Origin of the sequence: Streptomyces sp. SID11385 (assembly GCF_010548245.1) — a bacterium.
Classification (GTDB): Bacteria; Actinomycetota; Actinomycetes; order Streptomycetales; family Streptomycetaceae; genus Streptomyces.
In genome coordinates this window covers 1-49,656 of the sequence record NZ_JAAGLR010000492.1, presented here as the reverse complement: position 1 = coordinate 49,656, position 49,656 = coordinate 1, and the positions used below count along the sequence as shown (strand labels likewise).

35 protein-coding genes and 2 pseudogenes are annotated in these 49,656 nt (G+C 72.0%); 19 read left to right on the top strand and 18 right to left on the bottom strand.

Annotation, left to right across the window (positions count from 1 at the left end; translation table 11 throughout):
* The 5 genes from G3I42_RS15075 to G3I42_RS15055 form a co-directional block, all read left to right on the top strand.
* A partial coding sequence (locus G3I42_RS15075) for an alpha/beta fold hydrolase (RefSeq protein ID WP_164286220.1) occupies window positions 1–843 on the top strand: 843 nt, incomplete at its 5' end.
* Between the two features lie 29 nt (window positions 844–872).
* Window positions 873–2,339: an FAD-dependent monooxygenase gene (locus tag G3I42_RS15070; RefSeq protein ID WP_164286218.1), complete on the top strand. Its 1,467-nt coding sequence runs from the start codon at window positions 873–875 to the stop codon at window positions 2,337–2,339.
* 61 nt (window positions 2,340–2,400) lie between these two features.
* The gene (locus G3I42_RS15065; RefSeq protein ID WP_164286230.1) at window positions 2,401–3,948 is read left to right on the top strand and encodes an acyl-CoA carboxylase subunit beta; all 1,548 of its coding nucleotides are present in this window, start codon (window positions 2,401–2,403) and stop codon (window positions 3,946–3,948) included.
* A gap of 17 nt (window positions 3,949–3,965) precedes the next feature.
* The gene (locus G3I42_RS15060) at window positions 3,966–4,166 is read left to right on the top strand and encodes an acyl-CoA carboxylase subunit epsilon (protein ID WP_164286216.1); all 201 of its coding nucleotides are present in this window, start codon (window positions 3,966–3,968) and stop codon (window positions 4,164–4,166) included.
* Between the two features lie 14 nt (window positions 4,167–4,180).
* Window positions 4,181–5,953 carry a biotin carboxylase N-terminal domain-containing protein gene (locus tag G3I42_RS15055; RefSeq protein WP_164286228.1) on the top strand — a complete coding sequence of 591 codons (1,773 nt, stop codon included), beginning with the start codon at window positions 4,181–4,183 and terminating at the stop codon, window positions 5,951–5,953.
* A 67-nt stretch (window positions 5,954–6,020) separates the two neighbouring features.
* Here the strand turns inward: G3I42_RS15055 and G3I42_RS15050 are convergent, their stop codons facing one another.
* From G3I42_RS15050 to G3I42_RS15030, 5 genes are all read right to left on the bottom strand, one after another.
* Window positions 6,021–6,371, bottom strand: coding sequence for a nuclear transport factor 2 family protein (locus G3I42_RS15050; protein ID WP_164286213.1), 351 nt, complete (start codon window positions 6,369–6,371; stop codon window positions 6,021–6,023).
* Between the two features lie 55 nt (window positions 6,372–6,426).
* Window positions 6,427–7,677, bottom strand: a complete 1,251-nt coding sequence (locus G3I42_RS15045; protein WP_164286212.1) for a cytochrome P450 — start codon at window positions 7,675–7,677, stop codon at window positions 6,427–6,429.
* A gap of 72 nt (window positions 7,678–7,749) precedes the next feature.
* Window positions 7,750–9,021 (bottom strand): cytochrome P450, encoded by a 1,272-nt coding sequence (locus tag G3I42_RS15040; RefSeq protein ID WP_164286210.1) that lies wholly within the window; start codon window positions 9,019–9,021, stop codon window positions 7,750–7,752.
* A gap of 34 nt (window positions 9,022–9,055) precedes the next feature.
* Window positions 9,056–10,774, bottom strand: coding sequence for an acyl-CoA dehydrogenase family protein (locus G3I42_RS15035; protein ID WP_164286208.1), 1,719 nt, complete (start codon window positions 10,772–10,774; stop codon window positions 9,056–9,058).
* 180 nt (window positions 10,775–10,954) lie between these two features.
* Complete coding sequence (locus G3I42_RS15030; RefSeq protein WP_343244547.1) at window positions 10,955–11,644, bottom strand: TetR/AcrR family transcriptional regulator; 690 nt, start codon at window positions 11,642–11,644, stop codon at window positions 10,955–10,957.
* Between the two features lie 550 nt (window positions 11,645–12,194).
* Here G3I42_RS15030 and G3I42_RS15025 point away from each other — a divergent pair.
* Together G3I42_RS15025 and G3I42_RS15020 are read left to right on the top strand one after the other, a co-directional pair.
* Window positions 12,195–13,664, top strand: a complete 1,470-nt coding sequence (locus tag G3I42_RS15025; protein ID WP_203606831.1) for an MFS transporter — start codon at window positions 12,195–12,197, stop codon at window positions 13,662–13,664.
* Between the two features lie 120 nt (window positions 13,665–13,784).
* The gene (locus G3I42_RS15020) at window positions 13,785–14,537 is read left to right on the top strand and encodes an alpha/beta fold hydrolase (RefSeq protein WP_164286204.1); all 753 of its coding nucleotides are present in this window, start codon (window positions 13,785–13,787) and stop codon (window positions 14,535–14,537) included.
* A gap of 45 nt (window positions 14,538–14,582) precedes the next feature.
* On the opposite strand, the gene G3I42_RS15015 is transcribed toward G3I42_RS15020, so the two are convergent.
* Window positions 14,583–17,477: a LuxR family transcriptional regulator gene (locus G3I42_RS15015; protein ID WP_239096462.1), complete on the bottom strand. Its 2,895-nt coding sequence runs from the start codon at window positions 17,475–17,477 to the stop codon at window positions 14,583–14,585.
* A gap of 3,190 nt (window positions 17,478–20,667) precedes the next feature.
* Entirely contained in the window at window positions 20,668–21,591 is a 924-nt protein-coding gene (locus G3I42_RS15010; protein ID WP_239096461.1) for an oxidoreductase, read from the bottom strand.
* A gap of 291 nt (window positions 21,592–21,882) precedes the next feature.
* Between G3I42_RS15010 and G3I42_RS15005 the strand changes: the two genes are divergently transcribed.
* Window positions 21,883–22,725 (top strand): helix-turn-helix transcriptional regulator, encoded by an 843-nt coding sequence (locus tag G3I42_RS15005; RefSeq protein WP_164286200.1) that lies wholly within the window; start codon window positions 21,883–21,885, stop codon window positions 22,723–22,725.
* A gap of 132 nt (window positions 22,726–22,857) precedes the next feature.
* Here the strand turns inward: G3I42_RS15005 and G3I42_RS15000 are convergent, their stop codons facing one another.
* Window positions 22,858–23,250: an AQJ64_40280 family protein gene (locus tag G3I42_RS15000; RefSeq protein WP_164286198.1), complete on the bottom strand. Its 393-nt coding sequence runs from the start codon at window positions 23,248–23,250 to the stop codon at window positions 22,858–22,860.
* A gap of 230 nt (window positions 23,251–23,480) precedes the next feature.
* Entirely contained in the window at window positions 23,481–24,560 is a 1,080-nt protein-coding gene (locus G3I42_RS14995; protein WP_164286196.1) for a zinc-binding dehydrogenase, read from the bottom strand.
* Between the two features lie 93 nt (window positions 24,561–24,653).
* Between G3I42_RS14995 and G3I42_RS14990 the strand changes: the two genes are divergently transcribed.
* Window positions 24,654–25,547 carry a LysR family transcriptional regulator gene (locus G3I42_RS14990; protein ID WP_164286194.1) on the top strand — a complete coding sequence of 298 codons (894 nt, stop codon included), beginning with the start codon at window positions 24,654–24,656 and terminating at the stop codon, window positions 25,545–25,547.
* 232 nt (window positions 25,548–25,779) lie between these two features.
* On the opposite strand, the gene G3I42_RS14985 is transcribed toward G3I42_RS14990, so the two are convergent.
* From G3I42_RS14985 to G3I42_RS14965, 5 genes are all read right to left on the bottom strand, one after another.
* Entirely contained in the window at window positions 25,780–26,340 is a 561-nt protein-coding gene (locus G3I42_RS14985) for an RICIN domain-containing protein (RefSeq protein ID WP_164286192.1), read from the bottom strand.
* 1,592 nt (window positions 26,341–27,932) lie between these two features.
* Window positions 27,933–28,544 carry a DUF998 domain-containing protein gene (locus G3I42_RS14980; protein WP_164286190.1) on the bottom strand — a complete coding sequence of 204 codons (612 nt, stop codon included), beginning with the start codon at window positions 28,542–28,544 and terminating at the stop codon, window positions 27,933–27,935.
* 88 nt (window positions 28,545–28,632) lie between these two features.
* Window positions 28,633–33,231, bottom strand: a complete 4,599-nt coding sequence (locus tag G3I42_RS14975) for a glycoside hydrolase family 2 TIM barrel-domain containing protein (RefSeq protein ID WP_164286188.1) — start codon at window positions 33,229–33,231, stop codon at window positions 28,633–28,635.
* 224 nt (window positions 33,232–33,455) lie between these two features.
* Window positions 33,456–33,647: a hypothetical protein gene (locus G3I42_RS14970; RefSeq protein ID WP_164286165.1), complete on the bottom strand. Its 192-nt coding sequence runs from the start codon at window positions 33,645–33,647 to the stop codon at window positions 33,456–33,458.
* Window positions 33,648–33,734: 87 nt separating this feature from the next.
* Window positions 33,735–36,092, bottom strand: a complete 2,358-nt coding sequence (locus G3I42_RS14965) for a pyruvate dehydrogenase (protein WP_164286186.1) — start codon at window positions 36,090–36,092, stop codon at window positions 33,735–33,737.
* A 529-nt stretch (window positions 36,093–36,621) separates the two neighbouring features.
* Here G3I42_RS14965 and G3I42_RS38430 point away from each other — a divergent pair.
* The 10 genes from G3I42_RS38430 to G3I42_RS14915 all read left to right on the top strand — a co-directional run bounded on the left by G3I42_RS38430 (window position 36,622) and on the right by G3I42_RS14915 (window position 45,023).
* The gene (locus tag G3I42_RS38430) at window positions 36,622–37,311 is read left to right on the top strand and encodes a GntR family transcriptional regulator (protein WP_164286184.1); all 690 of its coding nucleotides are present in this window, start codon (window positions 36,622–36,624) and stop codon (window positions 37,309–37,311) included.
* Between the two features lie 267 nt (window positions 37,312–37,578).
* Window positions 37,579–38,160, top strand: a complete 582-nt coding sequence (locus tag G3I42_RS14955; RefSeq protein ID WP_164286183.1) for a VOC family protein — start codon at window positions 37,579–37,581, stop codon at window positions 38,158–38,160.
* A gap of 15 nt (window positions 38,161–38,175) precedes the next feature.
* Complete coding sequence (locus G3I42_RS14950; protein ID WP_164286181.1) at window positions 38,176–39,126, top strand: dihydrodipicolinate synthase family protein; 951 nt, start codon at window positions 38,176–38,178, stop codon at window positions 39,124–39,126.
* A gap of 58 nt (window positions 39,127–39,184) precedes the next feature.
* Entirely contained in the window at window positions 39,185–39,727 is a 543-nt protein-coding gene (locus G3I42_RS14945; protein WP_239096460.1) for a flavin reductase family protein, read from the top strand.
* A 150-nt stretch (window positions 39,728–39,877) separates the two neighbouring features.
* Complete coding sequence (locus G3I42_RS14940; protein WP_164286179.1) at window positions 39,878–41,089, top strand: acyl-CoA dehydrogenase family protein; 1,212 nt, start codon at window positions 39,878–39,880, stop codon at window positions 41,087–41,089.
* A gap of 269 nt (window positions 41,090–41,358) precedes the next feature.
* Window positions 41,359–41,796, top strand: a complete 438-nt coding sequence (locus tag G3I42_RS14935) for a VOC family protein (protein WP_203606832.1) — start codon at window positions 41,359–41,361, stop codon at window positions 41,794–41,796.
* 152 nt (window positions 41,797–41,948) lie between these two features.
* On the top strand, window positions 41,949–42,809 hold the full coding sequence (locus tag G3I42_RS14930; RefSeq protein ID WP_164286177.1) for a fumarylacetoacetate hydrolase family protein: 861 nt from the start codon (window positions 41,949–41,951) through the stop codon (window positions 42,807–42,809).
* Window positions 42,810–42,888: 79 nt separating this feature from the next.
* Window positions 42,889–43,350: a hypothetical protein gene (locus G3I42_RS14925; protein ID WP_164286175.1), complete on the top strand. Its 462-nt coding sequence runs from the start codon at window positions 42,889–42,891 to the stop codon at window positions 43,348–43,350.
* A 67-nt stretch (window positions 43,351–43,417) separates the two neighbouring features.
* Window positions 43,418–44,062, top strand: coding sequence for an NAD(P)H-binding protein (locus G3I42_RS14920; protein WP_164286173.1), 645 nt, complete (start codon window positions 43,418–43,420; stop codon window positions 44,060–44,062).
* A gap of 160 nt (window positions 44,063–44,222) precedes the next feature.
* Window positions 44,223–45,023, top strand: coding sequence for an NmrA family NAD(P)-binding protein (locus G3I42_RS14915; protein WP_164286170.1), 801 nt, complete (start codon window positions 44,223–44,225; stop codon window positions 45,021–45,023).
* 71 nt (window positions 45,024–45,094) lie between these two features.
* Here G3I42_RS14915 and G3I42_RS14910 read toward each other — a convergent pair whose 3' ends face one another.
* The 4 genes and pseudogenes from G3I42_RS14910 to G3I42_RS14895 all read right to left on the bottom strand — a co-directional run.
* Window positions 45,095–46,714: an FAD-dependent monooxygenase gene (locus G3I42_RS14910; protein ID WP_164286168.1), complete on the bottom strand. Its 1,620-nt coding sequence runs from the start codon at window positions 46,712–46,714 to the stop codon at window positions 45,095–45,097.
* On the bottom strand, window positions 46,711–47,607 hold the full coding sequence (locus tag G3I42_RS14905; protein WP_164286167.1) for an alpha/beta hydrolase family protein: 897 nt from the start codon (window positions 47,605–47,607) through the stop codon (window positions 46,711–46,713). The genes G3I42_RS14910 and G3I42_RS14905 overlap by 4 nt, the downstream gene beginning before the upstream one ends.
* A gap of 327 nt (window positions 47,608–47,934) precedes the next feature.
* Window positions 47,935–49,032 (bottom strand): annotated as a pseudogene (locus G3I42_RS14900) (ABC transporter ATP-binding protein); the annotation flags it as partial.
* Between the two features lie 16 nt (window positions 49,033–49,048).
* Window positions 49,049–49,656: pseudogene (locus tag G3I42_RS14895) on the bottom strand (IS5 family transposase); the annotation flags it as partial.

Here is a 49,656-nt window from a genome sequence, read left to right as displayed (position 1 = left end):
CCCGCGCAGGACACCGCCGAGGCGGCCGGGAAGCTCCTCGCCGCGTTCCGCGACGGCGACGGGGCGCGGGCGCTCGCCGGGCTCGAAGCCGAGGCCCGGCGCCGGCCCTCCTTCGCGCGGCCGGAGGAGGCGGACACCCTGCCGTGGACGCGACTGGCCGAAGGTTCCGCCGGGGCACGCGTGTTGTGCGTGCCGACGGTCCTGGCGAGTTCGGGCCCGCACCTGATGGCCCGTTTCGCGGGAGGCTTCGCCGGAACACGGGACGTGCTGGCGCTGTCGCTGCCGGGCTTCCGCGCGGGCGAGCCGCTGCCCGCCTCGCTGACCGCGCTGGCGGAGACGACGGCGAGGGCCCTGCGCGAGGGCGCGGACGGCAAGCCCTTCGTGGTGGCCGGCTACTCCTCCGGTGGTGTCCTCGCGCACGAGGCGGTACGGCTGCTGGAGGCCGGCGGCCTCTTCCCCGAGGCGCTGGTGCTGCTCGACACCTATGTGCCGGACGACGCGGCGCTGCGCGAGGCGACCCCGGCGCTGCTCGCCGGGATGGCCGGGCGCATGGCGGACCTGGGGCCCGTCGACGAGGCCGCCTTCCAGGCGATGGGCCGGTACCTGGAGTTGCTGAAGGGCTGGCGGCCAGGCCCGGTGAAGACCCCGACGCTCATGATCCGGCCCCTGCTGCACCTGCCGGGTACCGCGGAGGGCACGGCGCCGAGGGCCTCGTGGTCGCAGCGCCACGACATGGCCGAGGTGTCCGGTGACCATTTCTCACTGATCGAGGACCACGCCCCGGCCGCCGCCGCGGCACTCGGCGACTGGCTCGCGTCCCGGGCCGAGAGGGAGCAGTCATGACGCGGACCGGGGCAAGGGAAGAGGGGGACATGAACGACCAGAGGGACGTCGTCATCGTGGGCGCGGGCCCGGTCGGGCTGGCCACGGCGTGCGCGCTGTGGCAACGCGGCGTGCGCGCACGGGTGCTGGAGGCGCAGGCGCTCCCGCAGAGCGGGTCCCGCGCGGTGCAGTTGCACGCGCCGACGCTGCGGGTCCTGCGGGAACTGGGCGTCCTCGACGAGGCGCACAAGCTGGGCCTGCGGATCGCCGCCAACGAGTACCACCTGGGCACGGGCCGCACCCTGCGCATCACTCTGGGCGCGCACAACGAGCCCCTGATGCTCCCGCAGCAGGACACCTGCACGCTGCTGGAGCGCCGCCTGGCGCAGCTCGGCGGGCGCGTCGAGCGCGGCATCGAGGTGACCGGGATCGACCCCGGCCCGACCGGGGTCACCCTGGCGATCCGGGGTGCGGAGGCGGCCGAGGGCGGCGAGGGGGACGAGGGCAGCGAGGGGACCGGAACGTTGCGGGCCGCCTGGGTGATCGCCGCCGACGGCGTGCGCAGCCGGGTGCGGGAACACCTCGGCATCGCCTTCGAGGGCGCCCCGGTGGCGGTCCATTTCCTGCTGGCGGAGGGGAAGATCGCCGGCCGGCCCGCCGACGACGCGGTGCACTACTTCATGGGCGCCGCGGGCTCCGTCGTCTTCGCGTCGATGCCGGGCGACCGCGTCCGTGTCTCGGCCGCGGTGGCGGCGGACCACCCGCTCACCGAGGAGGGCGTGCAGACGCTCCTCGACGCACGCGGCCCCGGCGGACTGCGGGTCACCTCGCTCGACATGGTCAACATGTTCAGCAGCCAGGAGCGGATCGCCGCCCGGCTTCGCGAGGGACGCGTGTTCCTCGTCGGTGACGCGGCGCACACCCACTCGCCCCTCGGCGGGCAGGGACTCAACCTGGGCATCCAGGACGCGCACAACCTCGCCTGGAAGCTCGCCGGGGTCCTCGCGGGGCGGCTCTCCGCCGAAGTGCTGGAGTCCTACGGGAGCGAACGCAGGCAGGCCGCCGAGCAGATCGTCCGCAACACCCACCAGTTCCTCCGCGTCTTCACTCTCGGCCCCGGCGCCGCGCACGTGCGCAACTCGCTGTGGTCCGGCATGGAATCGCTCGGACTGCTGCGCCGTTGGTTCGCCCCCCTGCTCTCGGGCTGGCGCGTGCGGTACGCAACGGGGGGCCCGGCCGGGCGCGGACTGCCCCACCCCGGTACGCGGTCCTCCCACTGGTTCGACAGTTCTCCGGCCGAGGACGTCCACCGCCTGGTGACCCTCGGCACCTCCGAGCACCGTCAGCGTGGACGGGCGCTCGCCGCCAAGTGGCCCGACGTCGTCGCCCACACCCACGTGGACCGGCGCGGGCGGGGCTTCGTCCTGCTGCGGCCCGACGGCTACGTCGCCGCCAGCGGCGCGACGTCCGCCGACTGGGAACGCCTGCGGCACCTGCTCGCCACTTACGCGGCATGACCCCGACCGCTTCGCGTCGGCCCTCACGGCCGGCGCCCATGCCGAGAAGGAGCACGGCGTGATGATGGAAGAAGACCTCGCCGCACTGCGCGCCCTCAAAGAGGCGGTGAGCGAGGGCCCCACCCCCGACGCCACCGAACGCCAGCACGCACGCGGGAAGCTGACCGCCCACGAGCGGATCTCCCTCCTCCTAGACAAGGACTCCTTCCAGGAGATCGAACCGCTGCGGCGCCACCGCGCCACGGGCTTCGGCCTGGAGAAGAAGCGCTATCCAGGCGACGGGGTGATCACCGGCTGGGGCACCGTCCACGGCCGCACCGTCTTCGTCTACGCGCACGACTTCCGGGTCTTCGGCGGCGCCCTGGGCGAGGCCCACGCCGCCAAGATCCACAAGCTCATGGACCTGGCCGCGGCCTCCGGGGCCCCGCTGGTCAGCCTCAACGACGGGGCCGGGGCCCGCATCCAGGAGGGCGTCACGGCCCTCGCCGGGTACGGCGGCATCTTCAGCCGCAACACCCGCAACTCGGGGGTGATCCCGCAGCTCAGCGTGATGCTCGGCCCGTGCGCCGGAGGGGCGGCGTACTCGCCGGCGCTCACCGACTTCGTCTTCATGGTCCGCGAGACGGCCCAGATGTTCATCACCGGTCCCGACGTGGTGGAGGCCGTGACCGGGGAATCGGTCACCATGAACGGCCTCGGCGGCGCCGATGTGCACGCCTCCGTCTCGGGGGTCGCGCAGTTCGCGTACGACGACGAGGAGACGTGCCTGGAGGAGGTGCGCTACCTCCTCTCGCTCCTCCCGGCGAACAACCGCGAGCTGCCCCCGGTGGAGCCCACCGCGGACCCGGCGGACCGCCGCAACGACGCCCTGCTCGACCTCGTGCCCGCGGACCCCAACCAGGCCTACGACATGCGCGCGGTCATCGAGGAGGTCGTCGACTCCGGCGACTACTTCGAGGTGCACACGGCGTGGGCGACGAACATCGTCTGCGCGCTGGCCCGGCTGGACGGGCACGTCGTCGGGATCGTCGCCAACCAGCCTTCGTCCAAGGCGGGCGTGCTCGACATCCACGCGAGCGAGAAGGCGGCCCGCTTCGTCTCCACCTGCGACTCCTTCAACATTCCGCTGGTCTCGCTCGTCGACGTGCCGGGCTTCCTGCCGGGCGTGGACCAGGAGCACGGCGGCATCATCCGGCACGGCGCGAAGCTGCTGTACGCCTACTGCAACGCGACGGTTCCGCGGGTGTCGCTGGTGGTGCGCAAGGCGTACGGCGGTGCCTACATCGTCATGGACTCGCGTTCCATCGGGACGGACGTGGCGCTGGCCTGGCCCTCCAACGAGATCGCGGTGATGGGCGCCGAGGGGGCCGCGAATGTCATCTTCCGCAGGGAGATCAACACGGCGGAGGACCCCGAGGCCGAGCGGCTGCGGAAGATCGAGGAGTACCGGAGCGAGCTGATGCACCCCTATTACGCGGCGGAACGCGGGCTCGTCGACGACGTCATCGATCCCCGGGACACCCGCCGCACCCTGATCCGCGCGCTGGACATGCTGCGCACGAAACACGCCGACCTGCCGTCGCGCAAGCACGGCAACGTCCCCGCGTGAGAGGGAGGAACGACGAGATGAGCACGATGAAGGTGATCCGGGGCAATCCGGCCCCGGAGGAACTGGCCGCTCTGGTGGCGGTCCTCCTCATGGCACGGCCGTCGCCGGAACCCGCGCCGGTACGGGAACAGCGCTACCCCTCGCCCCTGGACGTGCGCTGGAGCAGGGGCGGGCGTCGGTACCCCGCCGGGGCGGGCTCTTGGAGGTTCGCGTCGTGAGCACTGTCAGGAGACTGCGGAAGGTGCTCATCGCCAACCGCGGCGAGATAGCCGTGCGCGTGGCCCGCGCGTGCCGGGACGCGGGAATCACCAGCGTCGCCGTGTACGCCGAGCCTGACCGCGGGGCCCCGCACGTCCGCGCCGCCGATGAGGCGTACCTGCTGGGCGGGGACACCCCCGCCGACAGCTATCTGGACTTCGCGAAGGTGCTGCGTGCCGCGCGCGCCTCCGGCGCGGACGCGGTGCACCCCGGGTACGGCTTCCTCTCGGAGAACGCCGATTTCGCGCAAGCGGTCCTGGACGCCGGGCTGGTGTGGATCGGCCCTCCCCCGCGGGCGATCCGCGCCCTCGGGGACAAGGTCGCCGCCCGCCGCATCGCCCGGCGGGCACGGGCCCCGCTCGTCGCCGGTACCCCCGATCCGGTCTCCGGGGCCGAGGAGGCCGTGGCCTTCGCCGAGGAGCACGGACTGCCCATCGCCGTGAAAGCGGCCTTCGGCGGCGGCGGGAGAGGGCTCAAGGTCGCCTGGAAGATGGCGGAGATCCCCGAACTCTACGAGTCGGCCGTTCGCGAGGCGGTGTCCGCCTTCGGCCGCGGGGAGTGCTTCGTCGAGCGCTACCTGGACCGGCCGCGGCACGTGGAGACGCAGTGCCTGGCGGACCGGCACGGCAACGTGGTGGTGGTCTCCACCCGGGACTGCTCCCTTCAGCGGCGCCATCAGAAGCTGGTGGAGGAGGCCCCCGCGCCCTACCTGTCGCACGAGCAACTCGCCGAGCTGTACCGCGCCTCGAAAGCGATCCTGCGCGAAGCCGGGTACGAGGGGGCGGGGACCTGCGAGTTCCTGGTCGCACGGGACGGCACCATCTCCTTCCTGGAGGTCAACACGCGGCTCCAGGTCGAGCACCCGGTGACGGAGGAGGTGGCAGGCATCGACCTCGTGCGGGAGATGTTCCGTATCGCCGAGGGCGAGGAACTGGGGTACGACGACCCTCCGGGGCGGGGACACTCGTTCGAGTTCCGGATCAACGGCGAGGACCCCGGCCGGGGGTTCCTGCCTGCTCCCGGCACCATCACCGCCTTCGAGCCGCCCTCCGGCCCCGGTGTCCGGCTCGACTCGGGGGTGGAGACGGGCAGCGTGATCGGCCCCGCCTGGGACTCCCTGCTCGCGAAGCTCGTCGTGACGGGCCGCACCCGCCGGGAGGCGCTCCAGCGCGCGGCCCGCGCGCTCGCGGAGTTCCGCGTCGAGGGCATGGCGACCGCCCTGCCCTTCCATCGCGCGGTGGTCGAGGACCCCGCCTTCACACCCGAACTACTGGGCAGCGAAGGCCCGTTCGAGGTGCACACCCGCTGGATCGAGACCGAGTTCTCCGGCGGCATCGCCCCCTTCGCCCCGCCCGGCCGGGCGGAGGAGGAGAAGGCGGACGACCGCGAGACCCTCGTGGTGGAGGTGGACGGGAAGCGCCTGGAGGTCTCCCTGCCCTCCTCGTTCACCGTGCCGCAGGCACGGTCGGGTCCCGCGAACACGGCCAGGACCAAGCGGCGCGGACCTCAGCGGGCCGGGCAGGGCCTCGCGGGCGACACGCTCCTCTCCCCGATGCAGGGCACCGTGGTGAAGGTCGCGGTCGAGGAGGGCCAGGAGGTCGTGGAGGGGGAACTCGTCCTCGTTCTGGAGGCCATGAAGATGGAACAGCCCCTGCACGCGCACCGGACCGGCAGGATCAAGGCGCTGTCCGCGGCGGCCGGGGCGGCTCTCTCCTCGGGTGCGGCCATCTGCGAGATCGTGGACTGACCGCCCTGGCGGAGTATGGCGAAAGGCCACCGGACCTGGGTCCGGTGGCCTTTCGCCATACTCCGCGTCAGGAGAAGAAGCCGTACAGACGGCTCACCCTGCCGCCCTCCACCGCGATGAAGTCATAGCCCACGGCGAACGGCGCGCCGCCCCCTGCGGGGCCGACCTGCCAGGTGAAGCGCCCGAAGTCGTGGTGGGTGCTCACCTCGCCGGCCAGCGTGAAGACCCCGCCGGGGATCTGCCGCTGCGTCTCGGCGATGTACGCGTCGAGGGCCGCCCGGCCCGTGACGTGCGTGTTGGGGTCCGCGTACTCGGTGTCCTCCGTGAACAACTCGCCGATGACACGCCGGCGTTCCTCGGCGTCCGTGATGTTCCAGGTCTCGATGTACTTCTTGGCCACAGTGGTGACGTCGCTCACGCGCTGCTGCTCCTTGGATTTCGTAGGAAAGGGGTTACTTCGCGGAGGGAAGACCTCAACCGGCCGTCCGCGGCCGAATGGTCACCGGCAGTTCGGCGAGACTGCGGATCGCGAGCGCGCCGTTGGTCGCCGGGTCCGGCGTAACCAGCTCAATATCGTACGGGGCAAGGGCGTTGAGAACGACCTCAATCCCCAACTTGGCGATCGGAGCGGCGACGCAGAAGTGGATGCCGTGGCCGAAACCGATGTTCCTGACGCCGCTGCGCCGCGACAGGTCGAGCCGGTCCGCCTCCTCGTAGATCGCGGGGTCGCGGTTCGCCGCCCCGAGGAGCATGAAGACCTCCTCGCCCTCGCGCACCTGCACGCCGCCGACCTCGGTGTCCTGCAGGACCGTGCGGTTGATGAGCTGAACCGCCGAGTCGAAGCGCAGCAGCTCCTCGACCGACGCGGGGGCCTCCTCGGGGTGCGCGCCGTACCACTCGCGCTGGTCGGGGTGGCGCAGCAGGGCGAGGGCGGCGAGTCCCATGGCGGCCTGCGGGGCGCTGAAACCGGCCAGAAAAACATTCGCCACGGTGGTGAGCAGCTCGATCTCCGTGAGGTGTTCACCGTCCTGCTCGGCGAGCACTAGTTCGCTCATGAGGTCGTCGACGGGGTGCTCGCGACGCTTCTCGATCAGTTCGGTGGCCATTTCGACGTAGCCGTCCCGCGCCTTCATGCGGTTGGCGAGGGCCTCGGGGGCGAGGGTGTATGCGGGGTCGAGGCCCCGGCCCGCGTCGTTGGCGTACTCGATGCACTGCGCGAGGTAGGACTCGGGGACGCCGACAAGGATGTTGAGCACCCCCGCGCCGAACGGGCGGAAGAGGGTGGAGGTCAGGTCGACCTGCCCCTGCGCGGCGGAGATCTCCGCGGCCGCGGCGACGAGCTTCGCCGCCAGTTGCTCGGCGGGCCCCCGCAGCCGTTCCACGGCGCGCGGCGTGAAGGCCTTGTTGACGAGCGCGCGGATGCGGGTGTGGTCCGGCGGGTCCATGAACATCACGGCCGGCCGGAGGCCCTCGGGCGTCGGTATCAGCGTGTCCTGGTACCCGGCGCCCTCGCCGCGCCCCAGCTTCGGGTTGCGCAGCACCCCCATGACGTCCTTGTAGCCCAGCACGGCCACACCGGCGCCGGTGCGCACCACCGAGCCGTGCGTGGCGCGCAGTGCGCGGTAGGTGGCGTACGGGTCGGAGTGGAAGGCGGGGTCGAAGGGATTGTAGGGAAGAACCTCGGGCTGGTCCTCGGTGGCGGTGGTCGCGGTCGACTCGGTCATGGGATGGAGCTCCCTCTGTGATGGGGTGTCAGCCGATGTCGGTGACGGGTGTCAGCCGGTCTGGGACGGGTGTCAGCCGGCGTGTCCGGCCGGAACGAGTTCCACCGGCATGTCGAGGATCACGGTGTGCTTGTTGTTGGGCGCATAGACCACGGGGCCGGTCAGGCGTACCTCCGCGACGGTGTCCAGCAGCGCTTCGAGGAAGAGCCGGATCTCCAGCCGGGCGACCTCGTCGCCGAGGCAGAAGTGCCTGCCGGTGCCGAAGGAGAGGTGGGGGTTGTCGGCCCGCTCGATGTCGAAGACGTCCGCGTGGTCGAAGACGTCCTCGTCGCGGTTGGCCGAGGGCCACCAGAAGGTGACCTTGTCCCCCGCCGCGATGCGGTGTCCGCGCAGTTCCACGTCCCGGGTGGCGGTACGCCGGTTGTACGGGTTCGGCGGCACCCAGCGCAGGATCTCCTCCACGGCCCCCGGCAGCAGCGCGCGGTCCTTGCGCAACGCCTTCCACTGCTCGGGATGCTGGGCCAGGGCGAGCACGCCGCCGGCGATGGTGTTCCGGGGCTGCTCGAAACCGGTGATGAGGATGAGGGTGGCGTTGGCGTCGCGTTCCTGGTCCGTCATCGGGGGTTCGCCGTGCACCTCGTCGATGTCGCCGAGGGCGAGCACGCTGCCGAGGTCCTGGGCGGGCGCGGTCCGCTTGCGGTCCAGCAGTTCCTTGAAGTACCCGGACATGGCGTGGAAGACCTCGGCCGAGCCCGCGTCGGAGCCGCCCGTGAGCCGGTTGGTGAAGCCGAGATTGCGGCGGCCCCAGTCGGCGAGCAGGTCCCAGTCCTCGCGGGGCGCTCCCAGCAGCAGGGAGATGGCGCGCAGTGCGTACGGTTCGCTCAGGTCCTTCATGAAGTCGACCGGCTCGCCGGAGGCGAGGGCACCGCCCAGCAGTTCGGCGGCCATGTCGCGCAGCGGGGTGGCGAGCGCCCGGGCGACCTCCCCGGTGACCGCGGGCCGCAGCAGCCGGCGGATGAGGTCGTGGCGCGGGTTGTCCATCATGGCGAAGAGGACGCCCGCGTGGACGCCGACCGGCAGGTCGTCCAGGTGGGAGCCGCCACCGGCCCGCGGACCGCCGCCCTGGGCGGAGAAGTCCGGGGAGGCCGCGGCGGCCACGATGTCGGCGTGCTTGGTCAGCACCCAGAAGCCGTCGCCGTCCGGTGTGCTCGCCCCGGGGTGGAAGAGGACGGGCGCTTCGCGGCGGAGCCTCGCGAAGAGTTCGTACGGGACTCCGTCCACGTACCGGGACTGGTCGGAAAGGTCGAATCCCCCGAGGACGGAGGGGAGTTCGGCGTGCGTCATCGTGGTTCCTCTCGGGTGGGGCGACGCGCGTTCTTCAGTGCCGGACGAGCTGGTCGTCCGGGGCGGCCAGCCAGCGGCGGCTGATCGCGGCGTGATCGGCGCGGGGTTGCGCGCGAAGGCGCGCGAGGAGGCCCTCGACGCGGTGCCGGGCCTCCCGCACGTACACCGCGGCCAGTTCGGCGTGCTGCCAGGGCTGTTCGGGCGTGGTGCCGTCCTCGGCGCTCGCCCTGGCCAGGACGGCGACCGCGTTGAAGAGTTCGCCGAGGGCACGGCCGAGAAGCACCACGGTGTGTTCCCCCGCGTACAGGCGGGCGGGGTCGGGCTGATCGCGCACGAGGCCCTCGGCCAGCTCCCGGACCTGCCGCACCAAGGCGGCGAGGTGGTCGGCGTCCTCCCGCAGGAGGGGAGGGAAGCCGGAGGCCGGGGGGCGGCCCGCCGGTGTCGCGGGGGCGGGGGACGCAGGCGCGGTGGACACGGCCATCGTGTAGAACCGGTCGAGCACCATGCGGCCGAGCTGGTTGTCGAGCTGGAAGTCCACGTTGCCCGCGACGCGCAGGCCGCGGGCGTCGCGGAAGGCGCGTTCGACGGGGACGGGCGGCGCGCCGCGGCGCTTCTTGCTGGCGACCGTCTCGTACCCCTCGCCGCCGTGCAGCGAGACGGTACGGTCCACCATCCGCCAGGCGCCGCGCACCAGCAGGTTCTTCGTGAGGAACCGTTCGAGCCAGCGCGCCCCCAGGTCCTCGGTGAGCAGGCTCCAGCGGGCCGCGGTCTCCATGGCGTACACGTCGGCGAGCCCGGCCGTGACGATGCGCTGGATCTCGTCGTACTCGCCGAGCCGCCGGCCGTCGACGGCGCGCCGAGCGAGGAAGGCGCGCGACCAGTCCAGGCAGTTGCGGGCGATGGCCATCGCCGGGGCGCCGGTGAAGAGGATGCGCCCGAGCAACGCCACCAGGCCTACCAGCGGCGGCAGTTGGTCGCCATCCGGGTCCAGCAGGGCCTGTTCGGCGGGGACGAAGACGTCGTCGAGGGCCAGTGACGCGTTGGGGAGCCCGCGGCTGCCCATGAACTCGACCCGGGTGCGCACCGAGAAGCCGGGGGTGTGCGTGTCGAGGAAGAACGCGCCCACCTTGGGGCCGTCCGCCGTCTCCACGGTCGCGGAGACCCCGATCAGGTCCGCGACGGAGCCATTGCCCGTGAAGAGCTTCTCGCCGCGCAGCAGGTAACCGCCTTCGACGGGTACGGCGCTCAGGCTGGGGCGCGCGTTGTTCTGTCCCGAGCGGTCGGTGTCGGCGAAGCCGGACACCGTCCCCTCGGCGAGGCGCGCGCCGACGAAGTCGCGCAGCGGGCCCGGCGGGAGCGCGGGCAGCATGGCCGCCGCGCCGACACCGTTCTGGATCGCGATGACCTGCCCGGCGGTCACGGAATGGGCACACGCCTGGGCGATGACGCGGAAGGCGGTGTACGGGGAGAGGCCGCGCCCCCCGAACTCGGCCGGCACGACGAGCCGGAGGTAACCGCGCTCCTGCAAGTCGTCCAGCAGCCCGGACGGCAGGGAGCGGGTGTCGTCCACCTCCTCCGCGTCGACGCGCTCGACGAAGAACTTCTCGGTCTCGGAGACGAGTTGGTCGCCGAGGTTCCGTTCGGCCGGGTCGGGGCGCGGGAAGTCGAGCCACCTGGGCCAGTCGATCTCACCGGTGAGGATGTCGTCCAGAAAGGAGTGGGGGGTGTTTTCGGCGGATGGTGCGGCGGTCATCTGCGGCTTCTCTCTCGAACGGGCCACGCGCGGCAATCGAGAAGCTAGTGACGACGGCCCCCTACCGTGAACCCCAGTCCTTCGCGACCTGACCCCTAAACACCACTCCCGGTGAAACGAAAAGGGCCGGACACGTTCACACATGTCCGGCCCATGCGGCCGCGAGGCCGGGGGAAGGGGTTATTCCGTCGCCGCGGTCACCGGGACGCCCTTGGCAGCGGCGACCGGCACGCTCTTGGCGGCGGCCACCGGGGCGAGCCCCAGCCAGTGCGTCAGGTCGAGCAGTTCTGCGCGGTACAGCTCGTCCGGGTCCTGCACCTGTGGCCGCAGATGGCCGTAGATCTCCAGGGACACAAGGCCGTGCAGACGTCCCCACAGGCGCAGGGCGACGGCCACGGCGGCCGGTTGCAGGTCCGGGAAGGCGGCCCGGACGGTCGCCGCGAAGTCGGGATCGTAGTCCTCCCAGGCATAGCCGCTCTCGGCGTGCAGCCGCTGCGCCCACGGCCACGCCTCGACGACGACCCCGGTCAGGGCCGTGCAGGCCCGGTGCTCGGCATCGGCCGCGGGGCCCTGTTCGGGTACCTGGTACCCCGGCGCGGGATCGCCGTACACCAGGCGGAACTCGTGGGGATTGGCCACCGCCCAGTCCCGGTAGGCGTGGCCGTACGCCACCACCTTCGCCACCGGCCCCGGTGGAGCCGCCGCGACGGCGTCCTCCAGCGCCTGGGCGAGCGAGTTGTAGACATCGGCCACGAGGGCGGTGATGAGGTCGTCCCGGGTGTCGTAGTAGCTGTAGATGGCGCCGGCGGTCATCCCCATCTCACGGGCGATCGCGCGGAGGGAAACGGCCGCCTTGCCCTTCTCCGCCACATGCCTCAGCGCAATCGTCTTGATCTCTTGCGCAGCCTCTGCGCGAAGACGCTCTCGCCTGCTCGGTTTGGGGTCTGCCATGACCGCATTCTAACAATGTAGAGCCAGCTCTCACCTGAACAGTATCTGCTCGCCGTTCAACAAGTGAGCGCTGACCGGCGCATCTCCGCTGGTCAGCGGGCATGGCCCCCGGTCCGCCCGCAGAGCGCGAAGGCGTGCCGGAACTAGGGGTTGCCGCTAGGGGTGCCGCTCCCCCTACGGTCCCTTCCGACGCCGACAAGGCGTTCCACCCACGGGCGCCTCAGGGCCCGATCGCCGCCGGACCCACGGTCCGACGGGCCGCCCGCGAACTGACGTCCGCTCACCTTTCGTACCTGGCAGCGGCTTTGGGGAGCACACAAACTACACGGGGTTTGACAGCTAATCAGCGATGATAGACACTCCACCGTGTTCTAATTGAACGCCGTTCAGTCATTGCGTTCCTTCTCCGCTCCACGCGCCGGGCCCGCCTCCGGGACACCGGCCTCCTGTGACAGAAAGAAGTGCTGTCGTGGTTGATACCGTCCCCCGGCCCAGGCACCGGCCCGGGCTGATGCTGGCGCTGCTGGCCTTCGCGCAGTTCATCGTCGCGGTGGACTACAACGTCGTCTTCGTCGCGCTCCCCGACATCGGCAAGGCACTCGGCTTCAGCGCCCAGTCCCTCCAGTGGGTCGTGAGTGCCTACGCCGTCGCATTCGGCGGGCTGCTCCTCTTCGGGGGGCGGCTGGTGGACCGCATCGGCGGCCGTCGCATCTTCATCCTGGGCGCGATCGTCTTCGGCCTGTCCTGCCTCGTCGGCGGATTCGCCGACGACCCCGGCGTGCTGATCGCCGCGCGCGCGGTGCAGGGCGTGGGCGCCGCTCTCCTGTCCCCCGCCACGCTCATGCTCGTCAACACCCGCTTCGAGGAGGGCCCGCAGCGCAACCGCGCCCTGGCCGTCTGGGGTGCGTGCGGCAGTGGTGGTCTCGCCGCCGGGGCGCTGCTCGGCGGGCTGCTCACCAACGCGTGGGGCTGGGAGTGGGTGCTCTTCATCCTCGTGCCGCTCGCGCTCCTCGCGGCCGTCGCCGCCCCCTCGATCCTGCCCGCCGACGAGCGCTCCGCGAGCGATTCGACCTTCGACGTCCCCGGCGCCCTCCTCGCCACCGCGGGCTCCTCGCTCCTCGTGCTCGGCCTGGTCAGCGGCCCCGAAGCGGGCTGGGGCTCGCTGCGCGGGATCGGTTCGATCGTGGCCGGCGTGGTGCTGCTCGCGATTTTCGCCCTCGTCGAGTCCAAGTCCCGCGCGCCGCTGGCCCCGATGCGGCTCTTCCGCAACCGGAGCCTCGTGACGGCGATCCTCGTGATCCTCGTCTTCCAGAGCTCGCTGGCCGGCTCGTACTACCTCTTCACCAACTACATGCAGAGCGTGCTCGGTTACGACGCGCTGGAGGCCGGCCTCGCCTTCCTCCCGCTGACGATCATCTCGATGGTCTCCTCGCTGCGCCTCACGGGCGTACTGCTCGGCAAGTGGGGACCGCGCACGACGCTCTTCCTCGGCATGCTCATCAACGGCATCGGCATGATCATCCTGGCCGTGACCATGACCACCAGCGCCTCCTTCTGGCAGCTCCTCGCCGGGCTCGTCGTCTGGGGCATCGGTGGCGGTGTCACCTTCCCGGCCATGTTCATCTGCGCCGCCTCCGGGGTGGCTCCGAGCGAGGCCGGTATCGCCTCGGCCCTCGCCAACGCCTCGCAGCAGATCGGTGGCGCCGCGGGACTCGCCGTGCTGGTCGCGATCGCCAACGCGGGCCTGGACGTGGGTTCCGACGCCCACCCCGCCGTGTCCGCGGTCTCGGACGGCCTGCGCACCGCGACCTGGATCGCGGGTGTGGCCGCGGTGGTCGGCGGTCTGCTGGCCTTCACCCTGAAGAAGCCGGGTTCGGCCCCCGAGCCGCCCGCCCCGTCCGCCGGGAAGGCCGACGAGATCGGCGCGACCGCGCACTGAGCCCGCCCCCGAACGCGGGGCCGCGGCCGGGCATCCCCCGGTCCGGCCGCGGTCCCGCCCCTTCCTCTTCTCTTCCTGCCGCGGCGTCCGTGCCGCGCCCGCCCCCCGTGGAGGTCGGACATGCCCGACAGCGAGGACGTCCGGCAACCGTGGACGCGCCGGTTCGTCGACGTACCGGCCGGCGCTCCCCAACTGGTCTGCTTCCCGCACGCGGGCGGCGCGGCCCCCTTCTTCCGGCCCCTGGCCCTGGCGCTGGCCCCGCACGTGGAACTCGTGGCCGTCCAGTATCCCGGGCGGCACGACCGCTACCAGGAGTCCCCGCTCGACAGCGTGCCCGCGCTCGCCGAGGGCGCGTTCGCGGCGCTGGCGCACGAGCTGCGGAAGGCGCCCTTCAGCTTCTTCGGGCACAGCCTGGGGGCGGCCGTGGCCTTCGAAGTGGCCCTCAGGTACGGGCGATCGGCTCTCGAAGGCCCGTACCGGCTGATCGCCTCCGCGCGCAAGGCACCCTCCACGCCGAGCAATGGAGGCGTCCACCTGCGCGACGACGCCGGGCTGCTGAGCGAGCTGAGCCGGCTCGGCGGCACCTCCGCGGCGCTGCTCGCCGATCCGGAGGTGCGGGCTCTGGTGCTCCCCCCGCTGCGCGCCGACTACCGGGCCGCGGAGCTGTATCTGGCGGGCTCTCCGCAGGCGCGCCTCTCCTGCCCCGTCACGGTGTTCGCGGGAGAGGACGACCCGGTCGTTCCCCCCGCCGAACTGGGTCACTGGGCGGCGCACACCACGGCGGAGACGGAGACGCGCGTCTTCCCGGGCGGGCACTTCTACCTGATGGACGACGTGGACGCCGTCGCCGAGACCCTCCTGAAGCTCTTGTGACGCACGCGCCGCGGCGGCCCTCCGCCGCGCCGCCCGGCGCGACGGTCAGTAGGTCGACAGCGGCGTCTCCCGGCGGGCCTTCTCGATGTCCTGGAAAGCAGCGACGAGATCCGCCCGGCCGCGGATGCCGAACTTGCGGTAGATGCGCGTCAGGTGCTGTTCCACGGTGCTCACGGTGACGAAGAGCCCGGAGGCGATCTGCCGGTTGCTCCGCCCCCCGGCGGCGAGCTGGGCGACCCGCATCTCCGCGTCACTGAGCACCTCCGCGGCGCGCAGGAGCGACGTGGTCCGGCCCGGGGTATGGCCCTCTCCCTCGTCGTCGGGGTGCCGGGGGACGGGCGCGGGCAGCCGTACTCCCCGCCTCTCCGCCATGAGCGCGGCACGCCGCATGGTCTGCCGGCCCGTGGCGTGGTGCCCCTGGTCCTGCCGGTCCCGGCCGAGATCGTGCAGGACGAACGCCAGCTCGACGGGTGCTTCGCACTTCTGCAGGTGCTCGGAAGCGCACACGAGCCGCTTGTTCCGCTTCTCCCGCGCGCCCGCCGCGGCCAGGACGCGCAGCGCCTCGGCGTGCTGGCGGGGGTACTCGGGGCCGCACTGCCGCAGTTGGTCGCGGAGCAGCACGAGCGCCTGGCGCCGGTCGCCGAGGCGTACGAGGGCCTCGGCGGCGTACGTGCGCCAGGGCAGCACACCGCAGTGGTCGATCCCCAGCCTGCCCGCCAGTTCCCCGGCGGCGAGGAAGTCTTCGAGCGCGGTGGGAACGAGGCCCCGCGCCAAGTGGTGGGCGCCTCTGGCGAGCAGCAGGCGCACGCCGCCCGGCGTCTCGAACACCCGGCGCGGGAGGAGGGCGTTGGCCTCGTCCGTCCAGGCGCTGGAGTGCCCGGTCAGGGTGTGGCAACGCAGCAGCACGGCGAGGGGGAGGACCAGGGTGATGCCCCAGTGCTTGGCGGGCAGCAGCGTCACCGCGCGCTCCACCTCCTCCTCCGCGGCGCAGGGCTCCCCCTGCCTCAGGAGGATGTCGGCGCGCAGCGCCTGGAAGAGCGCCTGCCAGACGGTGAGCGAGGAGCGCTCGGCCTGGGCGATCAGTTCCTCGGCCCTCGCGCGCGCCTCGGTGAGCCGTTCCGCGTGGATCAGGGTCCGCAGCGAGACGAGCATGAGGAGCGCGTTGCTGCCGGAGAGCGGATAGTGCGCGAAGGTCTGCTGCGCCTCGCGCACCTGCGCCGGGTCCGGGGCCCCGGTGAACTGGGCACGCATCAGCTCCGCCGCCCGGTTCTCGGCCCACGTGTGGGGCACGACTCCGCACGTTCCCGCCTCGGAGGCGAGCGGACCGGACGTCCGCTCGACCGTACGGCCGGGGTACATGGTTTTCAACCAGCCGCTCAGGCAGCGCAGTTGCGCGGAGGCGGCCAGGTCCTGCGTGTCCGGCTCCGCCTTCGCCGCGCGGTCCAGTACCTCGGCCGCCTCGTCGGGATGACCGAACCACAGCAGCGCCTCGACGAGCGAGGTGGTGTACCGGCCGGCGAGGTGCCCCAGCCGGGACTGCTCGACGAGCCAGTCGACGCGGCGCGAGGCGGCGTAGGGCTGGCGTCGCCAGGTCGCGCGCACGATCAACGCGGTGGTGACCGCCCGCCCCCGCTCGTCGCGGTCGTGGTGGAGCGCCGTGCGCAGGCAGTCGAGAGCGAAGTCGGTGTCGCCGTCGGCGGCGAGCGTCTGCTCCGCCGCCTCTCGTAGCACCGGGATCGCGCAGTCGGAGGGCGCGCGGTCCGCGCGCAGGAGGTAGCGGGCCACCGTGGTCGCCGGGTAGCCGTGCTTGAAGAGGACATTGGCCGTGTTGACGTGGAGATCGGAGCGCTGGGCCGACGTCATCCCGCCGAGCACCGCGCTGTTCGCCTCCGGGTGCGGCAGCAGCCCGTTCAGGAGCATGCCGGTTCCGTACAGGACGCGCGTCGCGTGGGCCGCGGCGTCCACGGTGAGCCCGGTCAGCTCGGCGAGCACCGAGGGGGACGGCGCGCCTTCGAGTACGGCCAGTTGCTCCGCCACGCGGCGGACTTCCGGGTCGCAGCGGTAGATGCAGCTCACGAGGGCCTGCCGGTAACCGTCCCCCACGCGCAGGCGCGGGGCGCGCGTCGTCAGCGCCTCGCGGTTGTCCTCGACGAGCCCAAGGAGGAGCGCCGGGTTGCCGCCCGAGGTGCGGTAGGCGTCGGCCACCAGCTCCTCCGCCGCCGCGGGGCCCAGGTACGCGGCGAGAACGTCCTCCGTGTCGGGGAGCGACAGCGGATCCAGGCCGAGGTGGCGCACGGGCGGGCCGGCCGGCCATTCGGCCCGGGAGAAGGTGGCGAGCCGCTCGGGGGTCGAGGACTCGTTGACGATCACGAGGAGCGGGTGCGAGGGCAGCCTGCGCACGACGTAGGACAGGCACCGCAGCGAGGCCGTGTCCGCGTAGTGCACGTCGTCCAGGCCGATCACGACCGGCGAGGGTGCCTGGCGAAGGACGCGGAGCAGGTGCAGGCACATCTTGTGGAAGAGCTCGGGGGTCACCTCCGCCTCCCGCGCCGCTCCGGCCGGCGCGTCGGAGGGGAACGGGAGCGCCTCCGGCAGCTCGGCCGGGGCAATGGTCCCGCCCGGTGTTCCCGGCGGGAGCGGGTCCCCCTGGAGGAGGTGCGCCAGCAGCCCGAACGGGAGGCCCTGCTCGTCGCGCGAGGCCGTGGCCCCGAGGAACAAGCCGCCCCGGTTGCGGACACTTTCGGCGAAGTCGTGCAGCAACTGTGTCTTGCCGCATCCCACGGGCCCGTGAATGCGGGCGACCGCGTTCCTGCCTTTCTCCGCGGACGCGTACAGGTCGTGGAGTTGGGACAACAGCCGCGTACGCCCCGGTAGCCTGTAGACCCCCCCGTCCGGGGTACCGCCGTCCTGTCGGTTTGCGACCAGGTCAATAGCAGCCATTCCCGTTCCTCTCCCCCTGAAGACGGCGTCACAGCAGCGCGGAAGTCCCCCTCCACGACGGCACGATTGAAATACTGGTGCGTCTGCCTTGTCAACGGCGATCGGCGCGCCCCGCGTGCCGACACTGCCACACAGGAAGAAATTACTGGCGATACCACCCAGGGGCGGGAACCCTGGACGCAGTGAACTGCATCACACATCCGCCCTGGAAATACCCTATCAAAGCCGCCGACGGCAAATCATTAAGATCTGGTAAAATCGCGAGGAAATAATCAGCCGCGCAGCCGTTATCCGCGACACGGAAGAAAGTGGACTCGCGGGCTCCTCTTCCGCCGGAAGGCGTACCCGAGCGGGCGACCAGGCTCGACGAGACCACGACACGCGGGTCGGGGCAAGAGGGTCTTCGCCAGCCGAGGGACATACCCGTGGAGGCACCCGCAACGACGGGGCGACATGGGCGACATGTCATGTGAACGCGCCGGTTTCACGCTGCGGTCACCGAAGAGATGCCGACTCCGCCCGACGGGTGACAGTCGCCGACGCCCACGGCCCCGTCCCCGCCCCCACGTGCTCGATCGGGCCCGGCGGGCGCGGGCCGACCGGAGTCCGGCCCGCCCGGTCCGCGGTCCCGCGCCGGCCGACCCGACCGCGAAATGGGGAATGCGGGGGCGCCTCGTCGTGCGCACCGGCCACACGGAGAAAGCCCGGCGGTCTTTCCGCGTACGCATTCCCTTCTCCGCCGCTTCACCCCGGCACATCCCGCCTCCCCGCCGGGAAGCGCAGAAAAGACACCCCGCGTTGGCGCCGCCTGTGCGGAGATGTTTCATCGCGAATCTTCCTTTCCCCCTCCTTTCTCTATTTCCTTACCGACCACACGGAGAAAATGTCCGGGAATTCTGATTTACACGACGCTTCGGAATCGCTCTCGCCTTTTATTGCCGCAGGAAAATCCACCTCATCCGCTCGACGAGAATTCCTCCCGCCTCTCGCGCATCATTCCCCGTCGCGCACGATCTCCCGGCCACCCCCACAGCAGGTCTACATCGCCGAGGGAAAGCGGACATCGCGGCGTCCCGTTTCCCGCTCGGGACGGCGACCGTCCCTTGTGGGCTTTATCCGGTCTCCCCGCACCGCGCGCCCGCGGAACGACCGCCTCATTCCCCGAGGAACCGGTGCAGGTCCATACCTGCAGGGAGTGGACGCGCACGGACCGGCCTTGTCGCAAGCCGTCCGTCGCGGCTCCTGACCAGCACCGGGGGCCGCCGCCGGAGCGGGTCGGCCGCGTAAGCGCGCATATGCTTCCCGCATCGCCGACGCACAGGAAACGTTCTCGGGTCGCGGTTCGTGACCGTTGCGGAACACACCGTCGCGCACATCCCGCCAAGGATCGCGCCCGACCGTCCGGTCGAGGTCCGGACCCGCGAAGGAGGCGGTTGCCCAATAGCGTCGGTGTTCCCCCCTCGGCGTCGGCATTCCGCCGAGTTCGCGCACCTCCGAACTGTCGTTCCCCTCTCGCACACAAGCCCGCCCTCGACTCCGCCGCGTCGGCAAACACCGGTCTTCGCCCGGGCGGGGGACGCCCGCTCAGGGGCCAGGAGAAGAATTACCTTCACGCCACGACGGCGCCCCCGGAAACCGGGGCATCCTTCCCTCGCGCATCCGGACTCGTCGGTTACAGCACCGTGAATGGGGATTTCCCTGCGCGAGACGCCTGGACCGAAGACGCGGAACCGGTCTCCGGCCAGGTTGGCGCCGTCGCACGGTTGACATCCGGGTGTCCGTGCGCACACGGAGGACGTTTGCGGCCGCACCGCGCGGCGCGGAAGGGTACGTGCCCGACTGCGGGTGAGCACCGGCGGGAAGAGATCCACATCGGACACGTGCGCGAATATTTTCTCGCACGCCTCGCCGGTTGTGAAGACGGTGTGAGATCCTGCTCCCGGCTCGGCCGGGGCGCATGTGCCCCGCAAGCCCTGGGCACCCGAACGCCCTGGGGATGCAGTCCGTGGCCCCTGCGTTTTCGCAGGTCAGCCCCCGTAGCTCGGTGGATGGAGCAGGCGCCTTCTAAGCACTCCTGCTATCAGCCGCCGCCCCGCGCGAGCCCGCATGACCACCGCGCGACTTCGCCAACGCGTCGGCACTGCGGCTGCTGGCTTGAGCGGAAGCGGCTCGCTCGTCACCACGATCAGGCCGCACTCCTCCTCAGCAGGCCGGTTCGACCTTGATCAGCACGTTCCGGCCCCCGGCGACGCGCTCTAAGGTCGAGGACTCAGCACCTCGTGGCGGTGGGGGCGGCCCATCACCCTGGAGGGCGGTAAGTCGTATGGATACGGGGCGGCCAGCGCGCGATGGGGATGCAGACGGGGCGACTTCGGCGTGGGTCGTCATGGCTCAAGGACACCGGGTGACCTCCACGCGAGCGGAACGGCGAAACCGGCGATCCCCAAGGCCATGAGCACATGGAGACGCCGACCTCGCCCGCCCCCTGGAAGGCGAGCACGGAGCCGAGTAGGCGTAGGCATCACCCCGACATGGAATGGGAGAACGCATGTTGCCCCCACAGACCGACGGCAAGCAGCTCGCCGAGTTCAGCCCTGCATACATTCGCGCTGCGTGGAGCGGAACCGGGAGCGTGGAGGACGGCTCGAAGGCACTGGGGTTCTCGCGGGCGAAAGGGTACGACCTGATACGCCGCGGGGAATTCCCCTGCCGCGTCCTCCGCGTCGGACGTACCGCACGTGTAGTCACCGCGTCCCTGCTCCGCGTTCTCGAGAGTGGTGAGCCGGAGTACAACGGTGGCGGCAGCGGGACCCTCTCACCACGGTAGGCAGCTACACGCGGACGTCCGGCCGGCAGGCTCCGGCCGGACGTCCGCGTGTCACTCGCGCTGTCACACAGCTATCACCAACCGCGCGATCCTTGATGGAGAAATCAGACACAAGCAGACATTAATCCCCGGGAGGAGACGCGTTGGACGTGGTTGGACTCCCCTTACAACCTGTGCCACGTGGTACCGAGGGCCGGTCCGAGGACGAGGACGGGCGCATGTTCTGGCCCGTCAAGGCGGTATTGCAGGGGGTTCGGTGATATCTCGCTCACCCGGCCGACCCTCTCATCTCTCACGGGAAGTGGCGGCGCCGGGTGGCGCTTGCGTACCGCTGCGAGAGGAACGATCGACCGGGCCGTCCGCTCACGGCTCACGCTTCCCGGCCGGTGCTCCCAGCCCCGGATCTCCTCGCCGCCGGTGTCCCCGCGGAGAGCGTCCCCCGTGTCTCCGGGGGTAGTCGGTGGACAGGGTGAGGTCTTCCCAGGTGGCGAGGTCCCTCTCGACGGCTTCGCGACCGGCCCGTACCAGGCGCAGGGCGTCGGAGCCGAGGACGAGGTGGGCGGGAGGGCTGGGTTCGTCGAGGATGCGCAGAAGGGCGGCGGCGGCCTTGGCCGGGTTTCCGGGCTGCCGGCCGCTGGCGCCGCGCCGTGCGGCGCGGATGGGCTCGAACAGCTCGTCGTAGTCGGGTACGGATCGTGGCGTACGGACCATGGAGCGGCCCGCCCAGTCGGTGCGGAAGGAGCCCGGCTCGATGGCCGTGACGTGGATGCCGAAACCGGCGACTTCCTTGCCGACGGCTTCCAGGATGCCTTCGAGGGCGTACTTGCTTCCGCAGTAGGCGGAGACGCCGGGGAAGGAGGCGAGTCCGCCCATGGAGGTGACCGCCAGGATGTGCCCGCGCCTGCGGGTCCGCATGGAGGGCAGGACGGCCTGGACGGTGGCGGCGGCGCCGAAGACGTTGACGTCGAACTGGGCGCGCAGCGCTGCCAGGGGCGTCTCCTCGAAGGGGCCTTCCAACCCGTATCCGGCGTTCGCGACCAGCACGTCGATCGGCCCCACGCGCCGCTCCACCTCACCGACCACGGCGAAGACCGCCGCGTCGTCGGTGACGTCCAGCAGGCGCGCGTGGGCGCGCTCGGGATGCAGCGCGGTGAACGCCTCCGCGTCGGTGGCCGTGCGGACGGTGCCGACGACCGTGTGGCCCGCGTCCAGGGCGGCGGTGGCGAAAGCGCGGCCCAGGCCGCTGCTGACGCCCGTGATCAGAACGATCCGGGTGGGGGCGGTCAAGTCTGGTTCTCCTGGTACGGGGCGAGGTGTCCGGCGGATGTGCCCGTCCGCGGTCGCCCGCGGCCCGGCCACGTCCACGTCACCGCTTCTTGGCCCGGCGGCTTCCCGCGGCCGGCTCGGCTGATCGTTCACCCTGCGCTCCTTCTCATCTCGCTGCTTCTCATCACGCTGCTTCTCATCTCGCTGCGCCGGTCACCAGCGTGGGCGGCTCGGAGGAGGAGAGCCAGGGCGAGCCGTGCCTGGGTACGGCGAACCCAGGCACGTGGGGAGGGCGCGGCTTAGCCTGAAAAAGTGACCAGCAACGATCTCGGCGATTTCCTGCGCGCCCACCGCGCCCGCCTGCGCCCCGACGACGTCGGGCTCGCCTCCTACGGCGCGCGCCGGGTCGCGGGGCTGCGGCGGGAGGAGGTCGCCGTCCTGGCCGGGATGAACAGCGACTACTACGCCCGCCTCGAACAAGGCCGCGAGCGCAGCCCCTCCCCGCAGATCCTGGAGTCCCTCAGCGGTGCGCTGCGGATGGACGACCCGGCGCGGGAGCATCTGTACCGGCTGGCCGGCACCGCGCCGGACGGCGAGCGGGCGCAACCGCGGGAAACGGTCAGTACCGCGCTGCGGCAGCTGCTGGACGGATACCCGTCAGCCGCGGCGTTCGTGCTGAATCCGGCGACGGACTTCCTGGCGTCGAACGCGCTGGCCGACGCCCTGTTCTCGGCGTTCGCCAAGAGGGACAACATGGCGCGCATGACGTTCCTCGATCCGGCCGCCCGGGCATTCTTCACCCGGTGGGGACGGGCAGCGGAGGCGGTCGTGGCCGGACTGCGCCACGCCACGGGCTTCGACCCGCATTACCGGCGTCTGCGTGATGTCGTCGATTCCCTGACGGAGGAGAGCGAGGAGTTCGCCGTCCTGTGGTCCTCGCACACCGTCCACGGCAAGACGCGGGACCGCAAGGAAGTCGTCCACCCCGACGTCGGCCCCCTCGACCTCACCTACCAGACCTTCGACGTCCGGGGAGCTCCGGGCCAGCAGCTGGTGATCTACCACGCCGCACCGGGCAGTCCCAGCGCCCAAGCGCTCGCCCTGCTCGGCAGCCTGCACGCCACCCGGCACCGGACATCTTCTCCGGAGCGGTAGCACGGCCGGGCGCCGTTCGGCCGCGGCGCTCCCGCCTTGGCGGTCAGAGGGTCGTGCGCCTGCAAGCCCAGGCTGCGGACCGGCAACGCACCGATCCGCAGCACCGGACGTCCCCTCGCGCCTCACAGGCGATCAGCTGCCGGTGGCCGACTGCCGCACCTCGTCCAGGGCCGGCCGCACCTCGTCTCCGTCGAGGAAGTGCGTCGTCCGGCCCGGCAGAGTGGGGAGGTAGGCCCAGTGCGTCACGCTGTCCTCGCTCTCGTCGCTGTCCGGGGAGGAGGCGTAGCGGATCACCTGGTCGGAGTCGACGAAACAGTTCCGGGCCACTACCGCACCGTCCTCGTCCCGGTGTTCGTTCGTGTAGTACATGGTCCTGACCAGCCAGAACTCCTCGCCCAGTGCCGCGCCGGGATCGCTGTCCCCGGCTGGATGGCGCCCTGTGACGGCTACTGCGACCGGGATTCCGTGCCGCGGCAGTCCCTCGCGGACGTCGACCCAGGTCACGGTGGTGGTGAAAGATGCCATTCTCGCCCTCGCGCGATCGTCTCGGCCCCCGCCGTGGCAGGGCTGCATGTCCGAACAGCGCCTGAGGAGACGCTCCACGGCTCGTCGTGGTGGTCAGACCGCACTGTTCGAGGTGGAGCTTTCCGCACATGGTGCGATGCCGCAGTTCTGGTTTGCCCTTCTGCGGGAACGTCGCCCCGCCCAGCGCACGGCCTGCGGGCCCAGGGGCTCCGGCGAACTCCTCGGCGGGCTCAGGGAGTGAGGACGGTGCGCGTGAACGGGCCGCCGTGTGCGGCGGCGTAGGTGACGGCCTCGTTGACGGCGTCGAGGGGGAAGGGACGTACCCGTTCGGGGGCCAGGTCGAGGGCGCCGGAGGCGATGAGGCGGATGAGGCCGAGGTTCGCTTCGCGCGGGTACATCCACTGGCCCCGTACGGTCACCGAGTTGCGCATGAGCCAGGGGTAGGGAAGCGCGAGTGCGGCGCCATCGAGCATACCGACGCCGCCCATCAGGACGACGCGGCCGAACTCGCGGACGGTCATGGCCGCCGCCCGCACCGCCGAGGTGGGGGCGGCGGGCGGGAGCAGGTCGATCACCATGTCGACGGGCCCCTCGGCGGCCTCGGACATGGCCTTCCGGTCGGTGTCCTCGTCCCCGGACAGGACGACCGGGCGCACGCGCGGCCCGAACCTGCCGGTGAGGAGATCGAGCGCGGCCCTGTTGCGGCCCGGCGCGATCACGCGGCCGGCTCCCATCGCGAGTGCCACGGCGACCGCGGCGCTGCCGAGGTTGCCGGTCGCGCCACTGACCAGCAGGGTCTCGCCTGCTTCGAGGCCACCCGCTTTCAGCCCGCCGTAGGCGATGACGTACACGGTGAGCGCGGCCCATCGTGCCGGGTCGTCCTCGGCCCGTGCGGGCAGGGGGTGAACGTTCTCGGTGGGGACGCGCATGCGTGCCGCAAACGCTCCGTCGTGCAGGTGCCGGGCGAGTCTGGCGCCTCCCTCGCCGCGCGAACTCCAGCCCAGCAGCGTGATGTCGGGGGTCAAAGCGTCGTCCCGGGAACGAACCGTCGAGTCGCACCACACCAGGTCCCCGGCCCGCAGGCGCGTCGCGTCCCGGCCGGCGTGGACGACGCGCCCCACGCCGCCCGGACCCGGGATCACGGGGAGTTCGAGCGGGTAGTTCCGCCGACCGCTGAAGACCTCCTCGGCGTAGGGCGCGACGAGGGTGGCGAGGACCTCGACCACCACTTCACCGCCGCCCGCCCGGGGGTCGGGTACCTCGTGCACGGCGAGAGGGGCGCCGAATCGGGTCAGAACTGCTGCGCGCATGTGCGGATCTCCTTGATCGTCCGCTGTCCAGGCTAGGAAGGTCAGGGGTATGCGCCAAGCGATGATCTGGCATATGTGGTATGCGTATGGGGCATGGACGTTTCCAGCGCGGCGCTGCGTGTGCTGCAACAGGTCGCCGAATCGGGCAGCTTCACCGCGGCCGCCTCTCGGCTCGGTTACACCCAGTCCGCCATTTCCCGGCAGGCGGCGGCCCTTGAGCGAAGCGCGGGCACCGTGCTCTTCGAGCGCCGCCCCGACGGGGTCCGGCTCACCGCCGCCGGCCTGACGCTGCTGCGGCACGCCCGCGCCATCCTCGCTTCCGTCGAGGCCGCCGAGCGCGAACTCACCGATGCCGCCGAGCAGAAGGAGTCGGTACGGCTGGGGTTGTTCCCCAGCGCCGGGGCCGTGGTCCTGCCGGGCGTGCTCACCCGGCTCGCGGTCATCCGCCCGCACCTCGTGGTCACGACGCGAGAGGGCACCACGCCGGGGCTGCTCCGGGCGCTGCGGGCCGGTTCGATCGACGTCGCGGTGCTCACCTCCCGCCCGCCGCACCGGCCCTTCGACGGCGAAGCACCCCGCCTCCGCGTCGAAACGATCGAGGACACCGAACTCCTCGTCGGCGTACCGGCCACGGGCGCGTTCGCCGGCCGCACCGAGGTGCACGTCGACGAACTCGTCGACGCGTCGTGGATCGCCTCCACCTCGTCGGACGACGAACCGCTTCTCGGCGTCTGGCCCGGGCTGCCCGGGCGGCCCCGCGTCGTCCACACCACCAATGACTGGCTGGCCAAACTCCGGCTCGTCTCCGAGGGCTTCGGCGTTACCACCGTCCCCGACCGGATGCGAACGCTGCTGCCGCCCGGCGTGAGCCTGCTTCCCGTCCACGGAGCTCCGCGCGAGGTCCGCAGGATCGTCGTGGCGCGGCTTCCCGGGCGGCCGACCGCGGGAATCACCGCGGTCGTCCGGGCGATCGCGTCGGCCGTGTGAGTCACCACCACGGCAGTCAAGTCGCGGCTTCGCTGTGGACGGGCCCCCGTCCACAGCGAAGCCGATCCGGTCGCCTTCAGGCACTGTGGCGTGTGCCAAGCAGGCGAGCCCACCTCGTAGGCCCCTCGCCCGCGAGATCCGTTCCCACGCCGTGGCCGCGCGGCCGAGGACTTCGGTGGGCGAGCCGTCCGCGCCTCCGCTCCGTCCGGTCGTGAGGGAGGCGCGGTCCCCGTCACCAGCTGGCGTTGTCGCCCGCGAGGTGCCAGAGGCGGTCGGCGCTCGGGTAGGAGGTGTCGAGGTGGAGGGTGTTCCAGCTGCCGTCGTTGTAACGGTTGAGGGTCATGGCGAGGTCGGTGTCGACCTTGGGCTGCCAGATCCACCAGCGGGAGTTGTTGTCGCCCTCGGGACGCAGGACCCAGCGCTGGAGGTCGGAGCCGTCACACGTCCGTACGACGATCGTGGTGCCGCGGGTGGGCTTCGCGTCGGCCGGCTGGAGGCACTTGTTGGCCGCCCGGTTCTTGAGGGTCAGCGTGTAGCGGCCGTTCTCCCACTGACCGCCGACCTCGTCCCACGCCTCGGTCTTGTGCTTCCACGCCGGGTCGCGGAGGGAGACGGCGGTAGCGCCCTCCGCCGTGGAATCGCCGTACAGCGCGAGGCGGCTTCCGTCGGTCCGGTTGATCAGGTCCTGGCCGGTGCGGTCGGCCGCCGAGGCGCTTCCCGCGCCGAAGGTGGCGAGGACGGCGACCGCGGCTGCGGTCGCGGTGAGGGCACGGTGGGGGCGGAACGTGGGCATCGTTCTCCTTCGATGGCGGTACTTCGGCAATCACGGCGTACGGCGCCGGCCGGAGACGGCCAGAACGAACCCGGTCGTTCCTGCCGGCGCCACCCGCCCAGCCTGAGGGCCGCGACCGGCGCCCCACGCGAGGCCGACGAGCCGCAGACCGGCCCCCCGTCACCTTTCGCCCGCCCTTCCGTCACCCCGCAACCCAAGTGAGCACGGAGGGGAATCGTTTCGGCGGGCAGGCTCCGCTCACGCGCAAAGGAGGAAGGAGAAGCACGGCCGGGTTCGCACGGGCGGGTGACCCGCACGGCACCCCAGGTCACCCCTGAGGGCGAACGGAGACGGAGCGGGTGCGCGGGCGGTCGGCCGGCCCGCGACCGGTGCGGGTCGCCTCCGCCGGCGGCCACCGGTACACGCCGGAGGAGACGACCGGTCGAGACGGAGGAGACGACCGGCCGAGGCGGAGGCGAGCGGTGCCGGGGCAAGGCCGCCGCGCCGCGGAATCCGCCGCTGCCGGACCTCGGCTTCGCCGCACGCATCGAGGAGCTGACGGCTGCCCGCTGATTCGTCGGCACGGGCGGTGGCGACCCACGGAGAGGCTTTGGCCCCGTGCGGCCATACGGGGCCAGAACCACGCCCCGGACAGGACGCCCTCCGGTGGTCATCCACGCCCCCGATGCCTTCGCGTATCGGGCAGATTACGGGAGCGACACGGGGGCAGGGTTCCGGGCTCGACCGCGCCCTTCACTCCACCGGGGCGGTGTGCCCCTCGATGTCCTGGGCGAGCGAGGGCCAGGGTCGCGGCGCACTTCGAGAAGCGTGGCGGGCGGCTGCCCGAGTGGGTGTTCGCCGCCGTTGGCGCGTACACGGGCGTAGCCATCAACCAGGAGGCCGGGACGGCGGGTTCGCTCGCCGGCGTTCACCTCGTCCCGGCCTGATTCCAGGGTGCGCCGTGCTTCCGGCCCCGCCCGAGGGGTCAGCCCATGGGGAACAGGCCCAGGGCCACCAGGAGAAGGCTGAGGGCGCCGAGCCAGGGCGCGGGCTGTGCGTACGTCAGGTCGGCGTGCGAGGTGTTGGTGCGGGCCATGGCTTTCTCCGGTGGTCGTGGTGCCGGCCGCGAGCAGTCCGCGCCCGCGTGGGGCGGGAGGGTTACGCGGTGGGGCCGATCCGGTGTGTGACGGCCCGGGCCCAGAGGTCGCCGGCCGTTTGCGGGCCGCCGTCCTGGCGTTTTCCGGGGACGGGCGCGTCGAGGTCGTCCGCCCGCCAGGGTGGCGTGTCCAGGAGGACGCCTTGCATGTCCGGCGACTTCCCGCTTGCTGTCGGGCGAGTGGACGAGGACGCCGTCGGCGGAGGAGTCGCCATTCATGACGGAGTCCCAGGCCGGTCGTGCCTCCGGCGCGGCGCCCGCGATGACGACGAGTCCGGCCCCGAGCACGGCTGCGGTCCCCCGCTTCGACGTGTTCCCCGCAGTGGGCCGGGGCCGTGCCCTCGGAGAACCTGCCGGTGTTCGCGCGTACCGTGCGACGAACCCTGCCATTGCACCCGTTTCCCGCACTTCAAGGTGCTTCTTCATATCCCGTCCCGGTATGCGACGGAAAGCCCCGTCACTCTCCAGAGTGATGTCGTCCCGCGCTCCTGCTCGCCCGCGGGCAGGAGAGGACGACGAGGAGCGGCCACAGGGCCTGCGCGAAGGTCAGGGCGCGTTCGACGACGCCGGGCGCCCAGCCCCGCAGGAGGGTCAGCAGGAGCAGGAGTGCCCCGGCGGCCATGGTCGCGGTCGCTACCGCGGTGACGTGCGGGCGCAGGCCCCACGGGGCGTGCGGGGCGTGGCGCTCGGCGGCGAGGACCGGCCATACGGCGAGGAGGACGAAGCCGGTGGTGGCGACGGTGCCGTGGCCGAGGTCGCCGCCCCGCAGCGGTGCGGGGACGAGGGTCAGGCCCATCGCGGCCAGTCCGCCGCCGGCGAGGGCGGCGCGGCCCGGGAGCGCGGCGGGTCGCAGGCCGCAGGCGGTCACGACGTAGCAACTGCCCAGGGTGAGGAGGGCGGCGGTCATCAGCCAGTAGCCGGGGGCGCCGTGGGACGCGAGGACGCTGATGGTCCGGACGGCCGGGTCGTAGCCGGGCCCCTGGAGGACCTGCGCGATCGCCCACGCGCCGACGAGCACGACCGGGGCGCAGCAGGCGGAGAGCAGGGCCCACCAGGGAATGTGTCGCATCGAAGCACCATAAAGGAGACCTTTCGCGGCGGCGGCCGGCCACGGCGGGCGGGGTGCCCGTCGTGGCCGGCCGAGCGCGCGAGGGTGCTCAGGTGCCGCAGCGCAGGGTGGCCTCCGCCCAGTCGGCGTGGTCGAGCGCGTTGCCGTCGCCCGCGTCGCCGACGTGCAGGGTGAGCCGGTCGGCGCCGCTCACGTCGGCCTCGACGGGGACGGGCGCGTCGGCGCCGGTGAGCTTGTGGCCTTCGTAGACCTTCTTGCCGTCCGCCAGGACCTCGAAGATCACGCTGCCGTTGTCCCCCGTCTCGTCGTCGATGCCGGTGGTGGCCGTGAAGGTGGTGCAGGCCTTGCCGAGGTACACCTCGACGGTGGATTCGGCGTGCACGCCGAGGCCCTTGGCGTAGGGGGTGCCGCCGAGGGTGAGGGGGCCACCGTCGCCCGCGCGGTCCTCGCCGTTGCTCGCGTCCTTCTCGACGGGGCCCCAGGCGTTGTCCGTCCTGAGGAGGGCGAGGTCGGAGACGGCCGTGGTGCCGGTGGGCGCGGGCGGGGTGGCGAACACTTCGGCCGAGGCGCGGGCGCTGACGCGGGCGCCGCCCGTGGAGCCGGCCGTCACGGTCGCGACGATCAGCCGGCTCCCGTTCTCCTCGTCCTCTCCGCGGACGAGACGGACCTCGGTGCTCGCGTCCCCGCCCGCCGGTACGTCGCCGAGCCGCGGCACCGCGGGGTCGGCGCTCCACCCGGCGGGCAGGCCGAGCGAGGCGGTGGCGTCCTTCAGCGGCCGGTCGCAGGGGTTGTGGACGGTGAGCTTCGCCGTCGTGGACTCCCCGGGCGGCACGGAGGTGCCCGCCGGGTCGAGGCGCGCCTCGGGTGCGCACACGACGGGCCCCTGGGGTGCCCCGCCGCGTGCCTCGGTGGTGGTGAGGGGCCGCAGCCGCAGGCTGTACGCGTACTCCTTCGACGCGCTCACCTGGTACTTCGGCATGACGGTGTGGAAGGTTTCGCTGACGCCGCTCACCGCGTGGTCCAGGTGCAACGTGTTGCCCTGGGGGCTGCGCCGGAGGGCGAAGGGGTAGGCGGCGCGGTCGATGTCCTCGTACGGGGTGACTCCGGCGGAGAAGTTCTCGCCGTCGCCGGAGACGAGCACGCCGTCCCTGCCGTCCGAGAGGGCGGCCCAGCGCACCTCCTCGTGGTTGCCGTAGTCCTGGGGCCGCAGGTAGCCGGAGAACTGCTCGTCCACGCCGGTGTGGTAGACGCCGGTGGGCGCACCGTCCTCGCGGTCGTCGTAGTTCTCCTCGGGGCCACGCCCGTACCAGCTGAACTGGTCGTATTGCTGCGGGAGTTGCAGGGTGAGGCCGATGCGGGGCAGGTACGGGACGGAGCGGGCGGCCCCTTCGGCCCTGGCGCGGTGGTCGACGCGCAGTTCGCCGTTGCCGGTGACGGTGTAGCGCAGGGTCTGGGCGAAGGAGGAGCCCTTGACGCCGGGGGCCGCGACGGTGCTGCGGACGGTCACCACGACGGCTCCGTCCTCCTCGCCCACGTCGACGGCCTGGGGTGTGGTGCGCAGGCGGTCGAGCCCGGCGTCCCGCCAGGCGCCGTCCTCGGAGTTGGTCTCGTTGCTGAGGGGCGCGCGCCAGGCGTCGAGTCGCGGTCCACGGGTGAGGAGTTCCTTGCCCGCGGCCTTCATCGAGGTGAGGTCGCCGCTCTTGCGGTCGAAGGTGTACGAGAAGCCGTCGCCGGTCGCGGTGACGCGGTCGCCGGTCGTCACGGCGCGGACCGCGCCCGGGGCCTGCGCCTTTACCACGCCCGCCAGTTGGTGGCCGCCGACGTCGAACTGCTCGACGGCGACGGTGTGTCCGGCGGGTGCCCAGTCGGTCCTGGTCTTCTGCACGGCCCGTACGGTCAGCTGCCGGTCCGCGTCCTTCGGGTTGGCCGGGGGTGCGGGGAGCTGGAGTCGGGTCTCGGCGCCGGGGGGGACGGCGAGGGCGCGGGTGCCCTTGGCGAGGGTGCGGGCGCCCTCGGTCAGGGACCACTGGAGGGCGAGGTCGTCGGTGCCGGTGAAGGCGCGCTCGCTGCGCACCGTGATGCCGCCGGGGACGGTCTCGCCCTGTGCGTCCTTGGTCTGCGACAGGCGCAGCGGGGCCTGCACTGCGGCGAGCGCGCGGGTCTCGGGCTGGAGGGTGCGGTCGGTGCCGACGAGTCCGTCGACGCCGCCGATCCCGGAGCCGTAGGTCTCGTAGGTGCCCTTCGTGGTGAACTTGTCGAAGTCCAGGGCGAGTAAGGCCTCGCGCGCGGGGTCGGCGGCCAACTGGGCCGGGCTGAGGGCCTTGTGGTAGACGCGGACCTGGTCGATGGTGCCGTGGGCCATGCGCGTGTTGATGTTCTCCTGGCCCGACTCGGCGTTGCGGCCGATGTTGACCGGCTGCGCGGAGTAGGCGACGGTGCCCGCGTAGTCTTCGGTGGCGACCTGCTTGCCGTCGATCAGCAGGGTGACGGTCTTGCCGTCGAAGGTGCCGGAGGCGCGGTGCCAGTTCCCGTACCAGTCGCCGGGCACGGGCGCCGTGGCGCTGTGCGGCTTGCCGTCCGTGCCCTGGACGGCGAATTCCAGGGTGTTCTTGTCCTTCATGCGCAGGGCGTAGGAGTGTTCGCCCTTCGCCACGATGGTGAAGTCCCCCGTCCAGTCGTCCGGCCGGACCCAGGAGTCCGCGGTGAGGGCGCCGGAGACCGCGTCGAGCTTCGCGTCCCGGTAGACCTCGACGAAGTCGTCGAGCCCGGAGAGCTTGAGGGCCTTGCCCTTGTGCCCGGTGACCTGTTCGGGCTTTCCGGTGAGGTAGGTGAGGATGTCGTTGCCGGAGGAGTCGGGGGTGGTGACGAGGGGTTGCCTGAGGTTCTGTTCGGCCCAGTCCCAGATGAACCCGCCCTGGACTTCGGGGTATTTGCGGACGACGTCCCAGAACTCGCGGAAGTTGCCGAGGGAGTTGCCCTGCGCGTGGGCGTACTCGCCCATCACGATCGGCTTCTCCGTGGTCTTCGCCTTGTCCTCCAGGCTGTCGGGCGAGGGGTAGCGCGGCCCCCAGATGTCGGCGTAGGGCGCGTCGCCGTCAGGGGTGTTGGACTGGTGGTAGAGCGGCCGTCCGGGGTCGTTCTTCTTGAGGTAGTCGGCCATGGTGTAGTGCGCCTTGCCGAGGCCCGCCTCGTTGCCGGTGTCCCACATCAGCACGCTGGGGTGGTTCTTGTCCCGCTCGTACAGGCCGGTGGCCCGGTCCTGGAAGGCCTTCTGCCATTCGGGCTTGTCGGCGAGGCAGTTGTCGGGGCAGTTGTCGTGGTGGTGGGTCTCGATGTCGACCTCGTCCGCGATCCACAGACCCTCGGTGTCGGCGCGGTCGTAGAAGTAGAGGTCGGAGGGGTAGTGCGAGGTGCGCACGGCGTTCAGGTTGAGGCTCTTCATCAACGCGACGTCTGACGCGGTGCGTGCGTGGGTGGCGTGTCTGCCGGTGTCGGGGTCGGTCTCCGCCCGGTTGACGCCGCGCACGAGGATGCGTTCGCCGTTGACGAGGAGTTTCTTGTCCTTGACCTCGATCCGGCGGAAGCCGACGGGCTGGCTCGTGGTGTGGGTGACACGGCCCTTGGCGTCGGTGAGCGAGACGACGAGGGTGTAGAGGTTCGGTGTCTCGTCGGTCCACTTGGCCGGGTTGCTCACCCGCGCCTTGAGCGTGGCCCTCGCCGCGCCGTCCCTCGCCGCGCCGTCCGCCGGTGCGACGGGCTCGGACACGGCGGTCACCTTGCGGCCGTGCGGGTCGTAGAGCGCGCCGGTGACCTTGCCGGGCGCCGTTCCGGCCGCCGGAGCGGTGACATCGATGTCAGCGCTGAGGGTGGCATCGCGGTACTTCGCGTCGAGGCCCGTGCGGATCGTGACGTCCTGGACGTGCGTGGCGGGGGTCGAGTAGAGGTGCACCGAGCGGAAGATGCCGGCGAACCGCCATTGGTCGTAGTCCTCCAGGTGGGAGCCGGAGCCCCAGCGGTGGACCTGGACGGCGAGGGTGTTGCGGCCGGGGTGCAGGTAGCGCGAGATGTCGTACTCGGCGGGTGTGTAGCCGCCCTGGTCGTAGCCGACGTAGTGGCCGTTGACCCAGGTCAGGTTGCCGCTGGTGACGCCCTCGAAGCGGAGGAAGGTCTCGCGGTCCCGCCAGTCCTTCGGCAGGTCGAAGGTACGGACGTACGCGCCGGTCGGGTTGACGTCGTGCGGGACCTTCGGCGGGTCGTCAGGGTACATCTCCGTGGGGATGTTGCGGAAGACCGGGTGGTCGAGGCCGTCGGTCTGCCACGTGTGCGGGACGCTGACGTCGCGCCAGCCGGACCCGTTCGTGTCGTAGCCCTCCGTGTAGAAGTTCTTCGGCACGTCCTCGGGACGGTCGGACATGTGGATCTTCCAGTCGCCGTCGAGCGACTTGGTCCAGGGGCTCTTCCCGCTCCCCCTGCGCGCCGCCGCCGCGTCGGCGTAGGGCGTGAGGTCGGCGTGCGGGGCCTCCTGGCCCACCTCGGTGATCTCCGGGTTCTCCAGGAGCTGGTACACATCGGCCGGCGGTGGTGCGGGTGGTGCCGGATCGGCCGCCGTCGCGGGCAGCGACACGGCGCTCAGCGCCGCGGTCACCGCCAGCACGGCGAGTCCTCGGAACATGCGGCGGTGCGGCATGACGGGCTCACCTCTCGCGTGGCTGCGGCTCCACTCACAGAACCGCACAGGAAACGCTCAGGAAAGAACTTTCTCGAACGTAATCCACCACACCCCGCGTCGCCTAGCGTCCGGACGGCATCAATCCCCTCGGCTCGGCGCTTCTTGGCCACGACGCAACGGGCGGGCGGGTGAGGAGAGTTGGACCTCCTCACCCACCCGCCCCTCAGCGCCGCCAGTCCCCCTCAGCCGTCCCGCGAGGTCACCACTTCCTCGTCCGGTGCCGCGGAGGTCTCCGGTACGGGGAGCGGGGCGACCACACCGATCCGGCCGCCGAGGGCACGGTGGGGGGCGCGGGCGGGTGGCCGCGGGGGCGTCGGTTCATGCCGGGGACGGGCCCCCGACCACACGCGGGCGACTCCGCTCAGGGCCTTCATGGTGCGTACTCCTTCCGGTCGGTGCGCACGCCGGTCCACCGGGCGTCGGCTGGTGGGGCCGGCGGTGCGCGGCTGGGGCAGGGGGCGTCAGTCCGTCAGGTCCAGGGCCGCTCCGACGATGCTGTCCGCGTCGATGCCGTGGTAGCGGTAGACCTCGTCCAGGGCGCCGGACTGGCCGAATCGGGTCACGCCGAGGGTGCTGAGCGGCACGCGGTGGATGTTCGCGAGGAAGGCGAGCGTGTGCGGGTGCCCGTCGAGCACGGTGACGAGCGGGGTCGCGCGGGAGGCGGGGAAGACCTGGTCGAGCACCCAGCTCTCGGCCTGCCCGTGCCCCGAGCGCGCGTCGAGGGCGCGGAAGAGCAGGCCCGGGCTCGTGACGCACACGACGTCCGCGCCGACACCCTGCGCGGCGAGCCGGTCGGCGGCCTGGAGCGCCTCGGGGACCAGGGCGCCCATCACGGCGAGCGTCACGCGCGGGTGCTCGGCACGCCGCAGCGCGTACGCGCCGGCGACGGCCTGGCGGCGGCGCCGCTCGCGGGCGGCGGGATCGGTGGGCACGTCGGCGAGCGACTGGTCGACGGGCCGGGTCGACAGGCGCAGGTACACCGAGCCGCCGTCCGGCGCGGTGAGCCGCGCGAGCGCGGCGAGCAGCACCCACTCCGTGTCGAGCGCGAAGGCGGGCTCCCAGGTCGTACAGCCCGGCTGTTCGATGCCGAGCGAGGGCGTCGTGATCGACTGGTGGGCCCCGCCCTCGGGGGCGAGGGTGACCCCCGAGGGCGTACCGACGAGGATCGAGCGCCCTCCCGCGTACATGCCGAACGACCATGGTTCCAGCGCTCGTTGCACGAACGGGTCGTAGAGGACGCCGATGGGGAGCAGCGGTTCGCCCCAGCGGCTCCAGGTCGCGCCCAGCTCGCCGAGCAGGCCGACGAGGTTCGTCTCGGCGATGCCCAGTTCGATGTGCTGCCCGGTGGGCTTCTCGCGCCAGTGCAGCAGCGTCTCGGCGTCGTCGCCGAACCAGTCGACGCGTTCCTGCGGCGCCCACACGCCCACCTTGTTGACCCAGCCGCCGAGGTTGGTGCTGGAGCTGACGTCGGGGCTGACGGTGACGACGCGACGGGCCGTCTCGGGAGCGGCGCGCGTGAGGTCGAGGAGGACGCGGCCGAGCGCGGCCTGCGTCGTCGCGGTCCCATTCGGCGTGCGGCCGATGTCGGCGGGGACGGGGACGGGCGGCGGTACGGGCACGGGCTCCCTGCGCAGCCGCTCCCCCGCCTCGGCGCACAGCCGCGCGGCGGGCGAGCCGGCCGGCAGCGGCTCCCAGGGCCGTTGCGGGTCCGCGCCCACGCGGGCTGCCAGCGTGGTGAGTTGGGCGTCGGTGAGGAGCGAGGAGTGGTTCTGGGGGTGGCCCTGGCTGGAGAGACCGTAGCCCTTGATCGTGTACGCGAAGATCACGGTGGGCCGCTCGTCGTCGACCGCGCCGAGCGTCGCGTCGAGCGCGGGGAGGTCGTGGCCGCCGAGGTTGCGCAGCGCCCGGCCCACGCCCGCGTCGTCGAGCGCGGCGAGGAGCGCGGCGATCGCGGGAGCGTCGGGGCCTTCGCCGGGCAGCAGTTCGCGGACCTCGGCATCGGTACGGCGCAGCAGTCGCTGGTACTCGGCGTTGGGCATCGCGTCGAGCCGGCAGCGCAGCGCGGAACCGCCCGGCCTCGCGAACAACTCCTCCAGTTCCGTGCCGTACTTGAGGGTGAGCACCTGCCAGCCCGCCGAGGCGAACATCCCCTGGAGCCGGTCGGCGGCGATGCCGGGCACGACGCGGTCGAGGGACTGGCGGTTGAGGTCGACGATCCACACGAGTTCGCCGAGGCCGGCGGTCTGCGGGTCGAGGACGGCCTCCCACACGGCGCCCTCGTCGAGTTCGGCGTCGCCGAGCAGCGCGTACTGCCTGCCGCGTGGCGTGCCGGGCTCGCCTGATGCGTAACGGCGGGCGAGCGCACCCCAGATGGTCGCTGTCGCGCCGATCCCGACGGACCCCGTCGAGTAGTCCACGGGGTCGGGGTCCTTGGAGCGGCTGGGGTAGCTCTGGAGGCCGCCGAAGGCGCGCAGGGTCGGCAGGTACGCGGCGTCGAGGCGGCCGAGGAGGTGGTTGACCGCGTGCAGGGCGGGCGAGGCGTGCGGCTTGACCGAGACGCGGTCCTCGGGGCGCAGGTGGCGGAACCACAGTGCCGTCATGATCGAGGCGAGCGAGGCGCAGGAGGCCTGGTGGCCACCGACCTTGAGGCCGCTCGGGTTGGGCCGTACCCGGTTGGCGTGGTGCACGATCGCACTCGACAGCCACAGCACGCGGTCCTCGATCGCGCGCAGGGCCTCGAAGTCCCCGTGCGCGCGGGCGGGCTCGGGCGGGTGGACCGGGGCCTGGGGCGTGGTGGCCCCGACCTGGGCGGTGGTCATGGGAACAGACCTCCTCGCGACCGCCGCGCGGGGCGGCGGGCCGGGGTTGTCGGGTGGGAAGGGAGATGAAGGGTGACGCGGCGCGGGAAAGGGGGCGGCGGGTGCCGCGGGGTGAGCGGCGGATGCCTGGAGGGTGCGGCTCCGCGGGCGGTGCGACCGGGGGACGGGCCTGTCACGTGGTGGCCGTCGGCCCGGCGCTCACGAGCACACCACCCGCTCCGAATGTGCGCAAGAACCGGCGTGATAACAGTGCGGACTGCTCAGGATTTCCTGGTCGGCGCCCGGGAAGGTGCGCATCATGCTCAAGTGCGCGGGGTTCGACCCCGCCGGTGACCGGCGGGATGCCGAGGAGGGTGGCCCTTCTCGGGGGCGGAGAGCGTCGGGCGAGCCGACGCCAACCGGCGGCATCACGCCAAGTGGCGGAAAAAGAGGGGGGACAGGGCATCGATATGCCTGATAACATCAATGCGCCGCATGAGATAGGTGTCGCGCGAAACAGGTGAAGAGCTGCCCCGAGGGGAGGGCCGTCGTGACGGGTGTCAGTACGTCCGGCGTGCGCCGCGTGGCGGCAGTGTCGATCGTCGAGCAGGTGACGAAGGAGATCCGGCGCTCGATCCTCGCCGGCGACCTGCGCCCGGGCCAGGAGTTCTCCCTTCGCGAGATCGCCGGCCGGCTCGGTGTCAGCATCATTCCCGTCCGCGAGGCGCTGCGCCAGCTGGAGGGGCAGGGGCTCGTCATCACGGCGCGTGGCAAGAGCGCCGTCGTCGCCCCGCTCAGCCATGAGGACCTCGCCGCCATCTACCGCCTGCGCCGCCGCATCGAGCCCGAACTCGTGGGCAGCGCCTGCGTCCTGCTCACCCGCCACGACCACGCCCGGCTCACCGGCCACCTCGCCCTCTTCGGCGAGCAGGCGCTCGGGCTCGACGAGATCTACGCGGCGCACCACGAGTTCCACCTCGATCTCCTGCGGCCCGCCGCGACCCACTGGGACCTGCGCATCCTCGGCATGCTGTGGCACGCGGCCGAGCGGTACATCCGCCTCGCCTTCGGCGGCCGCGACGACAATCCGGACGAGCCGCGCCGCCGCGAACTGGCGCACGCGGACCTCCTCGAAGCCGTCATGACCCGCGATCCGGTCCGCGCGGCACAGGCCGTCATGCACCACCTCGACGTCAACGAGGAGATCGCCCAGCAGGGCATAGCCCCCATCGCGGACTGACCCCCGCCCGCGGGAAACCCCAGCTCACGGCGGGTAGGGCACGGGCCTCCGAGCGGCGTGGGCGACCGTACCGCCCGTCAGTTCGCGTCCCGCCCGGGCTCTTCCGGCAGCACCCGGACATTGCGAGGACGTAAAAGAAGTCGCTCCGGAGGGTTTCTGTTATCACATATCACCGCTACGGTGTTCCGCATCGCAGGCGCCTGCCGCGGCAGTGGCCCTTGCCGCGGTCCAGCGCATGTCAGCGCACAATTCCAGGGAGATCCCGCCATGGCAGCGAGCCCCAAATTCGCCCACGTCGTCTTCCAGACGTCCCAGCCGCAGGAGATGCGGGACTGGTACTGCACCGTTCTGGACGGCCACGTCGTCTACTCGGACGAGGCGCTGTCCTTCATCACCTTCGACGAGGAGCACCACCGGGTCGCCCTCCTGCACCCCCCGACGCCCGAGCCCTTCCAGCGCAAGACCCCTGACACGGCCGCGATGCACCACGTCGCGTACACCTTCGACAACCTGGACGACCTCCTCGACCGGTACGTCAAGCTCCGCGACAACGGCGTACTGCCCGCCGTGTGCATCGCGCACGGCGTGACGACGTCCCTGTACTACCGCGACCCCGACGGCAACCTCGTCGAGATGCAGATCGACCGCTTCGCCGAGCCAGACGACGCCACCGCCTACATGCGCGGCCCCGAGTACGCGGGCGACTCCGTCGGCCCCTCCTTCGATCCGGAGAAGCTGCTCGCCGACCGCCGGGCCGGCGCCTCCACCGAGGAACTCTCCGACCGTTCCTGGGCCTTGGCGCAGGAACTGCCCGACCCCATGGGCCAGCTCATGCACGGCGGCAACTGAGCGGGCGGCCGGACGATGCCCACCCGGAGCGAAGCCGTGGACAAGCGGCTGCCGGCGGGTTCCTACGCGATGGGGCTGACCCCCTTCACCCGTACGGGCGCACTCGACGAGGGCGCCCTGCGCGACCACGTCGCGTGGCTGGCCCGCGAGGGGGTCGGCTTCTGGCCCGCCAGCCCCGCGACGGAGGAAGGCGTGCAGATGAGCGACGCCGAGATCCTGCGCACCGTGGAACTCGTGCGCGAGACGGGCACCGCGGGGCCCGTCGTCGCGAGCAACCGCGAGTACCCGACCGCGCGCGACAACCTCCGCTTCATCCGCGAGGCGTACGCACGCGGCGCGGACGCGGTCCAGCTCCACCCCCCGACCCTCGGGCACTCCTTCGCCCCCGACGCCACGATGCTGCGGAGCTTCTACGCCGACGTCCTGTCGGCGACCGCGGTGCCCGTGGTGCTCTCCAGCAATTTCATGACCGGCTTCGAGGTGCCGGGAGAGGTCCTGGAGGCGCAGGTACGCGAATACCCGCACGTCATCGGGGTCTTCACGCACCACCCCGACCAGCACCGGGTGGCCGCCCTCACCCAGCGGCTCGTCCCGCACACCACGGTGCTGACGATAACCCAGAAGGCGGTCTTCGCACACTTGGTGGGCGCGCGTGCCGAGCTGGACAACCTCCAGAACATCGCGCCCCGGCTGTGCCGGGGGCTGCACGACGCGCTGACCGGGGGCGAGGGGGCACAGGTCGCCGCGCTGTACGGCGAGGTGACCCGGCTGTGGAGCGGGACCTCCGGTTTCGTGGCGGAGCACGGCCTGCCGCGCGTCGTCGTCTACAAGGCGATCCTGCGCGCTCTCGGGCACCCCGGGGGCCACCCCCGCAAGCCCTATCCCGCCCTCGGCGACGACGAGACGAAGGCGGTCGCCGCCCTGGCCGACTCCCTCGGCCTGCGCGAGAGCGAGGGCCTCACCTGAGGAGGCCGCGCCGTCCGTCCCGGCGGCGCGGTGGCAGGAACCGAGCGAGGAGTACTCGATGGACCCGCGACGAAGCGGCGTGGCACCACGGTTGTTCCGCGACATGATGGCGGGCGTCTGCGCCCCGGTCACCGTGGTGACCACGACGGACCACAACGGCAAGCCCTCGGGAGCCACGGTGAGTTCGCTCGCCTCGCTCTCCATGGAACCCCCCTTGATCACCGTCGCCTTCGCCCGCGGCTCGCGGGTCCTGGCGCAGATCCTCGCCGCGCGCCGCTTCGGCGTGAACCTCCTCGGCCACGCCCAGGCGGAGCTGGCGACACTCTTCGCCTCGCGCGAGGCGGACCGCTTCGGCCGCTGCGAGTGGCACACCGAGGACGGGCTGCCACGCCTGAACGGAGCGGCCGGCTGGCTCGCCTGCGAACTGCACGAAGCGGTGGAGGGCGGCGACCACCTGCTCCTGCTGGGGCACGTCGTCGGCGCGAGCCGCGCCGAACTCCCGCCGCTCGTCTACGCGCACCGTACGTTCGGCACCCACTCCCGGTACGAGGAACGCCGCCGCCCCGCGATCACCGACGCCCTGGCCGCGCTGGCCCGCTGAGCCGCCCCGACCGCCGAGCGGCCCGACCACCGAGCCGGCCCGGCTCCGTACCGACATCGCGAACCGCGCGGCGGTCCGCCGAGCGGGTGTGCCCCGCGCGGGCACCCGCCACGATCCACTGTTCCAGGAATGCTTGAGAAAGAAGGCACTATGGCATCCGCCACCACCGAGGCGCCCGCCACCGGGATCATCCCCACCATCGAGGAAATGGTCGCCCGGGTAAGGGAGTTGCACCCGATCCTGGAGAAGAACGCCGCGCAGGGCGAAGAGGACCGCCGGGTCGTGGAGGAGAGCATCGAGGTGCTCACCGAAGCGGGCGCCTTCAAGATCGGCCAGCCCCGGCGCTACGGCGGCTACGAGCTTCCGATGCGCGCGCAGATCGAGGTGTCGGCGGCCGTCGCCGAGGCGGACGGCGGCACCTCCTGGGTCGTGGCGCTGTGCAACCAGTGCGCCTGGATGGCCGGGCTCTTCCCCGAGCGCGCGCAGGACGACGTGTGGAAGCGGACGCCGGGCGCGCGGGTCTCCGGTGTGCTGACGCCGAGCGCGGAGACGGTGAAGGCCGAGGGCGGCTACCGGGTCACCGGGCGCTGGTACTACAACTCCGGTTCCTGGCACGCGGACTGGGCGGTGCTCGGGATGCCGCTCGTCGACGAGAACGGTGAGGCGCTCGATCACGGGCTCGCCCTCATCCCGCGCAGCGAACTCGACTTCGAGGAGAGCTGGTTCGTCGCGGGGATGCGCTCCTCTGGCTCCAACTGCCTCATCGCCAGGGACGTCTTCGTCCCCGAGTACCGGGTCATCTCGGCGCCCAGGGCGTGGCAGGGCGAGGTCGGCACCGAGCACACCGAGGAGTCGCTCTACCGCAGCGCCTTCACGCCCTCGCTCGCCATCGGCATCTCCGCGCCGCAGATCGGCATGGCGCGCAAGGTGTTCGACATCGTGACCGGCAAGGCGGCGACCAAGCCGCTCACGTACACCTTCTACGCGACGCAGTCCGAGTCCCCGGTCTTCCGTCGGCAGATCGCCAAGGCCGCGATGCTCATCGAGACCGCCGAACTCCACGCCTACCGCGCGGTCGACGCGATCGACAAGGCCGCCGCCGAGGGCACCTACCCCGACGCGCGCGAACGGGCCAGGGCACGGGCCGCCGCCGGGTGGATCGTGGAGAGCGTCGGCAAGGCGATGAACATCCTGCTCTCCTCGCACGGCGCGGCGAGCTTCGCCGAGCGCAACGAGATCCAGCGGCACTGGCGCGACTCGGCGGTCGCGGGACGGCACGCGTACATCGTCCCGGACGTGGGGCTGGAGATGTACGGGACGGCGCTGCTCGCGGAGGGCGACAACATCACGCCGATGCTGTGAGTCCCGGGGCTCTCAGCGAGCGGTGACGGTCCTCTCCCCGTGCGAGGGCACGGGATGGGCCGCTTGTTATCACATATATCGATCATCCCGGAGGGCCCGGTACGTGGTTCACGGACGGTTCCTTCCGCGACACGTACGCACGGCTGTGGGGTGCCCGTTGAGCCCTCGCCGCCCGCCCTTCCCCTACCCCCGCTCCCGTACCGGAGGCCCCGCATGACCGCCGCGCCCAAGTTCGCCCACGTCGTCTACGAGGGGCACGGGCTGACTTCCTGACCTTCGACGACGAGCACCACCGCATCGCGCTCGCCGACCTGCCGGACCTGGAGCGCACATCACCGAGGGCCGCCGTCGTCAACCACGTCGCGTACACCTTCGACCACCTCGACGACCTCCTGGAGCGCTACCAGGAGCTGCGCGAACAGGGCATCGAGCCCTGGCAGCCGGTGCAGCACGGGGTCACCACCTCGCTCTACTACGAGGACCCGGACGGCAACAAGGTCGAGATGCAGGTCGACAACTTCGCCACCGCCGAGGCGGCCACCGCCTGCATGGAGGGCCCCGAGTACGACGCCGACCCCATCGGTGTCCTCTTCCGGCCCGAGCTGATGATCGAGGCGCGCAGGGCGGGCACCCCCGCCGAGGAGATCCAGACCCGTGCCTGGGCCCTGCGGGTGAGCCCGGAGCTGCCCGCGCCGGTCATGGGCTGAGCCGCACGGGCGGTTCCTGGCCGGCCCCGGCCGGCGCCCCGTACCGCCGTGCCCGTACGCACCGCCGTGCCCCTTCCACCGGGCGCACGGCACACCACACATCACACACCCCACACACCGCGGCGCGCCGTCGCCGCTGGGAGGAAGACCGTATGCGCATTGTCAACGCGGCCGGGCGGCTCGGGCTGCTCACCGACTCCGGGGTCATCGACGTCGCGGAGGCGAGCGGGGGCCGCTTCGAGGCGGAACCCCAGTCCGCGTACGCCCGTTGGGACGAGCTGCGCGAGTGGGCGGCCCAACTGCCTGCGGAAGTACGCCAGTCAGCTGCCCGCGCCGTGGACGGCAAGGAGCTGGGGGCACCCGTGCCACGGCCGGGGCAGGTCTTCGGGATCGGCCTCAACTACCGTGACCACGCCGAGGAAGCGGGCCTTGACACCTCCCCCGGCTCCATGGTCGTCTTCACCAAGTTCCCCTCCTCGATCACCGGCCCCGAGGCCGAGGTCGCCCTCCCGCCCGGCTCGAACGACTTCGAGGCCGAGCTGGTCGTCGTCATCGGAAGGGAGTGCCACCGGATCGTGGCGGAGGACGCCTGGGAGTACGTCGCCGGGCTCACGGTGGGGCAGGACCTCTCCGAGCGCGACACCCAGCTCGGGCCGCCCGCGCCCCCGCAGTTCAGTCTCGGCAAGTCCTTCCCCGGCTTCTCGCCGATCGGCCCGGCCGTCGTCACGCCCGACGAGTTCGAGGACGCCGACGACCTCGCCATCGGCTGCGTCCTCAACGGCACCACGATGCAGGACTCCCGCACCAAGCAGATGATCTTCCCCGTCGCCGAGATGATCGCGCGGCTCTCGGCGGTCGTCACGCTGTGGCCGGGCGACCTGATCTTCACCGGCACCCCGGCCGGCATCGGCTTCGCCCGCGAGCCGCACGTGCTCCTCCGGCCCGGCGACACGCTCGTCACGAGCATCGAGGGCATCGGCGCGCTCACCACCCGCTTCCGCGCCCGCGACTGAACCGGCCGCCGAGCGCACCACCCGCACTCCCCCGGCGGCACTCCGCGCCGGGAGCCTCCCCACCGGAAGGAAACACCCCATGCACGACGACTGCCTCATCTGCGGCCTGGACGACGCCGAGGAGACCGACGTGGTCTTCCGCGACGAACTGTGGGCCGCCGAGGTCGTCCCCGGCTACGACGTCCCCGGCTGGTACTTCCTGCGGGCCCGCCGCCACACCGAGCGCCTCACCGGCCTCGACGACGAGGAGGCGGACACCTTCGGGCGCCGGGCCAGGGACCTCGTCAAGGCGGTCACCCTCGCCACCGGCGCGGAGACCACGTACATGCTCATGTTCGGCGAGAACTACCCGCACTTCCACGCCCTCGTCGCCGCCCGCACCCCCGAGGTGCCGGCCGACCGGCGGGCCGGGGACATCCTCAAGCTGCGCGCCGAAAGGGCGGACCTCGCCGCGTCCCGGGCGCTCGTCCCGGCGGTAAGGGAAGCGTACGTGCAGGTAAGCGGGAGCCCGCTCGTAACCTCGGCCGAGAGCCCGCGGTGACGCACGAGGTCGCCACGGCTCGCACCGCGCCGCGACACCGTGTCCGGCGCCCGTCGAAGGAGCGCGCATGACCCGTATCGCCGTCCTGGGAGGCACCGGATACGCCGGCGGCCACATCGTCCGCGAGGCCGCCTCGCGCGGGCACGAGGTCGTCTCGTTCAGCCGCACGGCGCCCGCCGCGGAGCAGGCGAACGTCACCGTCGTCACCGGCTCGGTGCTCGACGAAAAGGCGCTCGCCGAAGCCGTCGCGGGGGCGGAGGTGATCGTGGTGGCGCTCGCGCCCAGCGGCGACCTCACCGAGTCCTTCGTGGAGGTCAACGCCAAGATCGCCGAGCTGGCGCGGCAGAACGGCGCACGGCTCGGCGTGATCGGCGGGGCCGGGACCCTGCGGGTCGCCGAGAACGGCCCGAAGATCTTCGAGCTGCCCGAGTACCCCGCGCAGTACCGGCCCTACTCGGAGGTCGCCGAGGCGGTGCTCCAGGCCCTGCTGTCGAGCGAGGCCGGCCTCGACTGGTTCGTGCTGACCCCGCCGATGGGCTTCGGCTCCTACGCACCGGGCGAGACGACCGGCACCTACCAGCTCGGCGGCGAACTGCCGCTGAACGACGCCGAGGGCAAGTCGGCGATCTCGGGGGCCGACTACGCCCTCGCGTTCGTGGACGAGATCGAGCGCCCGGCGCACCGCAGGGCCCGCTTCGCCGTCGCGCACTGAGCGGCACGGGCCCTTGGGGCCGCTCCCTCGCGGGGACGGCCCCAAGGGCCCCGGGCACGGCGCCCGGCCGCCCGGTGGACTCCCGAGCACGTCTGTCCTTGTCCGTTCACCTCCCGCCTGGGCGCGCGAGCGACCGGGGCGGGGACCACCGGAGGTTCTCTTGATTCTGGTCACCGCCGCCGCCGGACGCACCGGGCGCAGCCTCGTGCGGGCACTCGTCCACGAGGGCAAGCCCGTCCGCGCCGTCGACATCGCCCCCTCGGTCGGCGAACTGCGCGCGCTCGGCGCGAAGGAAACCCTCGTCGCCGACCTCCTCGAACCCGCCCGGCGGCGCGAGGCGATGGCGGGCGTCGAGACGGTCGTGCACATCGGCCCGCTCTTCCACCACCGCGAGGCGGAGATCGGGCACGCCGTCGTCGCCGAGGCGCGCCGCGCGGGCGTCGGCCACTTCGTGCAGTTCTCCGTCGTGCACCCGCAGATCGAGGCACTCCTCAACCACCAGGCGAAACTCGCCGTCGAACGGTTCGTGCTCCAGTCGCCCGTCCCGTTCACAATCCTCCAGCCGATGCACTACCTCCAGAACATCGACGTGCCGGGGACGGTACGTGCCGGGACGCACCGCAAGCCCTTCGCGCACGAGGCGCGGCTCGCCGCGCACCAGGTGCACGCGCCCGCCGCGCGCGTGCACGGCGACCGCGCGCACGTCGAGGCCCCCGTCACGATCCGTTTCGCCGTCACGATCGACGGGGTACGGGCCCGGCTCCTCGCGGACGCGCGGCTCAACTACCGCGTGGAGCGGCGCGCGGACGAGTGGCGCGTCCTCTCCCTCGACGCGGTGTACGAGGAGACCACGCTCACGGGGACGCGCCTCGTCGTGCCGGAAGCCGAACTCGGCGACGACCGCCCCGAGGAGGTGGCCGCCTTCTACGCGAAGGTGCGCGACTGGCTGAACGGCGGCTGAGCGGCGGCCGGACGGCGGCCGAGCGGCCTGGGGGGCCGCCCCGTGCGGGACGGCCCCCCAGGCCCGTACGTTCAGGACACCGGCACCCGGGGGACGTGTCCGCCGAGCACGCGCAGCAGCCGCGCCGGGTCGTCCGGCGCCGCGTCCCCGTACCAGGCCACGACCTGGTCGGGCCGTACGAGTACGAGCCGGGCGCCGAGCGCGTCCCGGTACGCGGCGCTCAGGAGCGGCCCGGGCTCGGCGACCGTGAGCGGGAGGCCGCACGCCGCGGCGGCGGCCACGAGCCCTTCGTCGTCCGGGTGTTCCCCGAGGCGGAGCAGGGTGTGGGCGGGGCCGAGGAGGTCGAAGAGGGAACGGCCGTCGGTCAGGCGGGCGTGGGGCAGGCGGACCCCGGCGCGCAGACCGGCCGTGCCGCCGGCGGGGGTCTCGGGGGGCAGGACGGAGGAGTCCTCGCCCACCCGCAGGTCCAGGACGAGGCCGAGGGCGTGGAACTCGGCGCGTTTGGTCTCCTGGATGCGCGCGCCCGTGGCGGTGCGAGCGCGGGTGCCCGCCGGGTTCTCGGCGTCGAGGTCGCCCTCGACCAGGTCGGTGGAGAGGACACGCATGTTCGCGGTCGCTTCCCTCACCACCGCCTCCTGCACCGGGCGGCGCTCCTCCTCGTAACTGTCCAGCAGCGCGGGGCCGCCCCAGCCCTGGAGGACGGCGGCGAGTTTCCAGCCCAGATCGACCGCGTCACCGATACCGGTGTTGAGCCCGTGCCCGCCGAAGGGCGGGTTGAGGTGGGCGGCGTCCCCGGCCAGGAAGACACGGCCGCGGCTCATGCGGTCCACGACCTGCATGCGGGCGGTCCACGGGTCGGTCGACAGGACCTCGGCATCGAGCGCCCGGCCCGCCATGGCGTCGATGAGCTGCCGCGCCTGCCGGGTGCCGGTCTCCTTGTCGACGCCGAACGCGATGCCCCACCACGTGCCCTCGCGGTCGATCGGCCCCACCAGCGCGGGCGCCACCGAGTTGACCACCCAGTACTGCACCGCCGGCCCGTGCCGCACGTGCTGCCACAACTCCCGGCTGCGGAAGACCATCCCGAAGTTGGGGCTGAGCGCCTTCCCGCCGACGTACTGGGCGCCGATGCTCTCGCGCACCACACTGCGCGGCCCGTCACAACCGAGTACGTAGTCGGCGACCACGGCGTGCCGGGTGCCGTCCTCGTCCTCCACCGTGACGCGCACCTCGTCGGCGTCCTGCTCCAGGGCGACGACACGCCCGCCGAGGGCGAGGTGACACGCGTCGAGTTCGCCGACCGCTTCGCGCAGCAGGTCCTCCAGGACGTACTGCGGGGCCTGCTGCCCGGTCTCGGCGAAGCGGTCGCCCTCGTCGGCCAGCCCCAGGACCCCCGTGAAGCGGGAGAGTTCCCAGCCACTCAGCGAGGTGCAGAAGACGACGTCGCTGGACCAGTCCACCGGCAACGGCGCACGCGCGCGCAGCCGCCCCGCGAGTCCCCAGCGGCGCAGGTGCTCCATCGTGCGCACGTTGATCGTCTTGCACCGGGGGCGGGCGCGCGAGACCGTGCGACGCGGTTCGACGACCAGGCACTTCACGCCCCGTCGGCCCAGCTCCACGGCGGCGGCGAGACCCACGGGGCCGCCGCCCGCGATCAGGACGGGGACGCGCGCGGGCAGCGTCCGGGTCATCGCCGGCCGTCCAGGGCCGCGCACTCCTCGGCGAACGCCAACTGCCGCAAGTGCAGCGCGTACCCCAGGAGATGGTGGTCGAGGCAGTGCCCCGTCCCCCGCGCCACGCTCGCGTCCACGAAGGGCGCCGCCGTGAACAACGACGCGAATCGCGCCACGTTCTCCGGAGCGCTGTCCCACAACGCGTCGTACTCGGCCAGCACGTTCTGCACCGGCACCCGCACCTCCGGCGCCACCGCCCCCAAGTGCTCACGCGGCCAGGCGGGAGCCTGGATCAGCTCCATCGCGGGCGTCGGCGCGTAACTCCCGTGCGCCTGCCGCACCGCCTCCTCCCGGAACGTCCCCGCCGGACCGAACATCACCTGATCGCGCTGGTCGTACGGAAGATCCACCGTCGCGTCCGCGGGCAGCTCGGCCAGCGCCTCCGCGGCCCCGCCCGGAGGTATCACCGCGCCCATGCCCGTCGCCGACACCCCCACCAGCGGAAGCCGCGGAGCCCGCGCGGCGATCATCAACGCGATCATCCCGCCGATGGAGTGCCCGACGAGCAACACCTGCGTCGCGCCTTCCTGCTCCGCGACCGCCTCCACCGCACTCGTCAGCACCTCCGCGTGCCGCGTGAAGGTGTTCTCCGCGGGCGGGAAGACCGCGCTGCCGCCGTAACCGGGCCGGTCGAAGGCGAAGACCACATGCCCGTGCGCGGCGGCCACATCGAGGAACGACCCGGCGGAACCACCCTCCACCGAAAAATAGTCGGCCGTGTACGTGCCCCCGTGCAGCGCCACGATCAGCGGCTTCGGACCGCCCTCGGGCACCGCCTCCGGGCGGGCGACAAGCGCGGTGAGCTTCACGCCCCCGACATCCAGGGTCAATCGCTCGCGGGGTGCTGCCATGAGAGGGCTCCTGTGTGTTTGTTCCGAACAGCCGGGCGCCAGAGACCGGTTGCCGGGAGACTAGGGCTGTATATGTGATAACAGCAAGGCATCGGCACAGGTTTTTCGTGGCGCGGCGGAGAAAGGAGCGGCGTCCTCGCCGGGCCTGCCCGGCCTCACGCGGACGCGCCTCCGCGCGGGAGCCCGGTCACCGGCATGAGGCCGGCGGCCGGGCTCCTTCCGTGCGGGGCGCGCCGCGTACGGGCTGGACGAGGCGCGCCCCGTACACGGACGGCGGTCCCGCCCCGTACCGGCGCCCCGTACCCCGCGCCCTGTACTGGCGCCCCCTCAGCGGACCCCCGCCGGTCCGGGCAGCCCGCTCCGGGGGGTGCCGAAGGGGGCCTCGGCGGGCTGTCCGTCGGCGTTCTCGCCGAGGAAGCCGCCGGACTGGTGGTGCCAGAGCCTCGCGTAGGCGCCGTCCGTGGCGAGCAGTTCCTCGTGGCTGCCCTGTTCGACGACCCTGCCCTTATCGAGGACGACGAGGCTGTCCATGTCGGCCACGGTGCTCAGGCGGTGGGCGACGACGAGCGCCGTACGGCCCTCCATCAGCCGCCACAGGGCGTCCTGCACCAGGATCTCGCTCTCCGAGTCCAGGGCGCTGGTCGCCTCGTCGAGCAGCAGGACGGGGGCGTCGCGCAGGATGGCCCGCGCGAGCGCGACGCGCTGGCGCTGTCCACCCGAGAGCTTGACGCCCCGCTCCCCCACCAACGTCTCGAAGCCTTCGGCGAGTTGATCGGCGAACTCGGTGACGTGCGCGGCCTGTGCCGCCGCGCGGACCTCCGCGTCGGTGGCCCCCGGCCGGGCGAAGGCGATGTTGTCGCGCAGGCTGCGGTGGAACATCGCGGGTTCCTGCGGCACGTACGCGATCAGTGAGCGCAGGTCCCGCTGGCGCAGTCGGCTGATGTCCTGACCGCCGACGAGGATGCGCCCGCCGTCGATGTCGGACATCCGCAGCAGGAGCCGCGTCAGCGTGGTCTTGCCGCCCCCGGACCTGCCGACGAGGCCGATCCGCGCACCCGCGCGCACGTCCAGGTCGAGGCCCTGGAAGAGCGGCCTCGCACCGGCGTGGGCGAAGGTCACGGCCTCGAAGCGGACGGAGGAGTCCGTGGGGGCGAGGGGTTCGGGGTCCGGTGGATCGAGGACCGTCGGCGGGTCGAGGAGCAGTTCGGTGAACTGCGCGGCCTCGGTCACCGAGCTTTCCAGGCGCCGGTAGATCTGGTTGAAGTCGAACATGATCGCGCTGGCGTTGGAGAAGTACGTGAAGGCCACGACGATCTCCTCGACCCCCGCGCCCCCGCCGGTGAAGGCGATGGCCACCACCAAGCCGAGGATGTTGGTCAGTACGGACATGGGCGCGATCAGCGTGTCCACGCGCAGGTTGCCGTAGGGCGTGTCCGTAAAGTCAGGGGAGCCAGAGGCGGAGGCAGGCGAGGGTGACCATGGCTTGGTAGTGGCGGGCTCGTTTGTCGTAGCGGGTGGCGAGGGCTTTGTTCTGCTTGAGTTTGCTGAAGCAGCGTTCGACGAGGTTGCGGCGCCGGTAGGCGGCACGGTCGAGGCCGCACAGCCTCTCGCCCCTGCTGAGGCGGCCGTTGATCTGGTCGAGTCGTTCCGGGATCGTGCTCTTGATGCCTCGCTTGCGAAGGTAGGCGCGGATTTTCCGGGACGAGTAGCCCTTGTCCGCCGCGACGCGTTCGGGCCGGGTCCTGGGGCGGCCCGGGCCCGGCCGGTTGATGCGGATGCCGGCCATGACGGCTTCGAACTGGGTGCAGTCGTTGACGTTCCCGGCGGTCAGGGTGAAGGCCAGCGGGCGGCCGTTCCCGTCGCAGGCGAGGTGGATCTTCGTGGTCAGCCCGCCGCGGGACCGGCCGATCGCCTCACCGGGCCGGACCTGCCCCTTTTTCGGGCCCCGGCCGCGTGCTGATGCGCCCGCACCGTCGTCGAGTCCACGCAGACCAGCGTCCAGTCGACCTCACCCACCGCGTCCGAGTGCTGCTGGACATGAGCCAGCAG

Coding starts and splice junctions, on each gene's coding strand:
- G3I42_RS15065 (WP_164286230.1), top strand. CDS start 2,401: ATGATGGAAGAAGACCTCGCCGCACTGCGCGCCCTCAAAGAGGCGGTG.
- G3I42_RS15045 (WP_164286212.1), bottom strand. CDS start 7,677: ATGACCGAGTCGACCGCGACCACCGCCACCGAGGACCAGCCCGAGGTT.
- G3I42_RS14985 (WP_164286192.1), bottom strand. CDS start 26,340: ATGCCCACGTTCCGCCCCCACCGTGCCCTCACCGCGACCGCAGCCGCG.
- G3I42_RS14950 (WP_164286181.1), top strand. CDS start 38,176: ATGCCCACCCGGAGCGAAGCCGTGGACAAGCGGCTGCCGGCGGGTTCC.
- G3I42_RS14995 (WP_164286196.1), bottom strand. CDS start 24,560: ATGCGCGCAGCAGTTCTGACCCGATTCGGCGCCCCTCTCGCCGTGCAC.
- G3I42_RS15000 (WP_164286198.1), bottom strand. CDS start 23,250: ATGGCATCTTTCACCACCACCGTGACCTGGGTCGACGTCCGCGAGGGA.
- G3I42_RS14925 (WP_164286175.1), top strand. CDS start 42,889: ATGCACGACGACTGCCTCATCTGCGGCCTGGACGACGCCGAGGAGACC.
- G3I42_RS14955 (WP_164286183.1), top strand. CDS start 37,579: ATGGCAGCGAGCCCCAAATTCGCCCACGTCGTCTTCCAGACGTCCCAG.
- G3I42_RS15060 (WP_164286216.1), top strand. CDS start 3,966: ATGAGCACGATGAAGGTGATCCGGGGCAATCCGGCCCCGGAGGAACTG.
- G3I42_RS14930 (WP_164286177.1), top strand. CDS start 41,949: ATGCGCATTGTCAACGCGGCCGGGCGGCTCGGGCTGCTCACCGACTCC.
- G3I42_RS14990 (WP_164286194.1), top strand. CDS start 24,654: ATGGACGTTTCCAGCGCGGCGCTGCGTGTGCTGCAACAGGTCGCCGAA.
- G3I42_RS15015 (WP_239096462.1), bottom strand. CDS start 17,477: ATGGCTGCTATTGACCTGGTCGCAAACCGACAGGACGGCGGTACCCCG.
- G3I42_RS15020 (WP_164286204.1), top strand. CDS start 13,785: ATGCCCGACAGCGAGGACGTCCGGCAACCGTGGACGCGCCGGTTCGTC.
- G3I42_RS14980 (WP_164286190.1), bottom strand. CDS start 28,544: ATGCGACACATTCCCTGGTGGGCCCTGCTCTCCGCCTGCTGCGCCCCG.
- G3I42_RS14965 (WP_164286186.1), bottom strand. CDS start 36,092: ATGACCACCGCCCAGGTCGGGGCCACCACGCCCCAGGCCCCGGTCCAC.
- G3I42_RS14910 (WP_164286168.1), bottom strand. CDS start 46,714: ATGACCCGGACGCTGCCCGCGCGCGTCCCCGTCCTGATCGCGGGCGGC.
- G3I42_RS14920 (WP_164286173.1), top strand. CDS start 43,418: ATGACCCGTATCGCCGTCCTGGGAGGCACCGGATACGCCGGCGGCCAC.
- G3I42_RS14945 (WP_239096460.1), top strand. CDS start 39,185: ATGGACCCGCGACGAAGCGGCGTGGCACCACGGTTGTTCCGCGACATG.
- G3I42_RS15035 (WP_164286208.1), bottom strand. CDS start 10,774: ATGACCGCCGCACCATCCGCCGAAAACACCCCCCACTCCTTTCTGGAC.
- G3I42_RS14905 (WP_164286167.1), bottom strand. CDS start 47,607: ATGGCAGCACCCCGCGAGCGATTGACCCTGGATGTCGGGGGCGTGAAG.
- G3I42_RS14970 (WP_164286165.1), bottom strand. CDS start 33,647: ATGAAGGCCCTGAGCGGAGTCGCCCGCGTGTGGTCGGGGGCCCGTCCC.
- G3I42_RS14940 (WP_164286179.1), top strand. CDS start 39,878: ATGGCATCCGCCACCACCGAGGCGCCCGCCACCGGGATCATCCCCACC.
- G3I42_RS14975 (WP_164286188.1), bottom strand. CDS start 33,231: ATGCCGCACCGCCGCATGTTCCGAGGACTCGCCGTGCTGGCGGTGACC.
- G3I42_RS15040 (WP_164286210.1), bottom strand. CDS start 9,021: ATGACGCACGCCGAACTCCCCTCCGTCCTCGGGGGATTCGACCTTTCC.
- G3I42_RS15070 (WP_164286218.1), top strand. CDS start 873: ATGAACGACCAGAGGGACGTCGTCATCGTGGGCGCGGGCCCGGTCGGG.